The sequence below is a fragment of the Bacillus sp. ISL-75 genome, assembly GCF_018613095.1.
Genome location: NZ_JAGGQX010000011.1, coordinates 57,672 through 114,661, shown reverse-complemented (window position 1 = coordinate 114,661; position 56,990 = coordinate 57,672). Strand labels below are relative to the sequence as shown.

68 protein-coding genes and 1 riboswitch (2 of these 69 cut by a window edge) are annotated in these 56,990 nt (G+C 36.6%); of the genes, 60 read left to right on the top strand and 8 right to left on the bottom strand.

Annotated elements, in window-relative coordinates:
* From J7E63_RS05250 to lysA, 10 genes are all read left to right on the top strand, one after another.
* Nucleotides 1-306, top strand: partial view of a pyrimidine-nucleoside phosphorylase gene (locus tag J7E63_RS05250; RefSeq protein WP_215010539.1) — the 3' portion only. It extends 999 nt beyond the left edge of the window; the window shows 306 of its 1,305 coding nt (coding positions 1,000-1,305); the start codon falls outside the window, past its left edge; its stop codon occupies nucleotides 304-306.
* Nucleotides 307-450: 144 nt separating this feature from the next.
* Nucleotides 451-1,641: a D-alanyl-D-alanine carboxypeptidase family protein gene (locus J7E63_RS05245; protein WP_215010538.1), complete on the top strand. Its 1,191-nt coding sequence runs from the start codon at nucleotides 451-453 to the stop codon at nucleotides 1,639-1,641.
* A gap of 143 nt (nucleotides 1,642-1,784) precedes the next feature.
* The gene (gene spoIIAA, locus J7E63_RS05240; RefSeq protein WP_215010537.1) at nucleotides 1,785-2,135 is read left to right on the top strand and encodes an anti-sigma F factor antagonist; all 351 of its coding nucleotides are present in this window, start codon (nucleotides 1,785-1,787) and stop codon (nucleotides 2,133-2,135) included.
* Nucleotides 2,136-2,576, top strand: a complete 441-nt coding sequence (spoIIAB, locus tag J7E63_RS05235; protein WP_088088858.1) for an anti-sigma F factor — start codon at nucleotides 2,136-2,138, stop codon at nucleotides 2,574-2,576.
* A gap of 12 nt (nucleotides 2,577-2,588) precedes the next feature.
* Nucleotides 2,589-3,347 (top strand): RNA polymerase sporulation sigma factor SigF, encoded by a 759-nt coding sequence (gene sigF, locus J7E63_RS05230; protein WP_088088857.1) that lies wholly within the window; start codon nucleotides 2,589-2,591, stop codon nucleotides 3,345-3,347.
* 114 nt (nucleotides 3,348-3,461) lie between these two features.
* Complete coding sequence (locus tag J7E63_RS05225) at nucleotides 3,462-4,082, top strand: stage V sporulation protein AA (protein ID WP_215010536.1); 621 nt, start codon at nucleotides 3,462-3,464, stop codon at nucleotides 4,080-4,082.
* On the top strand, nucleotides 4,075-4,494 hold the full coding sequence (locus tag J7E63_RS05220; protein WP_215010550.1) for a stage V sporulation protein AB: 420 nt from the start codon (nucleotides 4,075-4,077) through the stop codon (nucleotides 4,492-4,494). Before J7E63_RS05225 ends, J7E63_RS05220 begins: the two co-directional genes overlap by 8 nt.
* A gap of 76 nt (nucleotides 4,495-4,570) precedes the next feature.
* Entirely contained in the window at nucleotides 4,571-5,140 is a 570-nt protein-coding gene (spoVAEA, locus tag J7E63_RS05215) for a stage V sporulation protein SpoVABEA (RefSeq protein WP_308161916.1), read from the top strand.
* Nucleotides 5,127-6,617 carry a spore germination protein gene (locus J7E63_RS05210; protein WP_215010534.1) on the top strand — a complete coding sequence of 497 codons (1,491 nt, stop codon included), beginning with the start codon at nucleotides 5,127-5,129 and terminating at the stop codon, nucleotides 6,615-6,617. Before spoVAEA ends, J7E63_RS05210 begins: the two co-directional genes overlap by 14 nt.
* A 157-nt stretch (nucleotides 6,618-6,774) precedes the next feature.
* On the top strand, nucleotides 6,775-8,079 hold the full coding sequence (gene lysA / locus J7E63_RS05205; protein WP_215010533.1) for a diaminopimelate decarboxylase: 1,305 nt from the start codon (nucleotides 6,775-6,777) through the stop codon (nucleotides 8,077-8,079).
* Nucleotides 8,080-8,126: 47 nt separating this feature from the next.
* Here lysA and J7E63_RS05200 read toward each other — a convergent pair whose 3' ends face one another.
* A complete protein-coding gene (locus J7E63_RS05200; RefSeq protein ID WP_215010532.1) occupies nucleotides 8,127-8,990 on the bottom strand; it encodes a DUF1002 domain-containing protein in 864 nt (287 codons plus the stop codon).
* Between the two features lie 508 nt (nucleotides 8,991-9,498).
* Here J7E63_RS05200 and J7E63_RS05195 point away from each other — a divergent pair.
* The gene (locus J7E63_RS05195; protein WP_215010531.1) at nucleotides 9,499-9,849 is read left to right on the top strand and encodes a GNAT family N-acetyltransferase; all 351 of its coding nucleotides are present in this window, start codon (nucleotides 9,499-9,501) and stop codon (nucleotides 9,847-9,849) included.
* Nucleotides 9,850-9,880: 31 nt separating this feature from the next.
* On the opposite strand, the gene J7E63_RS05190 is transcribed toward J7E63_RS05195, so the two are convergent.
* Nucleotides 9,881-10,402 (bottom strand): DUF309 domain-containing protein, encoded by a 522-nt coding sequence (locus tag J7E63_RS05190; RefSeq protein ID WP_215010530.1) that lies wholly within the window; start codon nucleotides 10,400-10,402, stop codon nucleotides 9,881-9,883.
* 189 nt (nucleotides 10,403-10,591) lie between these two features.
* Complete coding sequence (locus J7E63_RS05185; RefSeq protein WP_215005055.1) at nucleotides 10,592-10,684, bottom strand: YjcZ family sporulation protein; 93 nt, start codon at nucleotides 10,682-10,684, stop codon at nucleotides 10,592-10,594.
* Nucleotides 10,685-10,886: 202 nt separating this feature from the next.
* Between J7E63_RS05185 and J7E63_RS05180 the strand changes: the two genes are divergently transcribed.
* The 18 genes from J7E63_RS05180 to J7E63_RS05095 all read left to right on the top strand — a co-directional run bounded on the left by J7E63_RS05180 (nucleotide 10,887) and on the right by J7E63_RS05095 (nucleotide 27,729).
* The gene (locus tag J7E63_RS05180; RefSeq protein ID WP_088088848.1) at nucleotides 10,887-11,657 is read left to right on the top strand and encodes a segregation/condensation protein A; all 771 of its coding nucleotides are present in this window, start codon (nucleotides 10,887-10,889) and stop codon (nucleotides 11,655-11,657) included.
* Nucleotides 11,644-12,231, top strand: coding sequence for an SMC-Scp complex subunit ScpB (gene scpB / locus J7E63_RS05175; protein WP_088088847.1), 588 nt, complete (start codon nucleotides 11,644-11,646; stop codon nucleotides 12,229-12,231). The genes J7E63_RS05180 and scpB overlap by 14 nt, the downstream gene beginning before the upstream one ends.
* A gap of 121 nt (nucleotides 12,232-12,352) precedes the next feature.
* Nucleotides 12,353-12,772 carry a hypothetical protein gene (locus J7E63_RS05170; protein WP_215010529.1) on the top strand — a complete coding sequence of 140 codons (420 nt, stop codon included), beginning with the start codon at nucleotides 12,353-12,355 and terminating at the stop codon, nucleotides 12,770-12,772.
* Between the two features lie 36 nt (nucleotides 12,773-12,808).
* Nucleotides 12,809-13,297: a YpuI family protein gene (locus J7E63_RS05165; RefSeq protein WP_215010528.1), complete on the top strand. Its 489-nt coding sequence runs from the start codon at nucleotides 12,809-12,811 to the stop codon at nucleotides 13,295-13,297.
* 127 nt (nucleotides 13,298-13,424) lie between these two features.
* Nucleotides 13,425-14,315 (top strand): superoxide dismutase, encoded by an 891-nt coding sequence (locus J7E63_RS05160; RefSeq protein WP_215010527.1) that lies wholly within the window; start codon nucleotides 13,425-13,427, stop codon nucleotides 14,313-14,315.
* 173 nt (nucleotides 14,316-14,488) lie between these two features.
* Nucleotides 14,489-15,634, top strand: a complete 1,146-nt coding sequence (locus tag J7E63_RS05155; RefSeq protein ID WP_215010526.1) for a D-alanyl-D-alanine carboxypeptidase family protein — start codon at nucleotides 14,489-14,491, stop codon at nucleotides 15,632-15,634.
* Nucleotides 15,627-16,214, top strand: a complete 588-nt coding sequence (locus J7E63_RS05150) for a nucleoside recognition domain-containing protein (protein WP_215010525.1) — start codon at nucleotides 15,627-15,629, stop codon at nucleotides 16,212-16,214. Before J7E63_RS05155 ends, J7E63_RS05150 begins: the two co-directional genes overlap by 8 nt.
* Nucleotides 16,215-16,220: 6 nt before the next feature.
* Nucleotides 16,221-16,757, top strand: a complete 537-nt coding sequence (locus J7E63_RS05145) for a spore maturation protein (protein ID WP_088088841.1) — start codon at nucleotides 16,221-16,223, stop codon at nucleotides 16,755-16,757.
* Between the two features lie 221 nt (nucleotides 16,758-16,978).
* Nucleotides 16,979-17,716: a 23S rRNA pseudouridine(2605) synthase RluB gene (rluB, locus tag J7E63_RS05140; RefSeq protein ID WP_088088839.1), complete on the top strand. Its 738-nt coding sequence runs from the start codon at nucleotides 16,979-16,981 to the stop codon at nucleotides 17,714-17,716.
* Between the two features lie 98 nt (nucleotides 17,717-17,814).
* Nucleotides 17,815-18,339 carry a thiol-disulfide oxidoreductase ResA gene (resA, locus tag J7E63_RS05135; protein WP_214718946.1) on the top strand — a complete coding sequence of 175 codons (525 nt, stop codon included), beginning with the start codon at nucleotides 17,815-17,817 and terminating at the stop codon, nucleotides 18,337-18,339.
* 19 nt (nucleotides 18,340-18,358) lie between these two features.
* The gene (resB, locus tag J7E63_RS05130; RefSeq protein ID WP_215010524.1) at nucleotides 18,359-19,993 is read left to right on the top strand and encodes a cytochrome c biogenesis protein ResB; all 1,635 of its coding nucleotides are present in this window, start codon (nucleotides 18,359-18,361) and stop codon (nucleotides 19,991-19,993) included.
* Nucleotides 19,994-21,178 (top strand): c-type cytochrome biogenesis protein CcsB, encoded by a 1,185-nt coding sequence (gene ccsB / locus J7E63_RS05125; RefSeq protein WP_215010523.1) that lies wholly within the window; start codon nucleotides 19,994-19,996, stop codon nucleotides 21,176-21,178. It abuts the gene before it with no gap.
* Nucleotides 21,179-21,365: 187 nt separating this feature from the next.
* Nucleotides 21,366-22,082, top strand: a complete 717-nt coding sequence (locus J7E63_RS05120) for a response regulator transcription factor (RefSeq protein WP_215010522.1) — start codon at nucleotides 21,366-21,368, stop codon at nucleotides 22,080-22,082.
* Entirely contained in the window at nucleotides 22,079-23,857 is a 1,779-nt protein-coding gene (locus tag J7E63_RS05115; protein WP_215010521.1) for an ATP-binding protein, read from the top strand. Before J7E63_RS05120 ends, J7E63_RS05115 begins: the two co-directional genes overlap by 4 nt.
* Nucleotides 23,858-24,079: 222 nt before the next feature.
* A complete protein-coding gene (gene sigX / locus J7E63_RS05110) occupies nucleotides 24,080-24,631 on the top strand; it encodes an RNA polymerase sigma factor SigX (RefSeq protein WP_215010520.1) in 552 nt (183 codons plus the stop codon).
* Complete coding sequence (locus J7E63_RS05105) at nucleotides 24,606-25,781, top strand: hypothetical protein (protein WP_215010519.1); 1,176 nt, start codon at nucleotides 24,606-24,608, stop codon at nucleotides 25,779-25,781. The genes sigX and J7E63_RS05105 overlap by 26 nt, the downstream gene beginning before the upstream one ends.
* A gap of 167 nt (nucleotides 25,782-25,948) precedes the next feature.
* Nucleotides 25,949-26,704: a peptidoglycan DD-metalloendopeptidase family protein gene (locus J7E63_RS05100; protein WP_251033375.1), complete on the top strand. Its 756-nt coding sequence runs from the start codon at nucleotides 25,949-25,951 to the stop codon at nucleotides 26,702-26,704.
* Between the two features lie 142 nt (nucleotides 26,705-26,846).
* Nucleotides 26,847-26,978: riboswitch (FMN riboswitch) on the top strand.
* Between the two features lie 166 nt (nucleotides 26,979-27,144).
* Complete coding sequence (locus J7E63_RS05095; protein WP_215010518.1) at nucleotides 27,145-27,729, top strand: ECF transporter S component; 585 nt, start codon at nucleotides 27,145-27,147, stop codon at nucleotides 27,727-27,729.
* 114 nt (nucleotides 27,730-27,843) lie between these two features.
* On the opposite strand, the gene J7E63_RS05090 is transcribed toward J7E63_RS05095, so the two are convergent.
* A complete protein-coding gene (locus J7E63_RS05090; protein WP_024030326.1) occupies nucleotides 27,844-28,092 on the bottom strand; it encodes a ferredoxin in 249 nt (82 codons plus the stop codon).
* Nucleotides 28,093-28,353: 261 nt separating this feature from the next.
* Here J7E63_RS05090 and J7E63_RS05085 point away from each other — a divergent pair, with 261 nt between their 5' ends.
* The 5 genes from J7E63_RS05085 to J7E63_RS05065 all read left to right on the top strand — a co-directional run bounded on the left by J7E63_RS05085 (nucleotide 28,354) and on the right by J7E63_RS05065 (nucleotide 32,766).
* On the top strand, nucleotides 28,354-29,391 hold the full coding sequence (locus J7E63_RS05085; RefSeq protein WP_215010517.1) for a YpbB family protein: 1,038 nt from the start codon (nucleotides 28,354-28,356) through the stop codon (nucleotides 29,389-29,391).
* Complete coding sequence (locus J7E63_RS05080) at nucleotides 29,391-30,905, top strand: RecQ family ATP-dependent DNA helicase (protein WP_215010516.1); 1,515 nt, start codon at nucleotides 29,391-29,393, stop codon at nucleotides 30,903-30,905. The genes J7E63_RS05085 and J7E63_RS05080 overlap by 1 nt, the downstream gene beginning before the upstream one ends.
* Entirely contained in the window at nucleotides 30,902-31,507 is a 606-nt protein-coding gene (locus J7E63_RS05075; RefSeq protein WP_215010515.1) for a CPBP family intramembrane glutamic endopeptidase, read from the top strand. The genes J7E63_RS05080 and J7E63_RS05075 overlap by 4 nt, the downstream gene beginning before the upstream one ends.
* Nucleotides 31,504-32,217, top strand: a complete 714-nt coding sequence (locus J7E63_RS05070) for a LysM peptidoglycan-binding domain-containing protein (RefSeq protein WP_215010514.1) — start codon at nucleotides 31,504-31,506, stop codon at nucleotides 32,215-32,217. Before J7E63_RS05075 ends, J7E63_RS05070 begins: the two co-directional genes overlap by 4 nt.
* 93 nt (nucleotides 32,218-32,310) lie before the next feature.
* Nucleotides 32,311-32,766 (top strand): YpbF family protein, encoded by a 456-nt coding sequence (locus J7E63_RS05065; RefSeq protein ID WP_214718966.1) that lies wholly within the window; start codon nucleotides 32,311-32,313, stop codon nucleotides 32,764-32,766.
* Between the two features lie 27 nt (nucleotides 32,767-32,793).
* Here J7E63_RS05065 and cotJC read toward each other — a convergent pair whose 3' ends face one another.
* The 3 genes from cotJC to J7E63_RS05050 are packed head-to-tail and all read right to left on the bottom strand — an operon-like array spanning nucleotide 32,794 to nucleotide 33,872.
* Nucleotides 32,794-33,363: a spore coat protein CotJC gene (cotJC, locus tag J7E63_RS05060; protein ID WP_215010513.1), complete on the bottom strand. Its 570-nt coding sequence runs from the start codon at nucleotides 33,361-33,363 to the stop codon at nucleotides 32,794-32,796.
* A 21-nt stretch (nucleotides 33,364-33,384) separates the two neighbouring features.
* Nucleotides 33,385-33,645, bottom strand: a complete 261-nt coding sequence (locus J7E63_RS05055) for a spore coat protein CotJB (protein WP_215010512.1) — start codon at nucleotides 33,643-33,645, stop codon at nucleotides 33,385-33,387.
* Complete coding sequence (locus J7E63_RS05050; protein ID WP_214718973.1) at nucleotides 33,642-33,872, bottom strand: spore coat associated protein CotJA; 231 nt, start codon at nucleotides 33,870-33,872, stop codon at nucleotides 33,642-33,644. The genes J7E63_RS05055 and J7E63_RS05050 overlap by 4 nt, the downstream gene beginning before the upstream one ends.
* Nucleotides 33,873-34,124: 252 nt before the next feature.
* On the opposite strand from J7E63_RS05050, the gene J7E63_RS05045 reads away from it, so the two are divergent.
* The 14 genes from J7E63_RS05045 (at nucleotide 34,125) to fni (ending at nucleotide 46,693) form a co-directional block, all read left to right on the top strand.
* A complete protein-coding gene (locus J7E63_RS05045) occupies nucleotides 34,125-34,493 on the top strand; it encodes a hypothetical protein (protein ID WP_215010511.1) in 369 nt (122 codons plus the stop codon).
* Between the two features lie 24 nt (nucleotides 34,494-34,517).
* Nucleotides 34,518-35,306, top strand: a complete 789-nt coding sequence (locus J7E63_RS05040; protein WP_215010510.1) for a metallophosphoesterase — start codon at nucleotides 34,518-34,520, stop codon at nucleotides 35,304-35,306.
* Between the two features lie 69 nt (nucleotides 35,307-35,375).
* Nucleotides 35,376-35,957, top strand: a complete 582-nt coding sequence (locus J7E63_RS05035) for a genetic competence negative regulator (RefSeq protein ID WP_214718979.1) — start codon at nucleotides 35,376-35,378, stop codon at nucleotides 35,955-35,957.
* A gap of 242 nt (nucleotides 35,958-36,199) precedes the next feature.
* Nucleotides 36,200-37,477, top strand: a complete 1,278-nt coding sequence (locus J7E63_RS05030; RefSeq protein WP_215010509.1) for a Glu/Leu/Phe/Val family dehydrogenase — start codon at nucleotides 36,200-36,202, stop codon at nucleotides 37,475-37,477.
* A gap of 95 nt (nucleotides 37,478-37,572) precedes the next feature.
* Nucleotides 37,573-38,553: a YpdA family putative bacillithiol disulfide reductase gene (locus tag J7E63_RS05025; RefSeq protein ID WP_215010508.1), complete on the top strand. Its 981-nt coding sequence runs from the start codon at nucleotides 37,573-37,575 to the stop codon at nucleotides 38,551-38,553.
* A complete protein-coding gene (locus tag J7E63_RS05020) occupies nucleotides 38,553-39,509 on the top strand; it encodes an asparaginase (protein WP_215010548.1) in 957 nt (318 codons plus the stop codon). The genes J7E63_RS05025 and J7E63_RS05020 overlap by 1 nt, the downstream gene beginning before the upstream one ends.
* 114 nt (nucleotides 39,510-39,623) lie before the next feature.
* Nucleotides 39,624-40,313 carry a glutamic-type intramembrane protease PrsW gene (prsW, locus tag J7E63_RS05015; protein WP_098931580.1) on the top strand — a complete coding sequence of 230 codons (690 nt, stop codon included), beginning with the start codon at nucleotides 39,624-39,626 and terminating at the stop codon, nucleotides 40,311-40,313.
* A gap of 146 nt (nucleotides 40,314-40,459) precedes the next feature.
* Entirely contained in the window at nucleotides 40,460-41,281 is an 822-nt protein-coding gene (gene sleB, locus J7E63_RS05010) for a spore cortex-lytic enzyme (protein ID WP_251033378.1), read from the top strand.
* A gap of 13 nt (nucleotides 41,282-41,294) precedes the next feature.
* Entirely contained in the window at nucleotides 41,295-42,644 is a 1,350-nt protein-coding gene (gene ypeB, locus J7E63_RS05005; protein ID WP_215010506.1) for a germination protein YpeB, read from the top strand.
* 79 nt (nucleotides 42,645-42,723) lie between these two features.
* Nucleotides 42,724-42,903 carry a YpfB family protein gene (locus J7E63_RS05000; RefSeq protein WP_215010505.1) on the top strand — a complete coding sequence of 60 codons (180 nt, stop codon included), beginning with the start codon at nucleotides 42,724-42,726 and terminating at the stop codon, nucleotides 42,901-42,903.
* A 159-nt stretch (nucleotides 42,904-43,062) separates the two neighbouring features.
* Entirely contained in the window at nucleotides 43,063-43,737 is a 675-nt protein-coding gene (cmk, locus tag J7E63_RS04995) for a (d)CMP kinase (RefSeq protein ID WP_215010504.1), read from the top strand.
* Between the two features lie 2 nt (nucleotides 43,738-43,739).
* Nucleotides 43,740-44,321, top strand: a complete 582-nt coding sequence (locus tag J7E63_RS04990) for a lysophospholipid acyltransferase family protein (protein WP_215010503.1) — start codon at nucleotides 43,740-43,742, stop codon at nucleotides 44,319-44,321.
* 162 nt (nucleotides 44,322-44,483) lie between these two features.
* On the top strand, nucleotides 44,484-45,623 hold the full coding sequence (gene rpsA, locus J7E63_RS04985; protein WP_215010502.1) for a 30S ribosomal protein S1: 1,140 nt from the start codon (nucleotides 44,484-44,486) through the stop codon (nucleotides 45,621-45,623).
* 11 nt (nucleotides 45,624-45,634) lie between these two features.
* Entirely contained in the window at nucleotides 45,635-46,693 is a 1,059-nt protein-coding gene (gene fni / locus J7E63_RS04980) for a type 2 isopentenyl-diphosphate Delta-isomerase (RefSeq protein WP_215010501.1), read from the top strand.
* 44 nt (nucleotides 46,694-46,737) lie between these two features.
* Here the strand turns inward: fni and J7E63_RS04975 are convergent, their stop codons facing one another.
* Nucleotides 46,738-46,878 (bottom strand): YpzI family protein, encoded by a 141-nt coding sequence (locus tag J7E63_RS04975; protein ID WP_214717117.1) that lies wholly within the window; start codon nucleotides 46,876-46,878, stop codon nucleotides 46,738-46,740.
* A gap of 108 nt (nucleotides 46,879-46,986) precedes the next feature.
* On the opposite strand from J7E63_RS04975, the gene J7E63_RS04970 reads away from it, so the two are divergent.
* The 12 genes from J7E63_RS04970 to hepT all read left to right on the top strand — a co-directional run.
* Nucleotides 46,987-47,595: a YphA family membrane protein gene (locus tag J7E63_RS04970; RefSeq protein WP_088088808.1), complete on the top strand. Its 609-nt coding sequence runs from the start codon at nucleotides 46,987-46,989 to the stop codon at nucleotides 47,593-47,595.
* Between the two features lie 222 nt (nucleotides 47,596-47,817).
* The gene (der, locus tag J7E63_RS04965; RefSeq protein ID WP_215010500.1) at nucleotides 47,818-49,128 is read left to right on the top strand and encodes a ribosome biogenesis GTPase Der; all 1,311 of its coding nucleotides are present in this window, start codon (nucleotides 47,818-47,820) and stop codon (nucleotides 49,126-49,128) included.
* Nucleotides 49,129-49,152: 24 nt separating this feature from the next.
* Nucleotides 49,153-50,208 carry an NAD(P)H-dependent glycerol-3-phosphate dehydrogenase gene (locus J7E63_RS04960; protein ID WP_215010499.1) on the top strand — a complete coding sequence of 352 codons (1,056 nt, stop codon included), beginning with the start codon at nucleotides 49,153-49,155 and terminating at the stop codon, nucleotides 50,206-50,208.
* A 305-nt stretch (nucleotides 50,209-50,513) separates the two neighbouring features.
* Entirely contained in the window at nucleotides 50,514-50,699 is a 186-nt protein-coding gene (locus J7E63_RS04955; RefSeq protein WP_088088805.1) for a DUF2768 domain-containing protein, read from the top strand.
* A 34-nt stretch (nucleotides 50,700-50,733) separates the two neighbouring features.
* Nucleotides 50,734-51,444 (top strand): hypothetical protein, encoded by a 711-nt coding sequence (locus J7E63_RS04950; RefSeq protein ID WP_215010498.1) that lies wholly within the window; start codon nucleotides 50,734-50,736, stop codon nucleotides 51,442-51,444.
* 286 nt (nucleotides 51,445-51,730) lie between these two features.
* Nucleotides 51,731-53,209: a stage IV sporulation protein A gene (gene spoIVA, locus J7E63_RS04945; RefSeq protein WP_098931601.1), complete on the top strand. Its 1,479-nt coding sequence runs from the start codon at nucleotides 51,731-51,733 to the stop codon at nucleotides 53,207-53,209.
* A gap of 394 nt (nucleotides 53,210-53,603) precedes the next feature.
* The gene (hbs, locus tag J7E63_RS04940) at nucleotides 53,604-53,876 is read left to right on the top strand and encodes a non-specific DNA-binding protein Hbs (protein WP_024030636.1); all 273 of its coding nucleotides are present in this window, start codon (nucleotides 53,604-53,606) and stop codon (nucleotides 53,874-53,876) included.
* 152 nt (nucleotides 53,877-54,028) lie between these two features.
* Nucleotides 54,029-54,595, top strand: coding sequence for a GTP cyclohydrolase I FolE (folE, locus tag J7E63_RS04935; protein ID WP_168244925.1), 567 nt, complete (start codon nucleotides 54,029-54,031; stop codon nucleotides 54,593-54,595).
* A gap of 32 nt (nucleotides 54,596-54,627) precedes the next feature.
* The gene (gene mtrB, locus J7E63_RS04930; RefSeq protein ID WP_168244924.1) at nucleotides 54,628-54,864 is read left to right on the top strand and encodes a trp RNA-binding attenuation protein MtrB; all 237 of its coding nucleotides are present in this window, start codon (nucleotides 54,628-54,630) and stop codon (nucleotides 54,862-54,864) included.
* 212 nt (nucleotides 54,865-55,076) lie between these two features.
* Nucleotides 55,077-55,898: a heptaprenyl diphosphate synthase component 1 gene (locus J7E63_RS04925; protein WP_308161914.1), complete on the top strand. Its 822-nt coding sequence runs from the start codon at nucleotides 55,077-55,079 to the stop codon at nucleotides 55,896-55,898.
* 7 nt (nucleotides 55,899-55,905) lie between these two features.
* A complete protein-coding gene (locus J7E63_RS04920) occupies nucleotides 55,906-56,610 on the top strand; it encodes a demethylmenaquinone methyltransferase (RefSeq protein WP_168244923.1) in 705 nt (234 codons plus the stop codon).
* Between the two features lie 42 nt (nucleotides 56,611-56,652).
* A protein-coding gene (hepT, locus tag J7E63_RS04915) for a heptaprenyl diphosphate synthase component II (RefSeq protein WP_215010497.1) crosses the window boundary here: on the top strand, nucleotides 56,653-56,990 show its 5' portion. Its footprint extends 625 nt past the window's final position; 338 of the gene's 963 nt are visible here — the first part of the coding sequence; its start codon is at nucleotides 56,653-56,655; its stop codon lies off the right edge, out of view.

Sequence of the window (56,990 nt, the reverse complement as noted above, 5' to 3'; positions counted from 1 at the left end):
TATACCTTTGAACTTGAAGCCAAAGAAGATGGCTATGTATCCGAAATTGTTGCAGATGAAGTTGGTACAGCGGCGATGATCCTTGGAGCAGGACGAGCAACAAAGGAATCTGTTATTGATTTAGCAGTGGGCCTTGTCTTAAGAAAGAAAATTGGTGACCAAGTCAAAAAAGGCGAATCATTAGTAACGATTTACAGCAACTTCGAAAATGTAGAAGAAGTAAAAACAAAGCTTTATCATAATATTAAAATTTCAGCAACAAAAATAAACGCACCAATCCTTGTCCATGAAGAAATAACAGAATAAAACAGGTTAAAGGGTGTCAGGCACCATGTGAAAAATTCACATGGTGCCTGACACCCTATTTTTATTTTCGCTAGGAGGGAATAATTGTATAAAGTTATTAATTTTGGAAAAAATGGATGCTATAAAGAATGGAGGGTTATGCGAATGAAACGATTTGTCTCTGCGATAGTGACATTTTTTTTACTAACAAGTTTAATGAGTACATCTGCTTTTGCAGCTGAAGAAAAAAAGAATGCTGAAGAAAAGAAGAATGCTGATATCGTCAACAATGTAAAATCCGCTATTTTAATTGAACGTGATACCGGAAAAGTGCTTTATGAGAAAAACAGTAATGAAGAGCTTCCACCTGCAAGTATGACCAAAATTATGACGATGCTTTTAATTATGGAGTCAATCGATCAAGGAAAACTTACTTGGAATGAAAAAGTCAGAGCAAGTGAGTATGCTGCCTCGATGGGCGGTTCACAAATTTTTCTTGAAGCTGGCGAAGAAATGACCACCAAGGAAATGTTAAGAGGAATTGCTATTGGTTCTGGAAATGATGCTTCTGTTGCTATGGCTGAGAGAATTGCAGGGTCAGAAGAAGCATTTGTTGATATGATGAATGATAAGGCCAAAGAACTTGGCTTAAAACATACTTACTTTAAAAATACGACGGGACTCCCGGTCAGTGGTCATTTCAGCACTGCAAGTGATATGGCTATTATGGCGAAGGAACTATTAAAATATGAAGACATTACGAAATTCACCGGGATGTATGAAGCATATCTTCGTGAAAATACAGAAAAAAAATTCTGGCTTGTTAATACCAATAAATTGGTGCGCTTTTATCCTGGTGTGGACGGACTCAAAACCGGCTTTACTGCAGAAGCGAAGTACTGCTTAACAGCAACAGCTCAAAAGAACGGCATGCGCGTAATTGCAGTGGTGTTTGGCGCGCCCACATCCAAGGAAAGAAATGCCCAAGTAACTAAAATGCTTAACTATGCCTTCAACCAATATCAAACCCATCCTATGTATAAACGTAACCAGACAATTGCCCAAGTGAGAATAAGCAAAGGACAGGAAAAGTCTGTGGAGGCTGTAACAAGTGAGCCAATTTCCTTGCTGACTAAAAAGGGCGAAAAAACAGCGGATGTAAAACGTAAGGTGATTATCAATAAAAATCTTAATGCCCCAATTCATAAAGGTGATAAAGTAGGGACCATAAAGTTGATTAAGGACGGAGAGGTGTTTCTAGAAAGTCCTTTATTAGCAAATAAAAATGTAAAAGAAGCTGGATGGTGGACTCTATATAAACGTTCCTTCGGTATGTTTACAAAGGCGGGTAAATAAAGACACTTCCGGGTTTTCGATGTCGAAATAACTAGATATGTCACTTCTTTTAGCGAAAAACAACTTGTTTTGTATTTGGAGAAGGATATTAACACCCGTAAAGAGAATTGACTCACTATACCAGATTAAGGAGGACGTGGATAGTGAGTCTTAATATTAATATGGAAACAAAACATGACGTTCTATGTATTCGTTTAAGCGGTGAATTAGATCACCACACCGCGGATGGACTTCGCGAAAAAGCGATAGCGGTTATTGAAAAAAATGATATTCGTCATATTGTCTTAAATCTGGAACATCTTGCATTTATGGACAGTTCAGGCTTAGGAGTTATATTAGGCAGATACAAACAAATTAAACAGGTGCACGGTGAAATGGTGGTTTGTGCAATTTCCCCTGCAATACAAAGATTATTCGATATGTCTGGTTTATTCAAAATCATAAAAATGGAACCGACAGAAGAATTTGCATTGCAAAGATTGGGGGTGGCCTGAGTGAAGAATGAAATGAATCTTCAATTCAGTGCATTAAGTCAAAATGAGTCCTTTGCCCGTGTAACTGTTGCAGCTTTTATAGCACAACTAGATCCTAATATGGATGAGTTGACAGAAATTAAAACAGTCGTGTCAGAAGCCGTGACCAATGCAATTATACATGGTTATGAAAATGACCCAAATGGAATTGTCTATATTCAAGTAATCATTGAAGATAGTTTAATTGATCTGACAATAAAAGATGTTGGAATGGGAATTGTAGATGTGGAAGAAGCTCGTCAGCCATTATTTACAACAAAACCGGACTTAGAACGTTCCGGTATGGGTTTTACTATCATGGAGAATTTCATGGATGAGGTAGAGGTTCATTCACAGCCAGGTCGAGGAACCGAGGTTAGATTACGAAAGCATTTACAAAACCGCAAAATGCTTTGCAATTAAGGAGACTTGCCAATGGATGTGGAGGTTAAGAACAATAAAGGTCAAACATATTTAAAGGACCATGAAGTAAAAGAGCTCATCAAAAAGAGCCAAGACGGAGACCAAGTATCAAGGGATTTAATCGTTGAAAAGAATATGCGTCTAGTCTGGTCTGTTGTCCAACGGTTTCTTAATCGGGGCTATGACCCTGATGACCTATTCCAGATTGGTTGTATCGGATTATTAAAATCAGTTGATAAATTTGACCTTTCATATGATGTAAAGTTTTCGACATATGCAGTTCCAATGATTATCGGTGAAATCCAGCGATTTATCCGTGACGATGGAACCGTTAAGGTTAGCCGCTCTCTGAAAGAAATGGGAAACAAAATCAGAAAAGCGAAGGATGATTTATCGAAAACGCTTGGAAGAATTCCGACCGTTAACGAGATTTCAGCCCATCTTGAGTTGACACCGGAGGATGTAATCCTTGCTCAAGAAGCAAGCAGGACACCTTCTTCCATTCATGAAACCGTTTATGAAAATGACGGGGACCCGATTACATTACTTGACCAAATTGATGACGGTAATGATGGAAAATGGTTTGATAAAATTGCATTAAAGGAAGCTATCCGTGAATTGGATGAACGGGAAAGACTTATTGTCTATTTACGATATTATAAGGACCAAACACAATCTGAAGTCGCCCTTCGGCTCGGGATTTCTCAGGTACAAGTATCGCGACTTGAAAAAAAAATATTGCAGCAAATGAAAGGCCGTATGGATCTCTGATTCATACGGTTTTTCATTTGTTGAATAACTTTGGGAATTTTTGGATTTCATGAAAAAAATGCTTATTACTCATACTATTTATACGAGGAAATCATTGTGTGGGAAGTGAATGTTTTGGAAGAAACAATATACATCCGCATGCGGAATCGTGTCAAGGCTCCGCCTAAAGAAAAAGTATTGTTAAAGGATATTGCCCAAGTCATTGCCCCAGATGAAGTTCTTTCACATTTACAAACTATGATGATTCATCAATTAACAGATGCGGACCAGAGTATAGTCATCATAGATGTCATGAAAGTAATTCACCTATTAAAAAGTGAATTTGGAGAAATGGAAATTCAAACCATTGGTCCTGCGCAAACCATCATTGAAGTCACGAATAAGAAAAAGGGAGTTTCCATTCCATATTTTCTTTTAATATGGTTTCTCTTATTTTTTGGTTCAGCCATGGCGATCATGAATTTTCATGATGATGTAAGTATGAAGAGTGTACAAGAAAAAATTTATACCATCATTACTGGAAAAGAAGAAACAAAACCATTACTGTTTCAAATTCCCTATTCTATTGGATTAGGCTTGGGAATGATTCTATTTTTTAATCACTTTTTTAAGAAACGTATAAATGACGAACCCAGTCCGCTAGAGGTAGAAATGTTTAATTATCAAATGGATTTAGATAATTACGTGATTATCCATGAAAATAAAGAAAGTATAAAACAAATTAGTGATGATTAGTATTTTAGCCATTATTTTTTTAGGTTTAGCAAGCGGACTGGCAGTAGGTTCTGGTTTTGTGGCTTTTCTTACCGTACTGGGAATTATCCCGAGACTTACACAGCTAACCAAAACAATAAAAATGATCCAACACTATGAATGGGCAGTAGTCTTAGGCGCACTCACGGGGGTAGGAGCGAGCCTTAGGGACCCTATTTTAAATATTCCTTCCTATCCTTTAATTCTCCTTGGAATTACCGGTGGAATTTTTTATGGAATGTTGGCTGCCGCCCTAACAGAGGTATTAAATGTCCTCCCTATTCTCGCCAAAAGAATCCGATTGGATGGAGAGATTGTAATATTGATTATGGCCATCGTTTTAGGGAAGATTTTTGGATCTATCTTCCAATGGGTTTACTTTGTTCATCATTAAACTTTTGAAAACAGTCTAGCACCAGCGCTAAGTAGGCGCTTACGCTTTTCTGATGAAAGGACATCACAGAATGAGCATTCGGAGGCGTGTTATTTTAATAACTGATGGTGATGAATACGCAAAAAGGGCTGTAGAGCATGTTGCTAGTGAAATTGGCGGCAGGTGTATTTCCAGCTCCCAAGGTAATCCGTCAACATTAACCGGTCATGAACTAGTCAAGTTAATAAAAAAAACTCCTCACGATCCTGTATTAGTGATGTTTGATGATAGTGGCATAGTTGGAGAAGGTGCAGGTGAAAATGCATTGAAATTTGTTGCCCAACATAAAGAAATTGAAGTTCTGGGCATCATTGCAGTCGCAGCAAAATCAAGACATGAAGAATGGGCTAGGGTGGACGTAAGCATCGATCGTGATGGGAATTTAACACCATATGGTGTAGATAAATTTGGTATACCAGAGCTTGAAATCGGGAGAATAAATGGTGACACTGTTTACTGCCTCGATGAATTGAAGGTACCTATCATCGTAGGCGTTGGGGATATTGGAAAAATGGCAAGACGTGACTCCTACAAGCAGGGTTCCCCGATAACGAAAAAAGCAGTGGAGCTTATACTTGAAAGGAGTGGCTTTCATGTCAAGAAGTAACGAACAAAAATGGCCAATCCCGGAATCGGTAAATGAAATAGAAAATTATATGAAACAGCGGGTGGGCCTTGGGGTAAGCTTTGATTTTGGAGTAAGGAAATTAAAAGTCCTCAAAAAAGACGTCCATATATACTATGTTAATGGGTTATGTGATACCATTTACATTATTCAATTGATTAAAGAATTAGTAGAAATCAATTATCATGAAAAATTATCGACAGACCTCTTTAAGATTGTTGAAAATAGACTAGTTAATCAATCTGTTGAACAGATTAACCAGCTGGATATCATTGTCGACAAGGTATTATCTGGATTGATTGTTGTTGTAATGGAAGGGGAAAATACTGCTTTTGCCATTGATGTTAGAAGCTATCCAGGCAGGCAGCCTCAAGAGCCCGATACAGAAAAGGTAGTTAGAGGATCACGTGATGGATTTGTTGAAAACATTATTTTGAATACAGCTTTAACAAGACGAAGAATTCGAGATGAACGACTGCGCTTCGAAATGCTAAAGGTAGGCGAACGGTCAAAGTCAGATGTGGCTTTAGGTTACTTAGAAGATGTTGCAGATCCAGATATGATAAATATTATTCGTAAAGAAATAAAAGCAATTGAAACAGACGGAATTCCAATGGCTGATAAAACAATCGAAGAATTTATCTTGAAACAGGGTTGGAATCCATTTCCACTGGTAAGATATACGGAGCGTGCTGATATTGCAGCTACACATATTCTTGAAGGGCATGTTGTGATTTATGTCGACACTTCCCCAAGTGTTATTATCGCTCCTACTACATATTTCCATCATGTACAGCATGCAGAGGAGTTCCGGGAATCACCGGCAATGGGAACGTTTCTGCGCTGGACACGATTTCTAGGTGTTTTAACGTCTATTTTACTACTCCCGTTATGGATGTTATTTGTATTGGAACCTTCTTTATTGCCTGAAAGGCTCTCCTTTATCGGACCAAATGAACAAACCAATATTCCCATTATCGTTCAAATATTTTTAGCGGATTTTGGTCTCGAATTTTTGAGGTTGGCAGCTATTCATACACCAACACCTCTGTCAACGGCAATGGGTTTAATTGCAGCAGTGATGATCGGGCAAATTGCCATAAGTGTAGGTCTCTTTGTTCCTGAGGTAATTTTGTATGTGGCTGTAGCAGGTATTGGCTCTTTTACAACACCTAGTTATGAATTAAGTGTAGCAAACAAAATCGGTCGATTAACACTGTTGATTCTTGTGTCAATCTTTCATCTGCCTGGATTTGTCATTGGGGCAACGGTATTCTTTCTCTTCCTTGTTAAAATACGTGCCCTTAATACACCTTATTTATGGCCATTCCTACCTTTTGAACCGAAAGGATTTTTGCAGATAATTGTCCGCAGAGCAATACCAGGCTCCATTCTCAGACCTAGTATTGTACATCCTAGAAACCGATACAGGCAGCCGCCTAAAGCGAACGAGAAATAATTGCACTTTTCTAGCAGTTATGCTAAAGTATTTTTAATTAAATAAAGGGATAAAGTATTAAAATAGGCAGTATCTTTTGCAGATTCTGTCTATTTATTATTATCTTTTATGATTGTCCGCATAAACTATAGTGAGTGATTGAGAGAGAGGGAAGGGAATGTATTTTTACGGGACAACAGGGGTAAATAAAAATGGAAATTTAGAAATTGGCGGAGTTGATTCTGTTGAGTTGACTAAAGAATTTGGAACTCCCCTTTATGTATATGACGTCGCATTAATGCGCGAGAGAGCACGGTCCTTTAAGCGGGCATTTGAAGAACAAAATATTAAGGCACAAGTGGCCTATGCCAGTAAAGCTTTTTCAACCATTGCGATGATTCAGCTCGCCGAGGAAGAAGGTTTATCACTTGATGTAGTGTCTGGTGGTGAATTGTATACTGCTTTGGCTGCAGGATTCCCAGTCGAGAGAATTCATTTTCATGGAAATAATAAAAGCAGAGAAGAGTTAGAAATGGCATTGGATCAGGAAATTGGCTGTATTGTTGTGGATAATTTTTCGGAACTTGCTCTATTGAAAACAATTTCGATCGAAAAAAATGCCCATGTAAACATCCTGCTAAGGGTAACTCCGGGAATTGAAGCCCATACCCATGATTACATTTTAACTGGGCAGGAAGATTCGAAGTTTGGGTTTGATCTTCAAAATGGACAAGCGGAAGACGCATTAAAAATGGCGCTTGAAATTGAAAACTTTGAGGTACTTGGACTCCATTGCCATATTGGATCACAAATTTTTGAAACAACTGGCTTTTTATTAGCTGCAAAAAAGATTGTCCAAAAAATGGAAGCATGGAAAAAGGAACTTTCCTATGAAGCAAAGGTTTTAAATTTGGGCGGGGGCTTCGGGATCCGCTATACAAAAGAAGATGAACCATTACAACCATTCCAATATGTGAGTGAAATTATACGGGAAGTAAAAAAGTTAACGGAGAGCTACTCTTTAAAAATGCCAGAAATTTGGATAGAGCCAGGTCGTTCACTTGTTGGCGATGCAGGAATTACCCTTTATAAAGTGGGTTCTTCCAAAGAAGTACCTGGTGTTAGAAAGTATTTAGCGGTTGATGGTGGAATGAGTGACAATATTCGACCTGCACTCTATCAGGCGAAATATGAGGCTGTTCTTGCAAATAAGCCATTAACGAAAGCGAATAAAACTGTTTCAATCGCTGGGAAATGCTGTGAATCTGGAGATATGTTGATTTGGGATTTACCGCTTCCAGAAACTGGAGAAGAGGATATACTCGCAGTTTTTTGCACGGGTGCCTACGGCTATTCAATGTCAAATAACTATAATCGAATCCCGCGCCCGGCTGTCGTTTTTGTAGAAAATGGAACAGCAACACTTGTAGTAAAAAGAGAGACCTACGAAGACTTACTACGCCATGATTTGCCGCTGAAATAGAAAAAGCTGCCACTTTGTTTTTGAAGTGGCAGCTTTTTCTGATTCAGTTAGGAGAATATGGATTTAATGGCATCAATGAGCCAAATGAAAAATTGTTTAATTTTTTCTAAGAAACCTTGTCCTTCTTCTGATTGGAGAAATTTAGAAATACGATCTTTAGCTTTATTAAGTTGGTCGCTAACTTGGTTCCAATCAATGTTTAAATCTTTGAGCTTATTAAAAAAGTCCATTAATCGTTTCATTTCTTCATCGGTAAGTTTAACATTTAATTCATTTGCAGCTTGTTCAATGATATTTTGTAATTCTTCATCATTTTTTGGTTTATTCTTAGCAATTTCTTCTTTCACTTTCGCAATTAATGCAGCAGCGTTCTTATCACCAATGGATTCTCCTAGTTTAGCGGTTTCGACCATTTCTTGGTTTGCCGCTTGTTTTACTTCTTCAGGAATCGTTTTATCAGCTGATATTTCATAGGCTTTTATGATACCAGTAAGCGCGGCTGTTCCAGAAACCGTAACCGGGGATGTTATATAAATTTTTGCATCCTTAACACCCGCAGTGATAAGGGCATTGACATACATCTCGTCCGTAACCCAGTTAATATTTTTAGTTTCAACGGTAATCCCAGACCCCTTAGGTTGAATGGTTATAGCTGATGATGATATGGCCTTTGTGCCGATGAATGATTTTGATACGTACTTCCCTAAATATTGATGTTCCTCCTGATTCGATACAGTTACTATTTGTACATCATTTGGAGCACCCATTTCCGTTAAAAGTGTATTCTTTTGCTCATTTGTTAAATTTTCACCTAATGTAACAATCATGTCCCCTTCAGCTATATCAGCAAAAGTGCGGACTGGATTGATAAGTAGCAAACTTAACAATAAGTAAATAAGAATTTTCTTCATAGTTTCCTCCTCGTAACTCTAAAAGGTAGTAAAGAATTGTTGAGACTCTTTTATTAATTAATATAACCGAATCCAATAATAATAACGTAAATATCCACGCCGAAGTTTCATAGATAGTTAATCTTAACAAAAATATGCAAAATTTGTAAGCGGATATAAGCATAATAGATTATTTTTGTAATTTAGTGTAGAATGGAAGTCATGTACAAATCTTCAAAACTTATTTTGGAGGAAGCTTTTTCATGAAGAGAACTAACTGGGTTTTATTTAGTATTCTTATTGGCTTGTCGGTTCTATGGGGAATTATTTATTGGATTTTTATTGGACCCAGACACTAAGAATAATTTTATTGATGATTGACCATTTATTATGTATCATGGTGATTAATGAAACATAATATCTGCGACTACATATAATGAATAATGTTTAATATTGATTTTCTTGGTAAAAATATACTATTGTTAAACCAAATATTTTATCGGTTTATTTAATATAATGAGGGATCTAAATGTTAATTCGTTATAAAAGAACATTCGAAAAAATTGCAATGGGTTTATTATCCTTTATGCCCAGCGAAAAAGACTTAAAAAAGCTCCAACAAACCATGAAGGAATATGAAACAGAAGAGCATTTACAGCTTTTTCTTTGGAAAGAAGAAGATATAATAGGGCTTTTGGGTATCTTGAACCACGATGATACCAATTCTATAGAAATCCTTCATATCTCCGTGAATCCTTCGCATCGTTTTCAGGGAATCGGTAAAAAAATGGTTAAAGCACTGAAAGAAATGTATGCAGAAAAAGAAATTACTGCAAATGAAAATACAGCAGCTTTTATCGAAAAATGTGATTTTTGCTAGATTACATTCAAAAAAGCAGCGAATAATAAATTTATTCGCTGCTTTTCCGCGTCTTTAATGACCGATTTCTTTCATCTATTATACTGGATCTGTCACGTAATTTATGACGGTGGACAAGGGAGTTATTGGTAAGATCACTTTCATTTCCCCAAATAAACCCCTTTTGTTCACATGCTTTTTTCGCAAATTCTAATAAGTCGGGGTCACAAATGGGCAAGGAAATGCTTCTATATGATTCTCCTTTTTGCAATGCGGAAATCTGTCTATTTAACAAGTGGTAAAAATCCACTTTATTTAATCCGAGTTTTGTCAACGAATCCGATTGTAATTTAAGTATCAGTATTGCTTTTCTTAATGTTCGTTCAGCACCGCTAAAATTACTTCGACGATGATGATAAGCAGATACTGACAATAAAATAAAACCGACCCAGACGGAATCCTTGTTTCTCGGATCGGTCTTTTTCCAGTAATCTTCAAGTAGTTCATGGCACTCGAAATAATCACGATCGCCATGAAAATGGGCTAAAAAATGTATATACTCACTCGGGTACAAGCAATTCTCCCCCTTACAAAATGTTTAGTATAGTTTATCACAGTTAAATGGTTCCTTTAAAATATTAGAATTTTACTTTTCAATAAAAAAAGCCCGTCAATATTGACGGGCAAGTAGTTCTAACTAATATTGGCAGCCAGCCGGGGTGAACAGTAATATGTTTAATCCTGTCCACTTCCTAATGTTTAATTAATAGACCCAGGAAGCACCAACAATAATTAACAAGATAAATAGAACTACAATTAACGCAAATCCGGATCCGAATCCGTCAGCCATATTCATTACCTCCTAAAAAATGTTTTGTTCTTTTCCTTGTCATCATATGTAGGATATTTGTCCATTGTTATGGGCAATCATCATGTTTTGATAATATTCCCTCGCCAAGTTGATTTTTCTATTGGATAACCTTATTTAATCCTCTATACTATTAATAGTCGAAGTGAATGATCAACGAACTTATTTTAAAGAATTTTGGTGAGTTATAATGCCATACCAGGTGAAAATTGATGCATTTGAAGGACCATTAGATTTGCTGCTCCATTTAATTAATGGTTTAGAAATTGATATATATGATATTCCGGTTGCCGAAATAACCGAGCAATACTTAATGTATATAAAGACAATGAATGAGCTCAAGCTCGATGTTGCAAGCGAGTTTTTAGTTATGGCCGCGACGTTGCTCGTAATTAAGAGTAAAATGCTTTTACCAAAGCATGAGGAAGTTCTCGATGTAGAGGATCCTGACTTGTTATTCGAAGAAGATCCAAGAGACGAACTTGTTGAGCGTCTAATAGAGTATCGAAAATATAAAGAAGCAGCCCATGACTTAAAATCCATGGAAGTGGAACGAGGGCTCATGTATACAAAGCCGCCAAGTGATCTTTCTGAGTTTGCGAAAGAGAAACAGCCGGAAAAAGAAGAGTTAAATGTTTCTCTGTATGATATGCTGGCTGCTTTACAAAAATTAATGCGACGAAAGAAACTTCAGCGCCCAATGGCAACGAAGATTACTCGTCAGGAAATATCTATTGAAACCAGAATGACAGAAATTATGGTGGAACTTAAGCAGCTTAAAGGACAAAAAAACTTTAATGAATTATTTCCCTATCCGGCTAAGGACCATATCGTCGTAACCTTTTTGGCCGTCTTGGAACTTATTAAACGAAAAGAGATTGACGCCCAGCAACAAGAGAACTTTGGAGATATTTATGTTAAAGCCGTAAAGGAAGGGGCAGAAATGATTGGAAATCATTAACTGGAACAGTATCCTGGAAAGCCTTTTGTTTGCTGCAGGGGATGAAGGGCTTTCACTGAAACAGCTAGCAGAGGTTCTAGAAGTGAATGAACTTAAGGCAAGTGAAATCATTGAGGATCTGAAAAAAGAATATGAGCGGGACAACAAAAGGGGAATTATGATGGTCCAGCTTGCTGGTACCTACCAACTTGCAACAAAGAAAGAAAATGCAACTTATCTAAAGAAACTTGTTGATTCCCCCCATACTTCCACATTGTCACAGGCAGCGCTAGAAACATTGGCCATCATTGCCTATAAACAGCCAATCACTCGAGCTGAAATTGAGGAAATTCGTGGTGTGAAAACAGAAAGACCGTTGCATACACTAATGGCAAAAGCATTAATAAAAGAAGTTGGCCGTGCAGAAGGTACTGGAAGAGCCTACTTATATGGAACAACGAAAGAGTTTCTGGACTACTTTGGTCTGAAAAGTATTGAAGAACTACCCCAGCTTCCCGAAAAGGCAGAAGATGAATTTATTCAGGAAGAGGCAGATCTATTTTTTGAAAAATTTCAGGAGACGATTAATTCTTAATTTTCCAATACTTACTTAATTTTATGATAAAATAAATGTAGGTTAATTATTCAATTCTTTCACGACATGTTAAAAAGATTTTTATATGTGATATTGTCATTGGCCAAGGAGTGGGATTAATTTGTTAATTAAAGAGTGTAAAGGCTTTGAATTAGAAAAGGAACAATCAAATACTTCTGAGGACTTTTTTAACAGAAGCATCGTTACTTTTTCTGAAGATGGTGAGGAAAAAACGCTGCACGTTTTATATGTTAGGTATTTCGATGAATTCATCCATGAATTCACTCCGTACAAGCAAGACCCGATTATGGTTCAGGATAACAATGAGGTTTCGTTTAAAGATATCGTAGCGCTTGTATGTCTCTTGAAAAATCCTGGCCTGCGCAGCCGAAAACGACTTTATATTAATTCAAAGCAGGAATTTGCATCTTATTTTCAAGATATCAATTATAATAAATTACCTGAAATTTTTCTTTCTCTTAACCAAAAGAAAGAATATGAACTTCGTTCTCCACTAGAGTTCATTATGCAGCCAAAATAAGCAATGTTTACGAAGTAAAAATTTAGGGGGTTAACAATGGGCAATACATTGGTAAAAACACAATTAAATGATGTAAAGAATTTTTTAGGGAAGTCAATTTTAACATTAGAGGATTTTTTAAATGAAGCAACGATTTCGCAATTAGACTTAGAAAATGAAGAAGATCGTAATTATAATAAATTGATCTTTGCAAATTTACGGAAATTAATTGTTTATAGTGAAGAAGGTTTAGATGCGTGCTCCGTAATTTTGCAAGGCAGTCCTTTTCAAAAAGCAGCAGCAGAAAAAACTCTTTATAAAATTTATCATCAATGTATCGAAGAGTTTTTCTCACCGAAGAATGATGCCTGGTTCGAAGACAGCAGGTCAGCTTACACGGGAAGAAACTCTATCAAGTTTTATCGAAACATTTCTGACAGTATTGTACAGTTGGTAGAAAGTTTAGAAGGTGAGTTTCAAAGGATTAGGGAAGAACTTGAGTATTATGAAACAGATTATCGAACAAAAATGATCCAATCAAAATAAGATTATCATTGAAAGGGCGGTCCTATTATTAGGGCGGCCTTTTATCATGTTCTTTTTTTGCTCTCACACTCATACCATCTAGGTAGGCTACTTATAAAGCATCCTATTGTCAGGAAGAAGGGATAGAATGGATCGTTTTAGTCGTTATGTAAACGAACTGTTTGAGTGGAATGAGCAAATGAAACAGTTTCTTCAATCGGAAAAGGAGGGAGGAAATTCTGATTTATGGGAACATCTTGATAATTTCACTGAATTAATTGAAAACACAGGCAGACAATTATCAAATGAAGAGCTACTAACCCTTCAAGCGAAGGCTGAAAATATCCATGAGCAAATGGAAAATTATTTTAAAAGAAAACAAGAAGGCGGAGTCATTTGGGTGGCAGAAAAAGTTGTACCCGCTGGGGGCCATACACTCCCTGACCTTCCCTACCCCTATAATGCACTGGAACCATATATTTCAGAGGAAATCATGAAGCTTCATCACGATAAGCATCACCGAGCATATGTTGATGGATTAAATAAAGCAGAAATTAATCTTAAAAAAGCAAGGGAAACTAACGATTTTTCATTAATTAAACATTGGTCACGAGAGCTTGCCTTTCATGGGTCTGGACATTATCTTCATACAATTTTTTGGAAAAACATGAGCCCCAATGGCGGGGATCATCCAAAAGGACTGTTAAAAGGTGAAATTGAGAAATACTTTGGAAGTTTTACGGCGTTTAAAAAGCAATTTTCTGAAGCGGCTAAGCAAGTAGAAGGAGTAGGCTGGGCCATATTGGTTTGGTCCCCACGAGCAAGGCATTTAGAGATACTGCAATCTGAACGACATATGCTATTGACCCAGTGGGATACCATTCCACTCTTAGTATTAGATGTTTGGGAGCATGCTTATTATCTTCAGTATAAAAATAAAAGGCCGGATTATGTCGACAATTGGTGGAACTTAGTCAATTGGCATGATGTAGAAATGCGGTTTGAAAAAGCAGCGGACATCAAATGGCCAGCATTTTAGGGTATCAAAAAATCAATAAGCAGACGGCAAATTGTCGTCTGCTTTTGTTTTTCTTCGGCAAATTGTCATAACAAGCCTCGTCCTGCATAAACTTGTACAAGAAAAATGAAATGCAGAAGTGCCTTCCTTGGCGCTGAAGCTAGATAACTTTACAAGGGGACGAGGTTAATCTAATGAGAATGATTTGGAAGCTAGTTATGTTTTCCCTCATAGTCTCAATATTCATTGCTAACATTCCTCAAAAGGTGGATGCTTCAGTTTCCGTAAGTGCTGCAAGTGCGGTTTTGATAGAGCAGAAATCAGGTCGTATCCTTTATGAGAAAGACGCCTACACAAAAAGAAGAATCGCAAGTATAACGAAGATAATGACTGCGAAACTAGCAATCGAATCGGGGAAAATGAATCAATATGTAAAAGTTAGCGAACAAGCGACTCGTGCAGAAGGATCGTCTGTCTATTTAAAGCCAGGCGAAAAAATTAAGCTTAAGGACCTAGTATATGGGTTGATGCTAAGGTCCGGAAATGACACGGCTGTAGCAATCGCCGAGTATGTTGGGGGAAGTGTAGAGGGATTTTCCTATTTAATGAATCTAAAGGCAAAGGAAATCGGGATGTTAAATACCCATTTTGCCAATCCACATGGACTTGATGACCGTGAAGACCATTACTCAACAGCCTATGACATGGCCGTGTTAATGCGCTATGCCATGCAGGATAAAACCTTTAAGAAAATCTCTGGTACAAAGGTATATAGAGCACCAAACCCCACAGAAGATTGGGACCGTGTCTGGAAAAATAAAAACCGCTTGCTAACAAAGTATAAATATACAACCGGTGGGAAAACAGGATATACCAAACGAGCCAAAAGGACATTGGTAACATCTGCAACAAAAGGAGATATGAGCCTAATTGCAGTAACCTTGAACGGACCAGACGATTGGAATGATCATATTTCCATGTATGAGAGTGGATTTAAAGGGTTTGATATGGCTGAAGTATTACCTGAGGGTAAAATTGAGGATGTAAAAAATAAGTATTATAAGAATCATTTATACGTAAAGAAAGCAATTGTTTATCCTGTAACGAGCGAAGAAATGGACTTATTTTCTATTAAATATAAGTTGAATAAGCCTGTCAAAAAATTTGATAATGACAAGAAGAATGAAGAAATTGTTGGAAAGGCAGCAGTTTACTTAGATGGAAGAGTTGTTCAAGAAACTCCGATTTACTATCAGAATGTGCCCGAGCAGAAAAAAGGGTTGTTGGATTTTGTAAAGGAAATTTTTCTTGTCTTTATTGGTGTAAAGTCCAATGGTTAATTATATCTGGGTGTTTATGACTGTTGTTGGGTTTATTTTCGCGCTAATCAATGGGACAATGGCTGAAGTGAATAAAGCAATATTTGATGGGGCGAAAGAAGCGGTGACCCTTTGTATTGGACTTATCAGCGTTCTCGTCTTTTGGCTTGGAATGATGCGGATTGCGGAGGAGTCCGGCCTTTTAGAACGTCTATCTAAACTGTTTCGACCGCTTGTCAAACGATTATTTCCTGACGTACCTGTAAGCCATCCAGCAATGGGCTATATTTTATCAAATATGATTTCTAATATGTTCGGTTTGGGAAATGCAGCCACTCCTCTTGGTATTAAAGCGATGGAAGAACTAAAAAAGTTAAATGGGGGAAAGGATTCAGCGAGCAGATCCATGGTTACCTTTTTAGCAATTAATACTGCAAGTATTACCATTATTCCAACAACTGTCATTGCGATTAGAATGAATTATCATTCTGCATCTCCTACTGAGATAGTCGTTCCAACGATTATAGCAACCATTATCTCTGCGTTAGGTGCAATCTTAATTGACCGTTATTACTATTATCGCAGAAGCAGAAAAGGATGAAAAAACATGGAGATGATATCGGTTATTTCGTTAACATTTATCCCCTTACTAATTGGGTTTATTCTATTATATGGTACCTTCAAACGCGTCCCAACCTATGAAAGTTTTGTTGAAGGTGGAAAAGAAGGCATTAAGATTGCCTTTTCAATTATCCCCTTCCTTGTTGGTATGCTTGTGGCCATTTCAATTTTTCGAGCGTCCGGTGCATTAGACGCTTTAATGAATTGGATTCGACCGATGATGAAATCAATTGGAGTACCCGCGGAAATAGTGCCATTATTGATTATCAGGCCTATTTCTGGAAATGCTGCACTGGGAATGACAAGTGATTTAATTGGCGTTTATGGGCCAGACTCATTTATTGGCCGCCTGGCTTCTGTTTTGCAAGGGAGTACAGACACAACCTTTTATGTTTTAACTGTCTATTTCGGCGCAGTTGGTATAAAAAAAATGGGGGATGCCCTAAAAGTAGGTCTACTTGCCGACGTAGTCGGAATTATCGCTGCAATTGTAGTAGTTTCGATGTTTTTTGGAACAAAATAATATAAAATGAATGAGCATGTTCAATTTGAACATGCTATTTTAATATTTTTCTGTAATAATACCCGTGACTTTGAAAAGTGAAGAAATTATGTCATAATTCATTAGGATAGGTTTCTGTGTTCGTTACCCTAGTAATAAGGAAATTACTATTTCTGAAAAGGAAACCAATGGCTCTATGGAGCCATCTTATTTTTTATACAGATAAATTCGAGGTGGAATGAATGGAAAGATTGCAAAAAGTAATTGCTCGAGCGGGCATTGCTTCAAGAAGGAAATCTGAGGACTTAATTAAAGAAGGGCGTGTAAAGGTTAACGGAAAGGTTGTTACAGAGCTTGGTCTGAAGGTATCCTCATCTGATAAGGTAGAGGTAAATGAAATACAGATTGAGAAAGAAGAACCTGTTTATTTCCTTTTATATAAACCAAGAGGAGTTATTTCAAGTGTGAACGACGAGAAGGGCAGAAAGGTAGTGACGGATTTCTTTCCGCATTTAAAAGAAAGGATTTATCCCGTTGGCCGCCTTGATTATGATACATCAGGATTATTAGTGTTAACGAATGATGGAGAATTTGCTAATTTACTCATGCATCCGAAAAGTGAAATAGACAAAGTTTATGTTGCAAAAATAAAAGGCATTCCCTCAAAGGAAAATCTAAGGAAGCTTGAAAAAGGAATCCGTCTAGAAGATGGAAAAACAGCTCCAGCTAGAGTGAAATTGCTTTCAGCAGATAATAAAAAACAATCGGCCATTGTTGAAATAACCATCCATGAAGGTAGAAATCGTCAAGTTAGAAGGATGTTTGAAGCAATTGGTCATGATGTATTGAAATTAAAGCGTGAACGATATGCCTTCTTAACACTAAATGGTTTAAAAACGGGCGATGCAAGAGAGCTAACCCCACATGAAGTAAAGCAGCTAAGGGCACTGGGGTTAGGCTCAACCAAAAAAAATTCATAAAACCGTCACAAATGCTATTCTTCATTTACACGGTATTTGTGTTGTAAAATGCTATAATTAGACAAACTGTGTCATGTGATTTACTGGAGGGGAATTAATTGAAAAAGCGGCGATTAGTTGTAAGAACCATCATACTACTTTTACTAGGGGCTGCCGTTGTTTATACGCTATATGCTAATTTTACACAAGATAATAAACAAAAAGTGGCGGTTGATAGCTTAGCTCCTGATTTTGCATTAGTTGATATGCAAGGGAATAAACATCGGCTTTCAGATTATCGCGGCCAAGGGGTTTTCTTAAATTTCTGGGGAACATGGTGCCCGCCTTGTAAAAAGGAAATGCCGTATATTAATAATCAGTATCATCAGTATAAGGACAAAGGGGTCCAAGTTTTAACAGTAGATATTCAAGAATCTAAACTTGCTGTTAATCAATTTGCTGACCGTCTTAAGCTGGATTTTCCGATTATGATTGATACAGATAAGGAAGTAATGAATACTTATGGAATTGATCCGCTGCCTGCTACATTTTTGATTGATAAGAATGGCAAGGTCGTTAAATATTATACAGGTGAGTTAACAGAAGAGAAAATCAGGGAATTTATGGAGAAAATAAAACCTTAGGTTGTTGGGAGTTTTTTCAATGAAAGATGTTAAATGTGAATGCGGGCATGTAAATCCACATGGAACTGTTTTATGTGAGGCATGCGGAAAAGTGCTGGATGAGAAAATTAACCCTGCAGAACTTCTCGATATGCGCTATGAAGGAAGTGCAAGACGTTCACAAACATATAATAAAACATTTATTGATAAAATATGGAACTTTTTTTCATCAGTAAAGGTTGGCGTTTGGCTGATTATTATTACCTTAATTGCTTCATCACTTGGTACGATTTTGCCGCAGGAAATGTATATAGACTTGCCTGCAGATGTTTATTACGAGCAAGAATATGGTTGGGTTGGTAAATTATATTACCAATTAGGTTTTAATAATTTATATGGTTCCTGGTGGTATTTATTATTAATTGCGATGATCGGTATATCCTTGGTCATTTGTAGTCTCGATCGGGTGGTGCCATTATATAAGGCCCTTAAGGCCCAAAGGGTTACAAGACACGAAGGTTTTTTAAAACGTCAGCGCATTTTTGGTGTGAATGAAGGTGCAGATGAAAATGATTTTACAATAATTAAGAAGCATTTAAAGGCAAGACGTTACCATGTCCGCGAAGAAAATGGAGATATCTTAGCTGAAAAAGGGCGTTTTTCTCGCTGGGGTCCGTATGTAAACCATGTTGGATTAATTATTTTCTTACTCGGCGGGATGCTGCGCTTTATTCCTGGAATGTATGTAAATGAGAACCTTTGGGTCAGGGAGGGAGAAACAGCTCTTGTTCCTGAGACAGAAGGACAGTTCTATCTCCAAAATAACAAATTCATTTTAGAACACTATGATAAAAATAAAGACAAAACATTTGAAAAGGCTATTAATCAGGCTGGGGAAGTCGTGAAAAATTACCAATCAAACGTTGTTCTTTATAAGCGTGTTGGAAATAATCTACCTGGAGAGAAACCAAAGCTCAAGAAAGTAACAGAATATAAGGTAAGAGTAAATCTCCCTCTCACCTTTGAAGGTTATTCTGTCTTCCAAGCTTCATTCCGAAATGAACTCAATACGATGTCATTTTCATTAACAAATAAAAATACGAAAAAAGCCATTAACGATCTTAAAATTGATCTTACAGATCCGAAGATGAAGTACGATCTCGGTAATGGGTATTCTGTTGAAATTCTAAACTACTTTCCAGATTTCGAATTTGCGGAAAATGGGGAGCCAACAACAAAATCACGAGTTCCAAACAACCCTGCCTTCGTCTTCCGGATGGTATCCCCTGAAAAACCAAAAGGGGAAACAAGTTTCGTTGCCATCAAGCAAACCATCGAGCCATTTGGGGCTAATCAATATAAAATGGCATTTAAAGGAATCGAAACAAAGAATGTTTCAGGATTTATTGTTCGGAAGGATTCAACATTATGGGCGATTATATTAGGTGGAATCATATTTATGATTGGCGTCATACAAGGAGCATATTGGAACCACCGTCGAATTTGGATTCAAAACAAAAATGGACAAATTTGGGTTGCAGCGCATACAAACAAAAATTGGTATGGACTAAAAAAAGAAATTGAAACAGTTTTAACAGATACGAAACTTGAAATGCCAGACGATCAAGTTCAAAGGGAAGATACTGATAAACCTAAGGATAAGGAGAGTGTCTAGTTGGCTACAATAAGTAGTAATTTATTATTTATTTCTTTTATACTATATTTAATTGCTACCCTGTTCTTCGGAGGGTCTATTAAATCAAAGAAGCAATCGAATGAAAAGGAAGGAACCAACAGATGGGGGAAGATTGCTGTACTATTAACAATTGTTGGTTTTGTTTCGCAATTGGGTTACTTTATCACTAGATGGATTGCTGCAGGGCACGCTCCAGTTAGTAACATGTTTGAGTTCACGACATTCTTCGGAATGGCGCTTGTAGGTGCATTTATTGTCATTTATTTTATTTATCGAACGACCTTACTAGGATTATTTACAATGCCTGTCGCTATATTGGTAATCGCTTATGCAAGTATGTTTCCAAAGGATATTACGCCATTAATACCCGCATTACAAAGTTATTGGCTGCATATTCACGTAACTACTGCGGCGATGGGAGAAGCTATTCTATCGATTAGCTTTGCGGCAGGGCTTATTTATCTCGTAAAGGCAATTGATCAAACAAAATCCAACAAACAAACTTTTTGGCTTGAAATGGTCATGTTTTCATTAGTTACAGTACTTGGTTTCGTAGCCGTTTCTTCACTATTTTCTGGGTTAGGTTACCATGAGAAATTTAATTGGGTTGATAAACACAATAACCAGGCGGTTGTTGAATATACGATGCCTGCCATTTCCGGTCCTTATGAAGGAGACATATTAACAAAAGACGGATTTAAGCCTTTGTTCGAGGTACCAGCTTTTATTAATGCCAAAAAATTAAATACAGTCATTTGGTCATTAATGGCGGGACTCGTTATTTATGGCTTAATTAGATTAATATTACGAAAACGAATTGCTGCAGCACTAAAACCGCTTGTTAAAAATATTAAACTAGACTTTGTTGATGAAATCAGCTATCGCTCTGTATTAATCGGTTTCCCAGTGTTTACACTAGGTGCACTCATTTTTGCAATGATATGGGCACAAATGGCTTGGTCACGATTTTGGGGATGGGACCCAAAAGAAGTTTGGGCATTAATAACATTTCTATTCTATGCAGCATTTTTACATCTTCGTCTCTCCAAAGGGTGGCATGGCGAAAAATCTGCATGGTTAGCAGTAATCGGCTTTGTAATAATTATGTTTAACCTTGTTGCAGTCAATCTCGTTATTGCTGGCTTACATTCCTATGCGGGTTGAGCATTCACAATTAGGACTTGGGTAAAATATTATAGCCTTCACTTATAAAAAGTGAAGGCTTTTTATAAAATTTTTAAGTGTAGTTAGCGTTGTCAAATTATTGACACTTTTTATAGGAGTAATTAGCACGAAAATATGGCATAAAACAATAGCGTTTTGTAAAATAAACTCCATGGGGGGATTAATAATGGAAAAAGACGTGAAAATTCTAGTTGTAGATGATGAGGAAAGGATTCGCCGTTTATTAAAAATGTATTTAGAACGTGAAGACTATACAATTGATGAAGCAGAAGATGGAACCGAGGCATTAGAAAAAGCGTTTGCTAATGACTATGATGTCATTCTTCTTGACCTAATGATGCCAGGGAAAGACGGAATTGAAGTTTGTCGTGAATTAAGAGAAAAGAAGGCAACACCGGTAATCATGCTTACTGCTAAAGGGGAAGAAATAAATCGCGTCCAAGGCTTTGAAGTGGGCACTGATGACTATATAGTCAAACCATTTAGTCCAAGGGAAGTAGTCCTGCGTGTCAAGGCCTTGTTAAGAAGGTCATCACAAACAAGTTACCTTCAAACGGAAACGACAACGAAAGACGTCATTGTATTCCCACACTTAACTATTGATAATGATGCACATAGGATAGCAGCAGATGGTAAAGAAGTAAGTTTAACGCCAAAAGAATATGAATTGCTCTATTTCTTAGCGAAGGCTCCAGATAAGGTTTTTGACCGTGAGCAGTTACTAAAAGAAGTTTGGCATTATGAATTTTTCGGGGATCTACGTACAGTTGATACGCACGTAAAGCGTCTCCGTGAAAAATTAAACAAGGTTTCTGAACAAGCTGCAAGAATGATTGTTACAGTTTGGGGCGTAGGCTATAAATTTGAGGTTATTAATGAATGACATTATTAAGAAGTGTTGTAGGAAAGCTATGGTTAACGATCCTTTTATTAGTATCTTTTGTGCTATTCATCTTAACAATCATGCTTCTCGAATTTTTCCAAAACTACAATACTCTTGAGATGAAAAAGGATTTGACCAATACAGCTGAGAAAATTGCAAATGTTTTAGAAAAACATCCTAATGAAAAACTACCACTTGGATTAGAGATATCCTGGGAAATTATTGATAATGTCAACAATGTAGTAATTGTTAAAAATGAGAGTGAAGTCTATTACTCTCCAAACACGAATCTTTCAAATAGGTTATCCTTTACTGATATTAAAAATGACCCGAAATTATCACAAGTATTAAAAAAAGATAGGACTGTTGAAAAGATTTCCACGCTTTCCTTTAATGAAGATAAAAAGGATGCTAAGTATTCAATTATTGGTGTACCTTTGCATTTGCCTGGGGAAGAAAAAAGTGCCGTTTTTATTTATCAATCATTAGAAGTAATGCAAGAAACAACCCATGAAACAACTAAATTTATTTTACTTGTTGCGGGTGTAGCTATTATCCTTACAACTATTTTTGCCTTCTTTTTGTCCACAAGAATTGCAGCTCCCTTAAGAAAGATGAGAGAAGCAGCCTTTGAAGTGGCTAGAGGGAAATTCGATACAAAAGTACCTATCCTTACACATGATGAAATTGGGGAACTAGCAACTGCATTTAATCAAATGGGAAGACAATTAAAATTCAATATGAGTGCACTTAGCCAAGAAAAAGAGCAATTATCCAGTATCCTAAGCAGTATGGCAGATGGTGTTATTACCTTTAATCGGGATGGGGCGATTCTAATCACCAATCCTCCAGCAGACCGCTTTTTTCAATATTGGTATTATGAAATGGGTGGAATTAGTACGAATTCCGAGGCCATTCCACCAGAGGTAATGGATCTATTTCAGAAAGCGGTCGATACTGAAACAGAACAAATGGGTGAAATTTCATTCCAAGGCAGACATTGGGTCATCCTAGTTAGTCCATTATATAGTAACCGTTTTATTCGCGGTGCAGTAGCCGTTCTGAGGGATATGACTGAGGAAAGACAGTTAGATAAAATGAGACAAGACTTTATTGCAAACGTTTCTCATGAGCTTAGAACGCCAATATCGATGTTGCAGGGCTATAGTGAAGCAATCGTTGATGATATTGCTGAATCCCAAGAAGAGAAAAAGGAAATGGCAAAGGTCATTTATGATGAATCCTTACGTATGGGCCGGCTTGTCAATGAATTGCTAGATTTAGCACGAATGGAAGCCGGACATCTTCAATTAACAATGGAGGAAACTAATATCTCTTCATTTATCAATCGAATTATCCACAAGTTCCAGGGATTAGCTAAAGAAAATGAAATTCGATTAATTGCAGAGATAGATAATGAAATCACCTCCATTTCCTTTGATCCTGATCGAATCGAACAGGTACTCACAAATTTAATTGATAATGCCATAAGACATACACCTAAAGGCGGTTCTGTTAAATTAAGTGTGACTTCAGAAGATAAGGGCGTAATGATTAGAGTTAAAGATTCTGGGTCGGGTATTCCTGAAGAAGATTTACCTTTTGTGTTTGAACGGTTTTATAAGGCTGATAAAGCTCGAACGAGAGGAAGAGCAGGAACAGGACTTGGACTAGCCATAGCTAAAAATATTATGGATGCACATCGAGGTCATATTTCTGTTCAGAGTAAACTCGGTCAAGGAACGACATTTTCCTTTTTAGTGCCTCGAAAATAGTAAAATGAACAAGTATTTTGCCGATTGTTCTTGATTCACGAGGAACAATAAAAATAGAAAGCTAAGAGCTCATCCATTTAACGGATGAGTTTTTTGTATCAAATTTTTAGGAAATGAATTCCAATTTATACCTTCCTTTTTGTCACAAAAAAGTCTATATTTATAAGGTGAAACTTTTTATACATATAAATCGACTAATATTATGAACGGGGAGGGGAATTGATGGACTCCGTTTTCGATGAACTATACCAAAAATATCATCATGACGTTTTTCAATTTCTATTTTATATGGTCAGGAACAAAGAACATGCCGAGGATCTTGTCCAAGAAGTCTATATAAGAGTCTTTAAATCTTATCGCCGTTTTGAAGGGAAAAGCAGTGAGAAAACCTGGTTGTTTTCGATTTCAAGAAATGTAGCCATTGACTTCTTCCGAAAACAAAAGGGATGGAAAGAACGTTTACTCGAAAAATTTGATTGGTCCACCGATCAGCTGAAAGATGGTTATCCTATACCAGAAGAAATCACGGTACAAAAGGAAGAAATTAGGTGGGTTTACAACTGTCTAGAATATTGCACAATGGATCAAAGAGCAGTTATTATTCTGCGATATATTCAAGATTTATCGATTGCTGAAACAGCCCAAGCATTAGGATGGACAGAAAGCAAGGTGAAAACGACACAGCACCGTTCGTTAAAGGTATTGAAGAAACATATGGAAATGTCTTATCAGAAGGAGGGAGCGGCAAGTGAAAAAGTCAGAGTGGAGCGATAAGCAGCTCGAAGAACTATTAAGGCAAATGCCCAAAATACAAGATGATCGCAATCCTCGTGACATTTATCAGAATCTTTCTATAAAAAAGACAAAAATAAAACAATGGCTCCTGCCTGGCCTCGCTACTGCATGTGCATTGCTCATTTTCTTCATCTTAGTTCCTAAATTAATGGTCGGAACCCAATACTCAGAGGATAAAGCAAGTCAAAAAAATGCTTCATCTGGGCAGGAAATGCAAACAGCGGATGAGGATTCCTCCAGTGCTTTGAAAAAAGAAGATGACAATTTAAAAGCAAAGACCTTTTCAGCAGCTGAGAATAATGAACTTTTGAAAACAGCGGTCTATGATGATGAAGTAGACAATGGAAGGGTCTTAACTTATTGGATTCCAGATCCGCAAGCGCAAATACTTGTTCCAGTTTCCACTATAGTAAATGATTCAAATGATAAATCATGGCTAACTATATTTAATGAAAACATGGTGAGTTTAAAGGAAGAAGAATGGGGTTTAAGCGAATTTTATCCACTTAATGCTACGCTGAGGCTTGATAATAAAAATAAAGCTGTTTTGGTTGATGTGCCGTCAACCCATCAGTACGGCCAAGGATCAACAACAGAAACAAATTTTATGAATGTATTACAAAAAGATATTTCTTCGAACAGTAACATAAAAAAAATCCGATTTTCAACAAATGGTGAGCCTGGAATTGAACTAGGGAATCTTGGCAGGAAAGAGGAAATTGAAGTCGTCCAAAAGAAGAATCATGCCTTCTTTTTTTATTTTTCCAAAGATAGTGAAATCCCCTACTTAGTTCCATCAATAGAGACGTATACTGATATTAATAGGGCTTTGGAGGCAATGAAGAATGATCAGCCCTTATTAGGGTTAAAAAGTTCACTTTTTCCAGCTCTGCCGATTAAGGATGTATCCATTAAAGAAAAAACTTTACTTGTTACAATAGATGAAAATTCGAGTCTACGAGAAGACCAAGTTACGATTAACGCTTATGAGTCCTTGTTATTAACAGCTAAAGAATTTGGTTTAGAAAAAGTCGTTATAAAAAATTCGCCTATAAAAAAAATCGGAACATTTGACCTATCAAAGGAAAACAAAGTCCCGCGTGCTCCAAATCTACAGACGCTTCAATAATTATTCTCTATCAACCCCTTGTGGTTGATTTTTTTTATCATGAATAAAATAACTATAATCTCCAAATTATAACAAGTATGTCTAATCGCTTCTCCACCAAGGTATATGTTCTAAAGGTGAAACAACTAACATATGGTGTGGAGGAGGAAAAGAACTAAGGAGGTTGAATGAAGAAAATGCGAGACTACATAAAAAGGGTTCTTATTGCCCTAATTATGGCGCTATGTGTCAGTTTGTTATTTTTAGGTGGAATACATTCCGAAGCAAGTATGAAGGATGAGAAAGAGATAAAGGATGGGTGGATATGGCCTGCAGACGGTATTATTTCTGATACATATGGAACGAGAATGGGTAAACATAAGGGAATTGATATTGCTGGAAAATTGAACACACCTGTTCTTGCCGTCGATGATGGTCAAGTAGTTAAATCCTATTATTCGAATACATACGGAAATGTAGTATTTATAAAACATCCAAGTCATTTTGTTACTGTCTATGCCCATTTAAACAAGCGAACTGTATTAGAAGGTCAAAGTATTAAGCAGGGAACCGTAATAGGGAAAATGGGGAGAACAGGACAAGCTACTGGGACCCATCTTCATTTTGAAACCCACCAGCATGAGTGGAGATATGATAAGAAATATGCATTGGATCCAGAAAAGTTCTTAGGAAAAGCGGACACAGGCGAGAATGTACAGGGTGGAATAGCTGGAATCAATGACGATGTATTAGAAGCAAGCTCCCATGTAAAACTTCAAAAGGAAGACAAAACAGAGAAAGGGAAAAAACAATATATCGTCAAACAAGGCGACACATTGTACTCCATTTCGAGGAAAAGCAATATGACGGTAACACGTATTAAACAACTTAACCATCTGTCCTCGGATCTTATTAAACCTAAGCAAGTATTAAATGTAAATTGAGATAATAAACAACCCGTGGACTCAAGTGTCTGCGGTTTTTTTGTAGAAACTGCTTTAAAAGTTACAAAAGCGTTAAAACGTAAACCTTTTACTTAACAAAAAATGCAGAAAGCATTATAATTATATTTATAATTAAATATCGATCTATCTTCGGGGCAGGGTGAAATTCCCGATCGGCGGTATTTGAGTAAAACTCATAAGCCCGCGAGCCGTTTTGGCAGGATTTGGTGTGATTCCAAAGCCGACAGTATAGTCTGGATGGGAGAAGATGGAGGTTCTGCAAACGTTCAAAAAATTAATGTTTAATGAACGTTTATTAAGCGTGCCTTTGTAAACTCCCTCAAGTATATTTTCTTGAGGGAGTTTTTATTTACTTAGGTCTCGACTGTTTGCTGAACCTCTCTTCCTAAACGCGATGGATCAAAAAAGGAGAGAGGAAGATGAAGAAGATGAGGAAACAGAGGAAAATGAATGTAAGGGCTTATGTGTCAATTGGAATGTTGAGCAGTATTGCATTTCTGTTAATGCTAATACAATTTCCATTGCCTTTATTCCCAAATTTCTTGTTTGTCGATTTCAGCGACATCCCAGCATTAATTGCCACATTGATTTTTGGACCAATTGCAGGAATATTAGTTGAGTTTTTTAAAAATGTCCTTAATTATATTCAGACAGGAAGTTTTACAGGAATTCCTGTTGGCCATATAGCCAATTTTGCTGCTGGCATTGTGTTTATCCTGCCAACATATTTCGTATATAATAGACTCAAAACTAGAAAAGGTATGACACTTGCGTTAATCGCCGGGACAGCTATAATGGCGGTAATGATGAGTTTGTTAAATTACTTCTTCATTTTACCGGCTTATACTGCTCTTATGGGATTCCCTGATATGCGTAATTTGGTAGTCCCTGCTATCTTACCTTTTAACTTAATAAAAGGTGTTATGATGTCATCCATCTTTATGCTTCTGTTCATTCGGATGCAGGCATGGATTAATAAGAACACAACAATTAAAAGTGTCTAATAAATAAAAACAACAGGAAGGACCCATTCCTCCTGTTGTTTTTTTGTAAAAAATTAAAACCTCTCACCTTAAAAAGGAGAGAGGTAGTAGCTTAACATTTGTTTTACCTAAATATTATTCAAATTTAGTTGGATTACCATCAAAAGCTTCGTCAGCTACCTTAATGGAATCAGTAGGACAGCCTTCAAAAGCATCCATCATATCATCGATTAATACATCTGGAATTTCAACAATTCCTTCATTATCATCAAGAGTTACAAATGCAATGCCTTCATCATCATAATCATAAATATCTGGTGCTGCTGCGCCGCAAGCCCCACATGCAATGCAAGTTTCCTTATCCACAATTGTGTACTTTGCCATGAAAAAAAACCTCCCAGTAATATAAACAAAATTATTCTTACACATTTTCCATTATCAAATTGAAAACGGATAACTCATATCTATTGTAAAACTGTATCGATAACTTTTCAATAGAAAAATACCCATATACCTGTAGATTATATAGTTGAATTTCTAATTCTTACACATTTTTGGACAACAATCTACTTTATTTCATGGTAGAATAAAGAAGAAAAATGGATATTTTGTCGATAATGTACGAAAAACGGCGGGGGACTTAGTATGATGCAACTTGAATCCATTATTCTTTATAGTGTAAAACAATTAAACAGGGAACGGACGATTTACTCCGTCTATCACCTGTTGAATGGAAAAAAATCATCACAAACTATCCAAGACGCCCACCTATTTTCATTAAAAAAATTTTTTGGGATTTATGAGCAATTAACAAGGGACTCCTTTGATGAAATATATCAATCAATGGTAGAAAAAAATTGGTTAATAAATAAAGGGGAACAACGATACGATGTAACGACCTCTGGAATAACACTTCTAGAAAACAAACCATTGCCCGAATATATAAATGGCTGGACCTTTCATCAAATATCCTCTCTATTTTGGGAAAGATTGTCCCTACTAATTCAGGTAGTATCCAATCTTGCTTTTAGGGAATCAAGATATATACCCATTCAAAAAAACAAAGACGTCCATATCTGGTTAAAAGCTGCTCTAAAGGATATCACCGTACCTAGGATGGAGTTGGGGACTGCTGTCTATTCAGAGTTAAATGAATGTTTTAATACAGTGAAAGACATGGACCCATCACTTGTAGTGTTTCGGTTAACTGGTTTTCAGCAGATTGGATTAACCCCTCTTCAAGTAGCAAAAAAGCTGAAGTTAGATATTCATGATTATCAGATTGGTTTTACTAATGCCCTTCATTACTTGATTCAAAAAATAATGGAAGACGGTAATCAGTTTAAAATTTTACCTTATCTTATCCATGATCTAATGCAAGATGATGAATTAACCCTTTCCTCAAGGAAAACACAGGCATTATTATTACAAGGATATAGCCTTGATATGATTGCAAATCTTAGACACTTAAAGTTAAGTACAATAGAAGATCATCTTGTTGAATTAGCCTTAAATGTAAAGGATTTTTCCATTGATACCTACGTCGATAGTGAGTTACAAAATAAGATTTTGGAAGTTTCGCGGCAAAAAGTAACCAAACAGCTAAAAGTGATAAGAGAAAAAGTAGGTGCTGCTACTTATTTTCAAATAAGGTTAGTTTTAGCGAAATATGGTGATAGATAATGGAATTAGAAAAGGTTTTAAAAAAACATTTTGGTTATCAAACGTTTAAGACTGGACAAAAAGAGGTAATCACCTCCATTCTTGCTGGGCAGCATACACTGGCAATGCTCCCAACTGGAACTGGAAAATCCCTTTGTTACCAACTTCCTGGGATTATTTTAGATGGGCACATTTTAATTATTTCTCCTCTTCTATCATTAATGCAGGATCAAGTGGAACAATTTAAAAGATTTGGTGAAAAAAGAGTCATTGCTTTAAACTCTTTTCTTTCGGGAGAGGAAAGAAATAGGGCCCTTCATCATTTAAGTCAATATAAATTTATCTTCATATCACCTGAAATGTTGAGAGTTCCCTATATCCTTCGTAAACTTCAAGAGCTTACGATTGCGTTGTTTGTTGTAGATGAAGCCCATTGTATTTCCCAATGGGGCTTTGATTTTCGCCCGGATTATTCAAAACTAGGTGAGATCCGAAAGAAATTCGGTAATCCACTAACGCTTGCACTGACAGCGACAGCTACAATAAAGGTACGACAGGACATTGTTGCTTCACTTGATTTAGAGGAAATAGTAAAAATAGAATCGACCATCGACCGACCCAATATCGGCTTTTATGTAAAAGAACTATTTGATTACCGCGATAAACAAGCCAGTGTCCTCGAGTTTGTTGCCAAATTGAAAAAACCAGGAATTATTTATTTTTCAAGTAAAAAAGCTGCCGAACTGATGGCAACCTTACTAACAGAAAAAGGAATCTGTCAGTCTATGGCCTATCATGGCGGATTGGATCAAAATACAAGGATACTGATTCAACAACAGTTTATCTATGGGCAATTAGATGTAATATGTGCTACGAGTGCTTTTGGCATGGGTATTAATAAAGAAAATATCCGTTTTATTATTCACTATCACATGCCAATGCAAATAGAATCTTTTCTACAGGAAATCGGAAGGGCAGGTCGCGATGGCGAACCGAGTATTGCCATCCTTTTATATTCGCCAGGGGATGAACAGCTTCCAATCCAGCTTGCAGAGAATGAATTGCCATCTGAACAGCAAATAGACTGGTTGTTTAAAAAGGTAGAACATGACCATCTTCTGAAGGATGGAAAGATCAATCTAAATACGAAACTAATGGAGCTTGGCGGTTTTACCGAGATTCAATGGAGGATAGTTGAGGACTTTGTAAATAATTCATTTCTAGAAGTGGCTAGCCTTGAAAAATTACAAAGCACTATTAATGATTTTGTTAAGGAAAGATTATCCATTAAGAAAAATAATATTTATTGCATGAAAAAATGGATTGAAACCAATTCTTGCAGACGTGAATATATTTTACATTATTTTAATGAAATAATGTCTAACAAGTTAAATCCATGCTGCGACATTTGCGGGCTTCAAATAAATGATTATCAAAATATTAATTCTAATCATTTTCCTTCAGTAAAAACAAATGAAAAAAACTGGAACGACTATCTTGCTAAAATTCTAATCAATTGTGAGTTGAGGGAATGAAAAAAAAGTATTTTGAATTAATTAATGAATTAACGGATAAAGATTTGCTTTTTCACCTGTACATGACACAGGGAATTCTCTGTGTGATCTCATTAATATTAGGTTTTATATTTTTTGACCATTTCTCCTATTTAAATAATATTTCTTTGAATGACTTTCATATTATATCAATCGGTCTCCCTGTCGGTATTACAGTGGTAATGGTCGATATACTTTTAATGAAATCGCTGCCTTCGTCCTTTTATGATGATGGCGGTTTGAATGAAAGAATATTTAAAAATAGAAATTTGTTTCACATCTTTATCATTGCCCTTTTAGTAGCTTTTAGTGAAGAATTATTGTTTAGAGGGATCATCCAAACAAAAGTAGGCCTCATTTTAGCAAGTATTATTTTTGCAATCATCCACTATCGATATCTTTTTAATTGGTTTTTGTTTGTAAATATTGTTGTATTAAGCTTTTTTATTGGTTTAATATTTCAGTGGACAGACAATTTAGCAGTCACAATTGTTATGCATTTTGTCATTGATTTTTTATTAGGAGTATATATAAAATTGAAACGACCAATCAGAGAAGCTGAACAGGGAGGAGTAGCTCCATGAATAATGAAGAACCATTCAGGGACCAAGCGGAAAGATTAAAACAGCGAATAGAAAAAATTAGTGAAAAAGTCGAAGACATGGAAGTTTTGCCGCCACGGGAGCAGATACATCGCCCAAAGAAGAAAAAAACAAAATGGAAGCTAAAATATCCACTTATTCGTCTATTAGTTTTGTTCTTTATCCTCCTGCCTATAATCATATATAGTGTAATCTCTTACCGTGACGGTGCTAAAAAAATAAATGGTGTTGAAAAACTATCAGAAGAATCAGTAGGGTATGAAACGATTAATTGGGAAAGTTCTAAAGATGACGAGGAAACCCAAGAAAATCCCGATGAATCGAAGGAAGTAATTTCTGAAGCTAATGATTCAGAAGAAACTAGCCAAGAATCTAACGCCGGAGTAGAACAAACTGAAACGGCTGTGGATACATCTGTTCAACCCGAGAGTACAAATGAAAACAAAACGGATTCTCAGGTATCAGATATTAATAGTGAAAAAGAAAAAGAATCAGAAACTAGCGTAGTATCGACAGAATCAGAAGCTAGTAAAATCATTTCTCATACGGTTAAACCAAATGAAAACCTTTATAGGATAGCAATGACGTATTATCAGTCCCCAAAGGGAATGGAAATTATTATGGAGGCAAACCATCTAACGAGTAACCAACTAAATACAGGGCAGGTTTTGAAAATACCAATAAACAATTAACCGATCCAAAAGTGATCGGTTTTTTTTAAATAGAAAAACATAAAAGAAGGGACAAGTTCATATGTATATACAGAGAAATGGAGGGTGATAAAAATGGATTCTCCAATCCAATTACTTGAAAATACTGATCAGGCAACCAAGCAGGCTCTTGAAAATGTAAGAAAACGAAAAGAAAAATTTGACCGTTTTAAAAAGCGGCATATTCTTTCAATTTGGGCCACAATTATTTTAGCAGCTAGTTTCTTAACCTATTTGTATATCACAGTTGCCAGTATTTATTCCTATTCCTTTGCTGCAATGTTTTCTGCGTTTGTAAATGACTCCAATAATTTAACATTGTTGGTTTTTTGTGTCGGAATGTACGGTACAATGAATTTACTGAAAGAAAAAAAAGACAAAGCAGAAAAGGAATATCATGAATTAAGATGTGAAATTGTCGACCGCAGTAAGGATTATTGGAAAAAAGAAGAAGAATGGAAATCACGTCACATTGTTTTTGAAATGATGAAAACAAAATATGACATAAACTTATATCATGAAAAAAAATAAGAAGCAGACTAACTGCTTCTTATTTGATTAGAAAATCGTCTTTTTACCCTGTTGGTCTTTTAAAATTTCCACTGCTTCCCGGAAACGTTGCGAATGAATGATTTCCCGTTCACGTAAGAAGCGCAGACTATCATTGATATCAGGATCATCACTTATGTTAATCAACCACTGGTAGGTTGCTCTTGCCTTTTCCTCTGCTGCAATATCTTCATATAAATCTGCAATTGGGTCACCCTTAGCGGTTATATAAGTTGCTGTAAATGGAACTCCTGCGGCATTATGGTAGTATAATGCACTATCATGGTCAGCATAATGTGCTCCCAATCCAGCTGCTTTCAATTGCTCAGGCGTGGCGTCTTTCGTTAATTTGTAGACCATTGTAGCAATCATTTCGAGGTGGGCGAACTCTTCTGTACCAATATCTGTAAGAAGGCCAATTACCTTATCTGGAATCGTGTATCGTTGGTTTAAGTATCGGAGTGCAGCAGCAAGTTCGCCGTCGGCACCCCCATATTGCTCAATTAAATATTTTGCTAAGGTTGGATTACAAGTACTGACTCGAACAGGGTATTGTAATTTTTTCTCATAAACCCACATTGAGCTCTTCCCTCCCTTTAATTAAACTTGCCACGGCCATGGGGTATCTTTCCAGTTCCATGGATATCCGGAGTAGCTATTTCCAAATTGAAGCAATGGACCAAATTGACTTTCAAATGCCTTTTTGATACGTTTTCGTTCTTTTGCGTAATGATTGAATTGATTGATTGCCTCTAGGTCATCAGGATGGGTATCTAAATATAATGTGAGTTCTACTAAAACAAAGTCAACCGCTTGAAGCTGCTCCATTATTTGATAATATTCGGCAGGGACCTGTTTCATGTTGGAAGGCCCCCTTTTGCTTTCTCCAAGGAATTGTACCAAGGATCATAGAAGTCCTTCCAGAGCGTGCCAGCTCTCAGTGCTTCTTGCGGTGAAAATTGTGGAAGATTAGGTGGTTGAAAGCCCATATATAAATGTGGCGGGGTAGAGTAAGTTTTTTCAGGAATTGGCTTGCAAGGGTCAAACGGACTCGCATAAGGATGATAGGTTTTAAAGTGTGTATTCATTTTAGCCCTCCCTTTATTCAACATCATTTAATAATATGAATTTTTCGTTTTTCTATGACATAAAACCCTTCTTGATTTAAAGGATTTTCCTTTATTATCAGTTGTTGATGGATCAAAAAGAAGAACAATATTGACAAATTTACAAAGAGGCTGGAAGAACATGGGTTCAGAATTTTAAGTATCGAAGAGGACCAATAACTGAATTAGGTAATATTTTCAATCCTTCTCATACATTGTATGGGAGGGATTTTTATGTATAAAAAAGTAATGACGGATTTGGTTATTTTTCTAAGTGGATATCTGCTCATTAAATGGATTACGATTCCTCATCCATTTGTCCTTTCTGAGTTCTTTATAGGGCTTGTAATAAATCCATTAAAATTTTTTGTAGCTTCAGTGGTTTTTTTTATTGGATTTCTCGTTACCGGAAAAGTTATTCGTGAGCTGTTACATAGGACAAGGAAAATGGGGCTGAAACGAGAAAAATTAGGTATGAATCTTTTCTTGGAGTATCTCTTCCTTTTTTTTATTTTTTTCCTTCTTTTTAAAATGGGATGGGAGCAAACCCTTGTCTTTTTTAGTTTAAGTCTTTTATATGGTATGATTTCCATTGAACTTTAAGTTAAGAAATGGGGAAAAGGAAATATGGTTATTAGTTTAGTTGTCCTGTTCATCGGTGGTGTATGTCTTCTTATATATATGTTACGTGAAGCATTTTTAAATAAAGTAACAGAACATGAATTATCTTTTTCTGACTTTCCTAAATCTCTTGGCAGTGTTTCGATCTTTTTTATATCGGATATTCATAGGAGAAAGATATCGGATAAAATTATTAACCCTGTTAAGGGGAAGGCAAATATAGTTGTAATCGGCGGAGATTTAACAGAAAAAGGGGTTCCTTTTGAGAAAGTTAAAGCAAACTTGTTGAAACTAAAGCAAATTGGTCCTGTCTACTTTGTATGGGGAAACAATGATTATGAAGTAGATTATCATAAATTAGATGCCATCCTCCTGGAGTTAGGTATTAAAATATTAGATAACACCGCTGTGACTTTTGAATCAGCAGAAGGTGAAAAATTTTGTTTACTTGGTGTAGATGATTTAAAGCAAGACCGAGATCGTCTGGATTTAGCCTTACTAGATGCAGAAGAGAATAGTTTTAAAATTCTAGCAAGCCATTATCCTGATATTACAAATAAGATTCTTTCTGAACATGAAATTCGCTTAGTGTTATGTGGTCATACCCACGGGGGGCAAATTCATATTTTAGGATATAGTCCACATGAAAGAGGGAAAATAAAAAGATTAGATAATACCATTCTTCTTATTAGTAATGGTTATGGTACCACTACCATCCCTTTAAGGTTGGGGGCACCTGCTGAATGTCACTTGATTACACTAAAGTGGAATTCAGATATGGAAGGAAAAATATAGACAATTCACCAACAGGACCCCAGGGCATACACTGAAAACAAGAGTTATGTCACGGCAGGGGGCAAAATCATGCGCTTAGAACGCTTAACGGCCAATAAAATAAAAATTTTTCTAACCTCTGATGATTTATTTGACAGGGGACTCTCCAAAGAAGATATTTGGAAAGACTCCATAAAATGGAATCAGCTTTTTCATGATTTGGTGGAAGAGGCAAGTGAGGAATTTGACGTTGATATCCAAGGTTCTGTGGCGGTAGAGGTGTTCTCCCTCCAGGCTCAAGGGATGATATTGATCATTACCGTTGATGAAGCAATTGAAGATGAGGAAATTCTATATGATGGATTTATTGAAATGCAAGTAAGGATGGAAGGTTTTGAGGACCTATTGTATGAGTTTGATGATTTTGAGGATATAATTGGTCTTTCAAAACGACTGTCCACTGTCAATATTTTTGGTGGAAGCCTATATGCAATGCATAACCGCTATTATTTAGTAATGAATAATTTAGAAACTGAAAATAATATTAAGGCAGCTTGTGTTTTATCTGAATTTGGTAATGCTTCAATTCTAAGTCCGTACGTTTTAGCTGAGTATGGGAAACGAATAATCGAAAATAATGCGGTGGAAACTATTCTTCAATATTTCAAGTAATTTAGCTTCTTTTTAAGAAAGTAAGTTAGAAGAGGGCAACCACCGCCCTTTCAATCATTAAAAGCTTTTAAGATATAATTTGTAGCCATTGCAATTTTTAGAAATCCTTTAAAAATGCAATTGGCAACGTTTACATAATGGTTAAGGTAGTTGACTTTTCCTCTTGCATAAATCAATTAAAGGTGTATACTTGTGTCTGAAAGCTGACAACATTCGTAGCATTTTTTTAGGGAGGATTACAAATGGTAGCCGATAAAGATAATGAAAAGACTAATCAAGTGGAAAAGCATGATGTGTTGAAATCGACACAAACCGTTATACATAAAGCCCTTGAAAAGTTAGGTTATCCTGAAGAGGTATACGAGCTCTTAAAAGAGCCATTACGTTTAATGACAGTTAAAATTCCAATTAGAATGGATGACGGTTCCGTAAAAATATTTACTGGTTACCGTGCCCAGCATAATGATGCTGTGGGGCCAACAAAGGGTGGGATTCGTTTCCATCCAGGTGTGACAGAAACGGAAGTGAAAGCCCTTTCAATTTGGATGAGCTTAAAATGTGGAATTGTCGATCTTCCGTATGGCGGTGGTAAAGGCGGTATTGTCTGCGACCCTCGTGATATGTCCTTTAGAGAGCTTGAAAGATTAAGCCGGGGATACGTAAGAGCAATCAGTCAAATTGTTGGACCAACTAAAGACATTCCAGCTCCTGATGTGTTTACCAATTCGCAAATCATGGCTTGGATGATGGATGAATATAGCCGAATTGATGAATTTAATTCACCAGGTTTTATTACGGGTAAACCACTTGTTCTTGGAGGGTCACATGGACGTGAATCTGCAACTGCAAAAGGAGTAACAATCTGCATCCAAGAGGCTGCTAAAAAGAGAGGTATTCAAATTGAGGGTGCAAGGGTTGTTATTCAAGGTTTTGGTAATGCTGGAAGCTTTTTATCTAAATTCATGCACGATGCAGGTGCAAAAGTAATTGGAATTTCTGATGCATACGGAGCTTTGCACGATCCAAATGGTTTGGATATTGATTATCTATTGGATAGACGAGATAGCTTTGGAACGGTTACAAAATTATTTAATAACACGATAACAAATAAGGAATTGCTAGAACTTGAATGCGATATTCTTGTTCCTGCTGCAATAGAAAATCAAATTACTGAAGAAAACGCTCATAATATTCGTGCAAGCATTGTGGTAGAGGCGGCAAATGGTCCAACTACACTAGAGGCGACAGAGATTTTAACAGAACGAGGAATTCTCCTTGTCCCGGATGTATTAGCATCTGCTGGTGGTGTAACCGTTTCTTATTTCGAATGGGTTCAAAATAACCAAGGTTACTATTGGTCTGAGGAAGAAGTAGAAGAAAAACTGGAAAAGGTAATGATAAAATCCTTTAACAATATTTATGACACTGCCCAAACACGCCGTGTCGATATGCGACTTGCTGCATATATGGTTGGAGTTAGAAAAATGGCAGAGGCAAGCCGTTTTAGAGGCTGGATTTAAAACTTAACCATTGAAACATAGTGAGAAAACTCCTATCATAGACGATAGGAGTTTTTTTGTTATCCTGTATGATTGTTTTAAGGGGTGTACTTATTATGCAAATAGAAGATATCATTATTGTTGGCGGTGGCCCTTGTGGTTTAGCAGCGGCGATCGCAGTTCAGGATATAGGGAAAAAACCACTTATTATTGAAAAAGGAAATGTAGTGAATTCAATTTATCACTACCCTACACATCAAACATTTTTTAGTACAGCAGAAAAATTAGAAATTGGCGAAGTACCCTTTATTACAGAACAGTATAAACCTAAAAGAAATCAGGCGCTTGTTTATTATCGAGAAGTTGCCAAACGGAAACAGTTACGAATAAATGCGTTTGAAAAAGTTACCAGTGTATCAAAACAAGGTGAGCTGTTTCATGTTTATACCAATAAAAATACTTATTGTGCCCGCTATGTAATCATCGCTACCGGTTATTATGATCATCCCAATTATATGGAGGTACCTGGTGAAAATTTATCAAAGGTATTTCACTATTTTAAAGAAGCCCATCCATTTTATGATAAAGATGTTTGTGTGATTGGTGGGAAAAATTCTAGTGTTGACGCTGCAATAGAACTTGTGAAGGCTGGAGCGAGAGTAACAGTTTTATATCGTGGTGAAAAATACTCTCCAAGTATAAAGCCATGGATTCTTCCTGAATTTGAAGCGTTGGTCCGGGCGGGAACCATTTTGATGGAATTTAACGCTACCCTAAAAGAAATAACGGAAAATCAAGTTGTATATATAAAAGACCATAACGAAAATGTGATTAGTAATGATTTTGTTTTTGCAATGACAGGCTACCATCCAGATCATCAATTTTTACGGAACATGGGTGTAAATATAGATGGGGAATCAGGGCGACCCTTCTTTAATGCAGATACAATGGAGACAAATATTGAGGGGATATATATAGCAGGTGTAATTGCGGCAGGAAATAACGCAAATGAAATATTTATTGAAAATGGCAGGTTCCACGGTGGGGAAATTGCTTGCTCAATCCTAGAAAAAGATGCCAAAAGGGTGACAAAATGATGAAAAAAGTTGTCTTATTAACAACAGGTGGAACAATAGCAAGCAAGCCAAATAAAGATTCAGGAAAATTAGCCTCAGGTGCGTTAACTGGTGAAGAGCTCGCTAGTATGTGTAATTTGCCAAAGGACATTGAAGTCGTTATTGAATCTGTTTTTCAAAAAGCTAGTATTCATATCACATTTGATGATTTAATTTTATTAAAAAACAAAATTGAGGACTATTTTAAGGATGAAGATGTTTCAGGCGTGGTTGTCACACATGGAACGGATACAATGGAAGAAACATCCTATTTTCTTGATTTAACAATTAAAGATCCAAGAACTGTTGTCGTTACAGGTTCCCAGCGCTCGCCAGAGGATTTAGGCAGCGATGTGTATATTAATTTGCGTCATGCCATTTATTGTGCTTGTTCTCATGATTTAAGAGATGCTGGCACCGTTGTCGTTTTTAATGAACGAATATTTGCTGCAAGATATGTAAAAAAAGAACATGCATCCAATATCCAGGGTTTCAATGCATTTGGATTTGGTTATCTTGGCATTATTGATAACGATCAAGTTCATGTTTTTCAAAAACCAATCAAAAGAGAGTATTTTGAAATAGAATCATCTATTCCTCAAGTCGAAATTATTAAATGCTATATTGGAGCTGATGGGAAATTTATTAAAGCAGCTCGAGAGGCGGGGATTGCTGGAATTGTCCTAGAAGGAGTGGGACGTGGTCAGGTTGCCCCTAAAATGATGGCAGAAATTGAAAAAGCTATTGCAGCGGGAATTAAACTGGTTGTCACTACTAGCGCAGAAGAGGGTTCAGTATACACAACCTATGATTATGAAGGAAGTGCCTTTGATCTTTTTAATAAGGGAGTTATTCTAGGGAGTGACAACGACTCTAAAAAGGCAAGAATTAAATTGGCTGTAGCCCTTGCTTGCAATTTGAAGGAAATTAAATTTTAAGCTAACCAAATGTCAAACGGTTGAAGTCGGCTTAATAAATGGAATGAATCTTTCATTTTCTTTATAGAGAATACATGATACGATTAAGAAAATGGATTGGAAAAGAGGTTCATCATGCTGGGAATATTATCCGCCGGAATTGCCCCCGGACTGGCCTTACTTAGTTATTTTTATTTAAAAGATGAATATGACTCAGAGCCAATATCCTTCGTTCTAAGGACATTTATGTACGGAGCCCTTCTTGTGTTTCCAATCATGTTTATCCAGCATGTACTTGAAACAGAACATATAATTAAATCTGATCTTTTCAATGCGTTTCTTAGCTCAGGTCTATTTGAAGAGTTTTTCAAATGGTTTATCCTCTTTTATGTTGTTTATCAGCATGTAGAGTTTGATGAACCCTTTGATGGAATTGTCTATGGAGTAGCTGTTTCACTTGGTTTTGCTACAATAGAAAATGTCTTCTATTTAATAGCTAATGGAATCGAGCATGCGGTAACACGTGCATTATTACCTGTTTCAAGTCACGCTTTATTTGGTGTTATTATGGGCTTTTATATTGGAAAAGCTAAGTTTACGGAAGGGAATAAAGCTAAATGGGTTATATTTTCCCTTCTCTTACCATTTCTTCTGCACGGTGCATACGATTTTATCTTAATTTCCCAAGAAAATTGGCTCTTTATTATTTTTCCTTTTATGATTTTTCTTTGGTGGTTTGGACTAAGGAAAGTGAAAAAAGCTAAAATATTAAGTGCCAATCATATGAAAAAACAATATGCTGTCCAAAAAACCCTTCATTTGTAAAGGGTTTTTTTTTTATTCTCATTAAGATGGAATAAAAACACCATTTAAACAAAAAATAGGTTTACTGATAAAAGATTTACAATGGGGGTTAATATTCCATGATAAAGAAAAAAATCCTGCTAAAATTTTTCATATTAATCTTTCTTATGTTTGGGACATCTTCGTTTATTGAAAGCAAGGAGGTCAGAGCTTTCTCTAATCAGATTATCCAAAAAGGTGCGGTCGGTGATGATGTCATTGAACTGCAATCCAGGCTCCAGTATCTTGGATTTTACCATGGGGAGATTGATGGGGTATTCGGATGGAGTACGTATTGGGCGTTAAGAAATTTTCAATATGAATTTGGGCTGCCAATTGATGGATTGGCGGGGTGGCCAACAAAATTAAAACTAGCCAAAGCAAGCAAATACAATGAACAGTTTGTAAAAAAGCAAATAAACTCAGGTAACAAATTTACACATTACGGTGGGGTAGATGAAAGTAAACAAAGTGTCCCTAATCCAGCAAACAAAGCACCAGGAAAACAAACACCAAAAAATACAGCTCAAAAAAACACTTCACCAAAAAAAGGGACACCCAAAAAGCCAACAGCTGCTAACATACCAAATGGTTATTCACAAAATGATATCCAATTGATGGCTAATGCCGTTTATGGAGAATCAAGGGGCGAACCTTATACAGGTCAAGTTGCTGTTGCAGCTGTTATTCTCAATAGGGTAAATAGTTCAACATTTCCTAATACAGTTTCAGGAGTAATTTTTGAGCCTGGTGCTTTCACGGCTGTTGCTGATGGGCAAATTTGGCTAACACCAAATGAAAATGCTAAGAAAGCCGTAGTAGATGCAATCAATGGTTGGGACCCAACTGGAGAGGCATTATACTATTTTAACCCAGATACTGCTACTAGCGGCTGGATATGGGGACGACCTCAAATAAAACAAATCGGGAAACATATTTTTTGCAAATAGAGGGTGAATAGAATTGATTAGAGGAATATTAATAGGTGTTCTCGCTGTAGGTGTCGCGGGAACAGCCTATTGGGGCTACCAAGAACATCAGGAAAAAAATGCAATATTAATAAATGCAGAAAATACTTATCAACGAGCATTCCATGATCTTTCCTACCAAGTGGATTTATTACACGATAAGATTGGAACAACCCTTGCAATGAATTCAAGGCAATCATTGTCTCCATCGTTAATTGAGGTATGGAGGATTACTTCAGAAGCACATAGTGATGTAGGGCAACTGCCGTTAACATTACTACCTTTTAACAAGACGGAGGAATTCTTGGCCAAAATTGGAAACTTCAGCTATCGAACCGCTGTTAGGGATTTAGACAAGGAACCATTGTCAAAGGATGAATACAACACTTTAAAGGTACTTTATAAGCAGTCTGGTGATATTCAGGATGACCTTCGAAAAGTACAGCATATGGTACTCAAAAATAACCTTCGCTGGATGGATGTTGAGCTTGCTCTGGCTTCTGGCAAGGAAACTACGGATAATACAATAATTGACGGCTTTAAATCTGTAGAAAAGACAGTGACAGGGTATGAAGAATCGGACTTGGGCCCAACTTTTGTAAATATGCAAAAAAAGGATGAAAATTTTAAAAAAATCAAAGGAAAAACGATTTCCAAGCAAGAAGCAATTAAGATCGCCAAAAAGTACATGAAAATTGATGGGAATTCCGAAGTGAAGGTTACTGAAAATGGAAAAGGTTCGGATTATGGTTTTTATAGTGTTTCCATAAAAAATAAGAAAACCGGTGATGAAGGCAGTATGGACATTACCAAAAAAGCGGGACATCCAATTTGGTTTATTAACCATCGAGATGTAAAAAAACAAGTTCTCAGTTTAAATGATGCTGATAATAAGGCAGCAACTTTTCTAAAAGAAACAGGTTTTAAAGATTTAGAGATATTTGAAAGCACACAATATGACAATATCGGTGTTTTCAATTTTGTTTCAAAAATAAATGGTATTAGAATTTACCCTGAATCGATTAAAGTTAAAGTTGCTTTGGACAATGGCGATATTATTGGTGTATCCGCTGAGGAGTATTTAAAATCTTTTCAGACAAGGAAAATAGAAAAACCTGCTATTTCTTTAGAACAAGCCCGGGCAAAGGTGAATCCTAACTTTAAAGTAATGGAAGACCGACAGGCAATTATAATAAATGACCTTAACGAAGAGGTGCTTTGTTATGAGTTCCTTGGGACAATCGATGATGATACCTATCGTATTTTTATTAATGCAAAAAGCGGTGTAGAAGAAGATGTTGAAAAAATGAAGAATGCTGAGACGGTATATGAAGACGTGATATAAGGAAGAGCAATTGCTTTTCCTTATATTTTTTTCAAATAACTCCAATAATAAATATATATTGATTTGTGGAGTGGATGTTATGAAAAAGGTAGAAAGAGTTTTAATTAAAGTTGTCATCATACAGTTTATTTTTCTATTTTTTGCACAGTTATTTTTTCATCAGTTGGATGTCTTTCCTCAAGTAAAACAATTGGCAAAATACGAAGGGGTAAATGAAAATACATATACTGATATTCTTGAAACCTTCCAGGGAAAATGAGAAAGCAGGCCTGCCTGCTTTCTTTTGATTGAACATAATTATAATTGTCATTAAATTTCATTTTTATAGTCGTAAAAAAAAGAGGCATTGATATATCTTGTGGTAAAATAAATAGTAGACAACATCTAAGATATTCATGATGGCAAAATAGGAGGATTTATGAAAAAAAAAATATCAATCGCAATAGACGGCCCTGCTGCAGCCGGTAAGAGTACAGTTGCAAAAATTGTAGCAGAAAAACTTTCTTATATTTATATCGATACTGGTGCTATGTACCGGGCATTAACATATAAGGCAATAGTTAATCAGCTAAATTTAGAAGATGAAGATTCATTATTAGAGACATTATTATCTACGGATATTAAATTGCTGCCTTCAGAGAGTGGGCAATTAGTATATCTAGACGATCGGGATGTGACAGATGAGATTCGTTTTGCTGAAGTAACTAATTCGACTTCATATGTTGCTAAACATCAGAAGGTCCGTGAAGAAATGGTCAGAAGACAACAAGCTTTTGCCTCTGAAGGCGGAGTTGTAATGGATGGTAGGGACATCGGGACACATGTATTGCCAGGTGCAGAGGTAAAGGTATTCTTACTTGCTAGTGTCGAGGAAAGAGCTGAGAGGCGTCATATTGAAAATGTCCAAAAAGGATTTCCATCCGACTTAGAAAAGTTGAAAGAAGAAATTGCTCGTAGAGATAAAATCGACTCAGAGAGAGAAATAGCACCACTGAAAAAAGCCGATGATGCAATTGAAATTGATACAACCTCTTTGACAATTCCTGATGTTGTTGAAAAAATAATGACGTTGGTGCACGAAAGGATTGGATAAGTGTGACGTTTTATGCGTTTGCAAGGTCAGTTGTATATGGAGTTTTTAAGCCGTGGTACAGGATTGAAGCCATCGGACGTGAACAATTCCCGAAAGAGGGCGGGGTTCTTCTTTGTTCTAATCATATCCATAATTTCGATCCTATGGTTGTAGGAATCATGGCACCACGACCTATTCACTATATGGCAAAAGAAGAGATTTTTTCTGTACCTGTTTTAGGTAATATTGTTAGGAAATGCAATGCATTTCCGGTTAAAAGGGGATTTAACGATCGTGAAGCACTTAGAACAGGTTTAAAGCTTTTAAAGGATGGTCATGTTTTCGGTCTTTTTCCAGAGGGAACAAGGAGTAAGACTGGGGAATTAGGAAAAGGACTTTCCGGAGCAGGATTTTTTGCTCTAAGATCAACAGCAGCGGTTGTACCTTGTGCTATTATTGGACCGTATAGAAGTTTCCGAAAATTAAAGGTCGTCTATGGACAACCCATTGACCTGGAAGAAATGAGAAAAGAGAAAGCTTCAGCAGAACAAGTTACTGAATTAATTATGTCAAAGATTGAAAAACTTAAAAAAGAACATCAATAGGTTCTGCTTGACAAAAAAGACTATTTGTAAGAAGTTAATGGAAAGAGTTTTTTTTGAAAATTCACTGCTTTTAGGTTTGTTTTATATATGTTGTATGCTGCGTGGCATCCACCAGTTCATATATAGAATTTTTAGGAGTAAATGGATTAAGGAGGAATACATATGTCGGAAGAATTAAATCAAGTAGAAGTGAGAAACTTTGAAATCGGGGATAAAGTGACAGGACAAGTTACTAAAGTAGAAGAAAAGCAGGTGCTCGTGGATATCCAAGGCAGCAAAATTGATGGAATCATCCCAATCAGTGAACTTTCAAGCCTGCATATTGAAAAGGCATCAGATGCAGTCGCAGTTGGTGATGAATTAGAATTAGAAGTTTTAAAAGTAGAGGAAGAAGCGATTATCCTTTCCAAAAGGAAAGTAGATGCAGAAAAAGCATGGGAGAGTTTAGAAAAACAATTCCAAAGTGGAGAAGTTTTTGAAGCTGAGGTTAAAGACGTCGTAAAAGGCGGACTTGTTGTTGATCTCGGAGTTCGTGGTTTTGTACCAGCATCCCTCGTTGAAGCTCATTTTGTAGAAGATTTCAGCGATTATAAAGGCCGTATCCTAACCTTTAAAATAGTAGAACTTGATAAGGAAAAGAATCGATTAATTCTTTCTCATCGAGCTGTTGTAGAACAAGAAAAAGGTAAACAAAAACAAAATCGCCTAACTGCAGTTCAAGTTGGCCAAATTATTGATGGTACAGTTCAAAGAATCACTGATTTTGGGGCATTCGTAGATATTGGCGGCATTGACGGTCTTGTTCATATTTCCCAATTATCTTATGAGCACATCGATAAGCCTTCTGATGTAGTTCATGAAGGGCAACAAGTACAGGTTAAGGTATTGAGTGTTGATCGTGATAATGAAAGGATTTCTTTATCGATTAAAGAAACACTTCCTGGACCTTGGTCAAATATTTCCGAAAAAGCACCAAAAGGAACCGTCTTAAAAGGAAAAGTGAAAAGATTGGTTTCTTATGGAGCATTTGTCGAAGTATTTCCAGGTGTTGAAGGGCTGGTTCATATCTCTCAAATTGCCCATAAACACATCGGTACACCACATGAAGTATTGAAAGAAGGACAGGAAGTAGATGTCAAAGTTCTTGAGGCAAATGAGTCAGATCAACGTTTATCCTTAAGCATTAAAGAACTTCTTGAAAAAGAGTATGAGGAAAACCATGACTATGAACTTCCTGAAGAGTCAAAAGGCTTTCAGCTTGGAGAAGTTATTGGAGATAAATTAAAGAATCTAGGAAAATAATGGTGATTTAAGTGTCTAGATCTGAACGAAAATGGGACCACATTCGTTATGCCCTTGATAATAGGAAACATCATGCTTCAGCTTTCGATGATATAAAATTTATTCACCAGGGATTACCGAATATCGGTGTGTTCGATGTTGGATTAGACCATGAATTTGGCGGACTTTATTTAAGTTCGCCAATTTTTATCAATGCCATGACCGGTGGTGGTGGTGAAAAAACTTATCGTATCAATAAAGAGCTGGCAATAGTAGCTAAAAATACCGGTTTAACAATGGCTGTTGGGTCACAAATGGCTGCATTAAAAGATAAAACTCAAAAATACACCTATGAAATTGTCCGTAAAGAGAATCCCAAAGGTGTTATTATTGCAAATTTAGGGAGTGAGGCCTCACCAGACGACGCAAAAGCTGCTATCGAGATGGTTGAAGCAAATGCCCTGCAAATACACTTAAATGTAATTCAAGAATTAACTATGCCAGAGGGAGATCGGAATTTTTCTGGTGCACTTAAAAGAATTGAATCCATTGTTAAAGAGCTAACAGTCCCTGTTATTGTGAAAGAAGTTGGTTTCGGTATGGCAAAGGAAACTGTTCATTCACTTTCGTCAATTGGTGTTAAAGTGGTTGATGTAGGCGGCTCTGGGGGAACAAATTTTGCTGAAATTGAAAATAAGCGCAGGGAAAAATCTCTGTCTTTTTTTAATCAATGGGGAATCCCAACGGGTGTATCTATTCTTGAAGCAACGTCAGTTTCTAATCATCTATCCATCATTGGCTCAGGGGGATTTATGTCAGCGCATGATATTGCAAAAGGAATAGCGATTGGAGCAGATGCGGTTGGCATGGCAGGTTATTTCTTGAAAATTCTTGTTAAAGATGGGATAGAAACGTTACAGAAAGAAATCGAAACCCTTCATGAGGAATTAAAAATGATTATGACTGCTTTAGGTACAAAGACTGTTTCAGATTTAAAAAATGCACCACTAATAATATCTGGCGAAACCTATCATTGGTTAAATCAAAGAGGCATAGATACAAAACAATATGCAAAGCGTTCCATAAATTAAAAGCTCCCGTAACCGCGGGAGCTTTTTGTAGTTATTTTCTACAGTTATTTTTTTCCATCGTTTAATCCCCGTGCCTCTTCCGGGCCTGATAGCTTGGTAGCACCAGGGTAGTGCAAAGCCTGATCACGATCTGACTCCACTCTGCTGCTTTCGCGTAACTTTTTTTCTTGTCGGTCTTTTCCCATTCCTACACACCTCCTCTTAATAAGATGATTCACACAGGAAATATTATTCAAGGAAGTATGAAACTACATAAAGATTACCAATAATGAAAATAATAGGAGGTGTATGAGTTGGAAGGGTTAATCTTTTATTGGAGCTGTTGGGCCTTTTGGATTTACTTAACATTTATCTTAGAAAAACAAAACCCATTTCGAGTTAAACTTGCTGCTATCGTTTTAATTGCACTAATATTATCTAATATTCAATTTATGGTAGGTGAATTTGAAATACAAGCAAGTGGATTATTTATTTTAGGTATCTGTTATTTATTCATAAGCCAGGAAAAACGAGGAGGAATAATTTACTTTTTTATTTGTTCATTCATAATAACAATTGCATATGTAACCTTCCATTTATTTGAGATATTTGATCCAATTTGGATCGTTTTTAAGAAGGAATGGATGATGGGTATAGCATTGTGGTATTTAGCCATACTATTGCAAAAAACTTTAAAAGGGAGATTGATCATAATTTTTGCAGGTGGAATGCAGGGAGAGATTTTATATGCCTATATATTAAATAAATTCCAATTTCCCTATTTGATTGGGGAATTTGCCTATTTAGATGTTTGTTCGTTAACGGCACTTTTGCTTGCGGGATGGAGTACATTGGAAAACGCTGGTACAATATTGCAAAATCATTTTCATTTCTTTGAAAAAGGAAAGCAAAAATCCTCGTAATTTATAATCTTGTCAAGCTTCCCCATTGCGGGAAAGGAGTATCATTGATAATATAATATAGTTAGGCCCTTCTAGATGACAGAAGGGTTTCTTTACTTAATAAGAACTAAAGGGAATTATCCCGCATTAACGGGAAGTAAGACCCCCACTGAAGGAAGTTTCACTCTATGCTAACATACTAAATTGTATTTGATTATAGAAAAGAAAGGATGGCGATTGTAATTGGTTAAACCTGTTATTGCCATTGTAGGACGGCCCAACGTAGGAAAATCAACTATTTTTAATCGAATTGTCGGTGAACGTATTTCCATTGTTGAGGACATTCCAGGAGTTACAAGAGATCGTATTTATAGTTCAGGTGAGTGGTTAACACATGACTTTAACGTGATTGATACTGGTGGTATTGATATTGGTGACGAACCTTTTTTAGAGCAAATCCGTCAGCAAGCGGAAGTGGCGATTGATGAGGCTGATGTTATTATCTTCTTAACAAATGGACGAGAAGGGGTAACAGCAGCTGATGAAGAAGTGGCAAAAATATTATATAAGTCTAAAAAACCGGTTGTTTTAGCTGTAAATAAAATAGATAATCCTGAAATGCGTGAAGATATCTATGATTTTTATTCATTAGGGTTTGGTGACCCTATTCCAATTTCAGGGGCACATGGACTAGGGCTAGGTGACTTATTGGATGAGGCAGCAAGACATTTTCCAAAAAACAAACCTATTGAATATGGTGAAGATGTAGTCAAATTTTCCTTAATTGGGCGGCCAAATGTAGGGAAATCCTCATTGGTAAATGCTATCTTAGGTGAAGAACGTGTAATCGTAAGTGATATTGCTGGTACAACTCGTGATGCAGTCGATTCTCCATATACATTTAATGGTGGAAAATATGTCATAATTGATACAGCAGGAATTAGGAAAAAAGGGAAGGTATATGAGAGTACTGAAAAATATAGTGTCCTCCGTGCACTAAGGGCAATAGAACGTTCTGACGTTGTTCTTGTTGTCATTAACGCCGAAGAAGGAATCATTGAACAGGACAAAAAGATAGCTGGGTATGCACATGAAGCCGGCAGGGCTATCGTTATTGTTGTAAATAAGTGGGACGCTATTGAAAAAGATGAGAAGACCATGAAGGAACTTGAACACAAGATCAGGGAACATTTCTTATTTCTTAGTTATGCTCCAATTGTGTTTTTATCCGCAAAAACAAAAAAACGAATCCATACACTTTTGCCAATGATCAACACTGCTAGTGAAAACCACTCGATGAGGGTTGAAACAAGTGTGCTTAATGATGTCATCATGGACGCAGTAGCAATGAATCCGACCCCAACAGACAATGGCAGACGCTTAAAATTATATTATACAACCCAAGTGGCAGTTAAACCGCCGACCTTTGTTGTGTTTGTAAACGAACCTGAATTATTGCACTTTTCCTATGAACGCTTCCTAGAGAACAGAATTAGAGATGCTTTTGGATTTGAAGGAACTCCTATCAAAATTTTTGCAAGAGAAAGAAAATAAAAGATAAGGTGGGTGTGATTTAAATTGAATGCTACTAAAACTGCAATAGCTGTTATCGGAGCAGGAAGCTGGGGAACCGCATTGGCAATGGTCCTTGCAGACAATGGACATGAAGTCCGTCTTTGGAGCCATAACGAGGTGCAGGTGAAAGAAATTAATGAAGAGCACACAAATAAGAAATATTTGCCTGAGATCGTTCTTTCAGAATTAATTGTGGGGTATGCTTCATTAAGTGATACATTAGCGGGAGTGGATACAATTATATTAGCTGTTCCCACGAAAGCAATACGTGAGGTAATTGGAAAAATCCGTACCGTGCAAGCTGGTCCGATTTTGATCGCACACGTAAGTAAAGGAATCGAACCTGATTCATTAATGCGTATATCAGAAATAATAAGAGAAGAAATGCCTAAAGAAATGCTAAAAGATGTCGTTGTTCTGTCCGGTCCTAGTCATGCTGAAGAAGTAAGCCTTCGCCACCCAACAACGGTAACCGTTACTTCAGAAAATATGGCTGCAGCAGAAAAAGTACAGGATTTATTCATCAACAACAATTTTCGAGTGTACACGAATTCAGATATCATCGGTGTTGAAATAGGTGGTGCATTAAAAAATATTATTGCACTTGCAGCGGGTATTACAGATGGGCTTGGTTATGGTGATAATGCAAAAGCAGCCTTAATGACACGAGGATTAGCTGAAATTGCTCGTCTAGGTACCAAAATGGGGGCCAATCCATTAACTTTTTCAGGCCTAGCAGGAATAGGTGATTTAATTGTTACATGTACAAGCGTCCATTCAAGGAACTGGAGAGCGGGAAACCTATTAGGTAAAGGGAAAACCCTTAATGAGGTTTTGGATAACATGGGGATGGTTGTAGAGGGTGTGAGAACCACCAAAGCGGCTTATCAGTTAGCGAAAAAGTATGATGTAAACATGCCAATAACCTTTGCGCTATATGATGTCTTATTTAACGGGAAGAACGCAATAGACGCTGTAGATGTATTAATGGCACGTGGAAAGACTCATGAAATGGAAGATTTGGTTAATGTTTTAGATGAAAGGAATATTGAAGACTAAAAAATGTCCCAAATGTCATTAAATAGGGGCGGGCAGTGTTACTGCTCATGAATATTTTTATTAATAAATAGGCGTTCTAAAGAGGCGCTTTGTGTCTAGATTGCATACAATGCAACGAAGCAACCTGGTAGTTTGACGCTGGAGTATGGGTTATTTAGTCTTTAAAGCTGAAGTAAAGAATTCGCCCCTCTTTACTTCAGTTTTTTTTTGGTGAGGAAGAGAACATGAAAGTTTTTAGTTTAAAATTTTTCTAGAAAAGTTATAGCTTGTGATATAATTAATTTTCGAAAAAGGGGGAGTTTAGTGTGTCACCAGCAATGTTTAAAATGTGGGTGTCGATTGCTGGAATGGGGTTTATGTTCCTTGCGATTATGACAATTTATTTCAGCAGATATAAGTTAAAAGGAGTATTTCGAATTATTACAGCAATTATCGCTTACTTATTAATGATTGTTTCTGGACTAACGCTTCTTATTGTTTTCTTAACATAATCGGGGTTAAATACATAAATAAAGTGGTGATCAAATGAAATGGAATGTGCTCGGTTGTTTTCTAGCTTTAACCGCTTTTTTACTGGCAGGATGCATGTATCCTCAAGAGGAATTAGCGAAGAATCAAATCCCTTATCAAGATCAAATTCACGCTGTTCAAACCGCTGTGGATGCCTTTAGAGAGGAAAATAGTGGAATCCTTCCAATAAAAACAAAAGAAGCAGAAACGCCGATTTATCAGAAGTATCCAATTGAATTTAAAAAAATCACTCCAAAATATATCGCGGAGCCACCAGGAAATGCTTATGAAAATGGGGGGGTCTTCCAATATGTACTCGTAGATGTGGAGACCAAGCCGACTGTAAAATTATTTGATTTAAGAATAACAGATGTGATACGAGATATTAAATTACGAATTAAAACAAAAGGGTATCCACCATATAAAAAGCAAATTGCTAAAAATGTTTTTTCCCTTGATTTTAAACAGCTAGGATATAAAAATGATCCTTTCATTGTCAGTCCGTTTTCTAATCAAAATTTATCTTTTGTCATAACTGGGAGTGCAGAAGTATATGTAGATTATCGCCCGGATTTATACCAAGCAATGAAAAAAACGGACGAGAAGGTAAAATCAGGGGAGGATATTCGCTCAATTTTAGTGAATGATTCAATGTTTGTGCCTGCCTATTCCTTGCCATATACATGGGATTCTAAGACGAAAGAACCAGTATTTTTAGAAGAATAATGTGCTTATTCTTATATTTAGTCATAACCCTTTTCCTATGAAATATATTGTAGGAGAAGGGTTTTTTTTGCTAATGCCAAAGAAAAACATATATTGAAACCCTCCATTATATCAAATGTTCAGACACTACAGATACAAGAGAACCTAGTGAATTTTTAATAAGGGGGTAAAAAAGTTTTCGAAAAGTGTCATAACATTATAGGACAACGTCATAAACATATACTGTCCAAAAATACCTAAAATGGATGTTTAATCCCACTTTACTCTATGATCGGGAGGGGATCACTTGGAAAAGGTTGATATTTTTAAAGATATTGCCGAAAGAACAGGCGGTGATATTTATTTAGGGGTAGTAGGAGCAGTACGGACTGGAAAATCTACATTTATTAAAAAATTTATGGAGCTGGTCGTGTTACCGAATATAAACAGTGAAGCTGAGAGGTCACGGGCACTGGATGAACTGCCTCAAAGCGCTGCAGGAAAAACAATTATGACAACTGAACCGAAATTCGTGCCTAATCAAGCAGCAACTGTTCATGTTGATGATGGATTAAATGTCAATATTAGGCTAGTTGATTGTGTTGGTTATACAGTGCCAGGTGCTAAAGGCTATGAGGATGAAAATGGACCAAGAATGATTACTACCCCATGGTATGAGGAACCAATTCCTTTCCATGAAGCTGCTGAAATTGGCACTAGGAAAGTCATTCAGGAGCATTCCACTATTGGTGTGGTTGTTACAACGGATGGGACAATAGGTGAGATTCCAAGAAGTAACTATATTGAGGCAGAAGAAAGAGTTATTAACGAACTGAAGGAAGTTGGCAAACCGTTCATCATGGTTGTTAACAGTGCGCAGCCCTACCATCCAAGCACTGAAACGCTAAGATCGAGTTTAGCAGAAAAATATGATATCCCGGTAATTGCCATGAGTGTTGAAAGTATGCGCGACAGTGATGTTCTGAATGTCCTCCGTGAAGCACTTTACGAGTTCCCTGTACTTGAAGTCAATGTGAATTTGCCAAGCTGGGTTATGGTTCTAAGAGAAAACCATTGGCTTCGTGAAAGCTATCAAGATGCTGTCAAGGAAACTGTAAAAGATATCAAGAGATTAAGAGATGTTGATCGAGTTGTCCAACATTTTAGTGAGTTTGAATTTATTGAAAGAGCTGGATTAGCAGGAATTGAAATGGGCTCAGGGGTTGCTGAAATTGATTTAATTGCCCCAGATGAATTGTATGATGATATATTAAAAGAAATCGTTGGGGTAGAAATCCGCGGGAAAGATCATCTGCTCGAATTAATGCAGGATTTTGCCCATGCCAAAGCAGAGTATGATCACATTGCTGATGCCTTAAAAATGGTGAAACAAACGGGTTACGGAATTGCCTCACCAACACTTTCTGATATGAGTCTTGAAGAGCCGGAAATTATTCGTCAAGGTGCCCGGTTTGGCGTGAGGCTTCGTGCTGTAGCACCATCGATTCATATGATCAAAGTGGATGTAGAATCTGAATTCGCTCCAATTATTGGTACGGAAAAACAAAGTGAGGAGCTTGTAAGATACTTAATGCAGGATTTCGAAGATGACCCGTTATCCATTTGGAATTCAGACATCTTTGGCCGCAGCTTAAGCTCAATTGTTCGTGAGGGTATCCAAGCAAAGCTGAGTTTAATGCCAGAAAATGCAAGATATAAACTTAAAGAAACGTTAGAGAGAATTATCAACGAAGGCTCAGGCGGCTTAATTGCCATTATTCTATAGGCTCTGACTCCTAATCGGGGTCTTTTTTTTGTGGAAATGAGGGTGTCGTATTTTTGGTTTCACGGACATTAGTGAGAAAAATCTACCAAAATGGGCAAAATAAGTAGAATTTTGTTGAACAAAAGAAAAGATTACCATTATTTAATGAAATCTTCTTGATATGCTGAATTGATTATGATAATCTTTAAACTGAATTACGTTATAGTGTTTGAACCCTTATTTCATAAGGGTTTTCCTTGAAAAAATAGATTTGAGTTACCAATTTAGTTATTTATGGTTACTTTGGTAATAAAACCGAGCTATGACGTATAGAAATCAGAAAAATTGTTTAGAAATGTAGATAAGTAATCTTATTTACGAATCTTGATAATTTCTTTGGGAGGAGGTGAATGGCATGAACAAGACAGAACTTATTAATGCAGTTGCTGAAGCAAGCGAGCTTTCAAAAAAGGACGCTACTAAAGCAGTTGATGCTGTTTTTGATGCGATTTTAGATGCTTTAAAAAATGGTGATAAAGTACAATTAATCGGTTTTGGAAACTTTGAAGTACGTGAGCGTGCAGCTCGTAAAGGTCGTAACCCTCAAACAGGTGAGGAAATCGAAATCGCTGCTAGCAAAGTTCCAGCTTTTAAACCAGGTAAAGCGCTTAAAGACGCAGTAAAATAATTACATAAATTTATTGCTAGAGGCGAATGCTTAAGTAAAAAGGTCATGGTAAAGTCCATGGCCTTTTTTCTACTTTTTTGCTTGAACTAAAAAGATTGTGCTAATATGTATTTGTCAGATATACTTGACTGAACAATAGGGGGAATTTTAATATGTCACAAGTGAATCGTGCCCAAATTGAAGAAGCGGTACGTTTAATATTAGAAGCAATCGGTGAAGACCCAAACCGTGAAGGACTGCTTGATACACCTAAACGGGTAGCAAAAATGTATGAAGAAGTTTTTAGTGGATTAAATGAGGATCCGAAGAAGCATTTTGAAACCATCTTTAGTGAAGATCACGAAGAATTGGTATTGGTTAAAGATATCCCTTTTTATTCTATGTGTGAACACCATCTCGTTCCATTCTTTGGTAAAGCACATGTAGCCTACATCCCGAAAAATGGTCGTGTTACTGGATTGAGTAAATTGGCAAGAGCTGTAGAAGCCGTAGCAAAAAGACCTCAACTTCAAGAACGGATTACTTCCACGATTGCTGATAGCATGATGGAAAAATTAGAACCACACGGAGTGATGGTGGTTGTCGAAGCAGAACATATGTGTATGACCATGCGCGGTGTAAAAAAGCCAGGGTCTAAAACAGTAACCACTGCAGTCCGCGGTGTTCTTGCTGACGATGCGATTGCTCGAGCTGAAGTGCTATCTTTAATAAAATATTAGTCTAATTTACCTAAAGTATTTGAGGTGATCAAATGGAGAAACGCTATCCACAAAATGGTGAGTATGTAGTTATTAAAGCGATTGATGATGGTGTCAGTGTTATCGGCTTAACAAGGGGCACAGATACAAAATTTCATCATTCTGAAAAGCTGGATAAAGGAGAAGTGCTTATAGCTCAATTTACTGAGCATACTTCTGCTATAAAAATCAGGGGAAATGCGAAAATTCTTACTCATCTGGGTGAAGTAGAAAGTGAATTGAAAAAATAAGATAATCAGTTCGAATCACATTGTTTTCATCTTTTTTATATGAGCGTAAATGATTATTTTGTGAATTTCTGCCTAAAGAAAACCTTTTATGATATAATGGTGTCTGCCTTGTTTTTAGAGAATGGTTAGGCTTTTCTTTATTAAACGGCATGAATTTTACTATGCAAATAGGAAATAAGAATACATAAAGACATTACTTCGGGGAAGCAAGGGTGATTAAATTGCTGGACATTCGACAAAAATTCACAAATATTAGAGAGCAGGTCGAAAAAAGAGTTTGTGACACATACTTGCTTAATTATATTGAAATTCCGATTATTGACGAAGATAAACTGCTTCTTCTAGTCTCAATAATGGATCGCCTCGAATTGTCATACAGTGATATGCAGAACTACGCCTTGTCAACAATGTTAATTCAAATTGCCCTTGATACCCATGAACATATTACAGATGCATCTGTAGAGGAAAAAAATCGTCAATTAACCGTTCTAGCAGGCGATTATTTTAGTGGCTTATATTATAAGCTTCTAGCAGATTCGGAAGATATAATGATGATCAAGGCACTTTCTAGAGGAATTAAAGAAGTCAATGAAAATAAAATTTCTGTATATCAAAATGAAATTTTAGACATAGAAGAGCTAATGACAAGTATTGGGCTGATTGAAAGTTCCTTACTTGCCCATCTTTCCGAATATTTTAAAGTGGATTTATGGAATAATTTTCTAGAAAACCTGCTTTTATTTAAACGTTTACTTCATGAAAAACGTCAATTTTTACAAACAGGAAGTTCCGTATTGTTCGAAGCCTTAAAATCAATTGTTTTCCCAATCGATAATAATAAGGCGAAAGAGTTGTCTAGGGAACAGCAAAATCACTTATTTCTGTGTTGCGACCATCATCTTGAAAGGTCAAAAGAAGTTATTGAAAAGGGATTAGAACAGTTGCCATACTTAAATGAATTACTTGAGAAAAGGATTGTATCAATCTTAAGCCAATACCAGCCAAATGCAAAAACTTTTGTGGAAGAAGGGTAATAAAATCATGCAGGAATCGAAAGAACAGCGAGTTCACAATGTGTTTGAAAAGATATCTGATAACTACGATAAAATGAATTCTGTTATCAGTTTTCAACAGCACATCAAGTGGCGGAAAGACACGATGAAAAAAATGAATGTACAGCCTGGTTCAAAAGCTCTCGATGTTTGCTGTGGTACTGCTGATTGGACAATAGCCTTAGCAGAAGCGGTTGGTCCAACAGGTGGAGTTACAGGATTGGATTTTAGCCAAAATATGCTTAATGTGGGTATTGAAAAGGTTAAAGAGCTAGGGTTAAAACAGGTTGAGTTAGTACATGGAAACGCAATGGAACTCCCTTTTCCAGATAATAGTTTTGATTATGTAACGATTGGCTTTGGTTTAAGGAATGTCCCTGATTACCTGCAAGTTTTAAAAGAAATGCACCGTGTAGTAAAGCCAGGTGGAATCGCTGTCTGTCTAGAAACATCACAACCTACACTAATTGGCTATAAACAGCTCTATTATTTTTATTTTCGCTTTATTATGCCGATGTTTGGTAAATTGCTTGCAAAAAGCTATCGAGAATATGCTTGGCTTCATGAGTCAGCACGTAATTTTCCAGGGATGAGGGAGCTAGCTAAAATGTTTGAGCAAGCTGGCTTCAAAGAAGTGAAATACAAACCATATAGCGGCGGTGCCGCAGCTGTTCATATTGGTAAAAAAAATTAATTTATTGAACTCGAAGACAGGATGAAAAGCTGGTGAATTCAAATGAAATTAAAAATGATGTATTCATTTTTGAATTCGGATATTAACTTGATTGAAAAAAAGTTAGAAGAGACTATAAAGGCAGATTCCCTTCTGCTTAGACAGGCTTCTATGCATACATTACAAGCCGGCGGGAAAAGAATTCGTCCTGTTTTTGTTTTGCTTGCAGGAAAATTTGGTAAATATGATATCCATGTGATGAAGAATGTTGCTGTTGCGCTTGAATTAATTCATATGGCATCACTTGTCCATGATGATGTAATCGACGATGCTGATCTTCGCCGTGGCCAGCCTACCGTGAAGTCCAAATGGGATAACAAAATTGCCATGTATACCGGTGA

Excerpts from the sequence above, each read along its gene's own strand:
- J7E63_RS05025 (WP_215010508.1), top strand. The coding sequence starts at position 37,573 with ATGCAAATAGAAGATATCATTATTGTTGGCGGTGGCCCTTGTGGTTTA.
- J7E63_RS05210 (WP_215010534.1), top strand. The coding sequence starts at position 5,127 with ATGTCAAGAAGTAACGAACAAAAATGGCCAATCCCGGAATCGGTAAAT.
- J7E63_RS05180 (WP_088088848.1), top strand. The coding sequence starts at position 10,887 with ATGCCATACCAGGTGAAAATTGATGCATTTGAAGGACCATTAGATTTG.
- J7E63_RS05160 (WP_215010527.1), top strand. The coding sequence starts at position 13,425 with ATGGATCGTTTTAGTCGTTATGTAAACGAACTGTTTGAGTGGAATGAG.
- J7E63_RS05080 (WP_215010516.1), top strand. The coding sequence starts at position 29,391 with ATGGAATTAGAAAAGGTTTTAAAAAAACATTTTGGTTATCAAACGTTT.
- lysA (WP_215010533.1), top strand. The coding sequence starts at position 6,775 with ATGTATTTTTACGGGACAACAGGGGTAAATAAAAATGGAAATTTAGAA.
- sleB (WP_251033378.1), top strand. The coding sequence starts at position 40,460 with ATGTTTGGGACATCTTCGTTTATTGAAAGCAAGGAGGTCAGAGCTTTC.
- mtrB (WP_168244924.1), top strand. The coding sequence starts at position 54,628 with ATGGAGAAACGCTATCCACAAAATGGTGAGTATGTAGTTATTAAAGCG.
- J7E63_RS04950 (WP_215010498.1), top strand. The coding sequence starts at position 50,734 with ATGAAATGGAATGTGCTCGGTTGTTTTCTAGCTTTAACCGCTTTTTTA.
- J7E63_RS05050 (WP_214718973.1), bottom strand. The coding sequence starts at position 33,872 with ATGAATACACACTTTAAAACCTATCATCCTTATGCGAGTCCGTTTGAC.
- J7E63_RS05000 (WP_215010505.1), top strand. The coding sequence starts at position 42,724 with ATGAAAAAGGTAGAAAGAGTTTTAATTAAAGTTGTCATCATACAGTTT.
- rpsA (WP_215010502.1), top strand. The coding sequence starts at position 44,484 with ATGTCGGAAGAATTAAATCAAGTAGAAGTGAGAAACTTTGAAATCGGG.
- J7E63_RS05220 (WP_215010550.1), top strand. The coding sequence starts at position 4,075 with ATGATTAGTATTTTAGCCATTATTTTTTTAGGTTTAGCAAGCGGACTG.
- J7E63_RS05040 (WP_215010510.1), top strand. The coding sequence starts at position 34,518 with ATGGTTATTAGTTTAGTTGTCCTGTTCATCGGTGGTGTATGTCTTCTT.
- sigF (WP_088088857.1), top strand. The coding sequence starts at position 2,589 with ATGGATGTGGAGGTTAAGAACAATAAAGGTCAAACATATTTAAAGGAC.
- J7E63_RS05245 (WP_215010538.1), top strand. The coding sequence starts at position 451 with ATGAAACGATTTGTCTCTGCGATAGTGACATTTTTTTTACTAACAAGT.
- J7E63_RS05090 (WP_024030326.1), bottom strand. The coding sequence starts at position 28,092 with ATGGCAAAGTACACAATTGTGGATAAGGAAACTTGCATTGCATGTGGG.
- J7E63_RS05115 (WP_215010521.1), top strand. The coding sequence starts at position 22,079 with ATGACATTATTAAGAAGTGTTGTAGGAAAGCTATGGTTAACGATCCTT.
- J7E63_RS05065 (WP_214718966.1), top strand. The coding sequence starts at position 32,311 with ATGGATTCTCCAATCCAATTACTTGAAAATACTGATCAGGCAACCAAG.
- J7E63_RS05185 (WP_215005055.1), bottom strand. The coding sequence starts at position 10,684 with ATGAATATGGCTGACGGATTCGGATCCGGATTTGCGTTAATTGTAGTT.
- J7E63_RS05085 (WP_215010517.1), top strand. The coding sequence starts at position 28,354 with ATGATGCAACTTGAATCCATTATTCTTTATAGTGTAAAACAATTAAAC.
- J7E63_RS05075 (WP_215010515.1), top strand. The coding sequence starts at position 30,902 with ATGAAAAAAAAGTATTTTGAATTAATTAATGAATTAACGGATAAAGAT.
- J7E63_RS05100 (WP_251033375.1), top strand. The coding sequence starts at position 25,949 with ATGAAGAAAATGCGAGACTACATAAAAAGGGTTCTTATTGCCCTAATT.
- J7E63_RS04920 (WP_168244923.1), top strand. The coding sequence starts at position 55,906 with ATGCAGGAATCGAAAGAACAGCGAGTTCACAATGTGTTTGAAAAGATA.
- J7E63_RS05045 (WP_215010511.1), top strand. The coding sequence starts at position 34,125 with ATGTATAAAAAAGTAATGACGGATTTGGTTATTTTTCTAAGTGGATAT.
- J7E63_RS05030 (WP_215010509.1), top strand. The coding sequence starts at position 36,200 with ATGGTAGCCGATAAAGATAATGAAAAGACTAATCAAGTGGAAAAGCAT.
- J7E63_RS05020 (WP_215010548.1), top strand. The coding sequence starts at position 38,553 with ATGAAAAAAGTTGTCTTATTAACAACAGGTGGAACAATAGCAAGCAAG.
- J7E63_RS05195 (WP_215010531.1), top strand. The coding sequence starts at position 9,499 with ATGTTAATTCGTTATAAAAGAACATTCGAAAAAATTGCAATGGGTTTA.
- rluB (WP_088088839.1), top strand. The coding sequence starts at position 16,979 with ATGGAAAGATTGCAAAAAGTAATTGCTCGAGCGGGCATTGCTTCAAGA.
- J7E63_RS05095 (WP_215010518.1), top strand. The coding sequence starts at position 27,145 with ATGAAGAAGATGAGGAAACAGAGGAAAATGAATGTAAGGGCTTATGTG.
- J7E63_RS05150 (WP_215010525.1), top strand. The coding sequence starts at position 15,627 with ATGGTTAATTATATCTGGGTGTTTATGACTGTTGTTGGGTTTATTTTC.
- J7E63_RS05155 (WP_215010526.1), top strand. The coding sequence starts at position 14,489 with ATGAGAATGATTTGGAAGCTAGTTATGTTTTCCCTCATAGTCTCAATA.
- cotJC (WP_215010513.1), bottom strand. The coding sequence starts at position 33,363 with ATGTGGGTTTATGAGAAAAAATTACAATACCCTGTTCGAGTCAGTACT.
- J7E63_RS05035 (WP_214718979.1), top strand. The coding sequence starts at position 35,376 with ATGCGCTTAGAACGCTTAACGGCCAATAAAATAAAAATTTTTCTAACC.
- J7E63_RS05055 (WP_215010512.1), bottom strand. The coding sequence starts at position 33,645 with ATGAAACAGGTCCCTGCCGAATATTATCAAATAATGGAGCAGCTTCAA.
- cmk (WP_215010504.1), top strand. The coding sequence starts at position 43,063 with ATGAAAAAAAAAATATCAATCGCAATAGACGGCCCTGCTGCAGCCGGT.
- J7E63_RS05200 (WP_215010532.1), bottom strand. The coding sequence starts at position 8,990 with ATGAAGAAAATTCTTATTTACTTATTGTTAAGTTTGCTACTTATCAAT.
- folE (WP_168244925.1), top strand. The coding sequence starts at position 54,029 with ATGTCACAAGTGAATCGTGCCCAAATTGAAGAAGCGGTACGTTTAATA.
- J7E63_RS04975 (WP_214717117.1), bottom strand. The coding sequence starts at position 46,878 with ATGGGAAAAGACCGACAAGAAAAAAAGTTACGCGAAAGCAGCAGAGTG.
- sigX (WP_215010520.1), top strand. The coding sequence starts at position 24,080 with ATGGACTCCGTTTTCGATGAACTATACCAAAAATATCATCATGACGTT.
- hbs (WP_024030636.1), top strand. The coding sequence starts at position 53,604 with ATGAACAAGACAGAACTTATTAATGCAGTTGCTGAAGCAAGCGAGCTT.
- prsW (WP_098931580.1), top strand. The coding sequence starts at position 39,624 with ATGCTGGGAATATTATCCGCCGGAATTGCCCCCGGACTGGCCTTACTT.
- J7E63_RS05120 (WP_215010522.1), top strand. The coding sequence starts at position 21,366 with ATGGAAAAAGACGTGAAAATTCTAGTTGTAGATGATGAGGAAAGGATT.
- J7E63_RS05145 (WP_088088841.1), top strand. The coding sequence starts at position 16,221 with ATGGAGATGATATCGGTTATTTCGTTAACATTTATCCCCTTACTAATT.
- J7E63_RS05165 (WP_215010528.1), top strand. The coding sequence starts at position 12,809 with ATGGGCAATACATTGGTAAAAACACAATTAAATGATGTAAAGAATTTT.
- J7E63_RS05070 (WP_215010514.1), top strand. The coding sequence starts at position 31,504 with ATGAATAATGAAGAACCATTCAGGGACCAAGCGGAAAGATTAAAACAG.
- resB (WP_215010524.1), top strand. The coding sequence starts at position 18,359 with ATGAAAGATGTTAAATGTGAATGCGGGCATGTAAATCCACATGGAACT.